The 57671-nt window shown below is 70.1% G+C and carries 49 protein-coding genes and 1 pseudogene (1 of these 50 running past the window's edge); 15 read left to right on the top strand and 35 right to left on the bottom strand.

Annotated elements, in window-relative coordinates:
- Both ileS and M1L60_RS12305 read right to left on the bottom strand, forming a co-directional pair.
- Positions 1-308 carry the 5' end (the start) of an isoleucine--tRNA ligase gene (ileS, locus tag M1L60_RS12310; protein WP_253237510.1) on the bottom strand. The gene continues 2809 nt to the left of window position 1, outside the view, so the window shows 308 of its 3117 coding nt (coding positions 1-308); it begins with the start codon at positions 306-308; its stop codon lies beyond the left edge, outside the window.
- Between the two features lie 303 nt (positions 309-611).
- Positions 612-1604: a LacI family DNA-binding transcriptional regulator gene (locus M1L60_RS12305; protein WP_253237509.1), complete on the bottom strand. Its 993-nt coding sequence runs from the start codon at positions 1602-1604 to the stop codon at positions 612-614.
- Between the two features lie 88 nt (positions 1605-1692).
- On the opposite strand from M1L60_RS12305, the gene M1L60_RS12300 reads away from it, so the two are divergent.
- Together M1L60_RS12300 and M1L60_RS12295 are read left to right on the top strand one after the other, a co-directional pair.
- On the top strand, positions 1693-2853 hold the full coding sequence (locus tag M1L60_RS12300; RefSeq protein WP_253237508.1) for a Gfo/Idh/MocA family protein: 1161 nt from the start codon (positions 1693-1695) through the stop codon (positions 2851-2853).
- Between the two features lie 12 nt (positions 2854-2865).
- Positions 2866-3867: a sugar phosphate isomerase/epimerase family protein gene (locus M1L60_RS12295; RefSeq protein ID WP_253237507.1), complete on the top strand. Its 1002-nt coding sequence runs from the start codon at positions 2866-2868 to the stop codon at positions 3865-3867.
- 163 nt (positions 3868-4030) lie between these two features.
- Here M1L60_RS12295 and M1L60_RS12290 read toward each other — a convergent pair whose 3' ends face one another.
- Positions 4031-4408 (bottom strand): hypothetical protein, encoded by a 378-nt coding sequence (locus M1L60_RS12290; RefSeq protein ID WP_253237506.1) that lies wholly within the window; start codon positions 4406-4408, stop codon positions 4031-4033.
- A gap of 339 nt (positions 4409-4747) precedes the next feature.
- Between M1L60_RS12290 and M1L60_RS12285 the strand changes: the two genes are divergently transcribed.
- On the top strand, positions 4748-5068 hold the full coding sequence (locus M1L60_RS12285; RefSeq protein WP_253237505.1) for an ArsR/SmtB family transcription factor: 321 nt from the start codon (positions 4748-4750) through the stop codon (positions 5066-5068).
- Complete coding sequence (locus M1L60_RS12280; RefSeq protein ID WP_253237504.1) at positions 5065-5547, top strand: SRPBCC family protein; 483 nt, start codon at positions 5065-5067, stop codon at positions 5545-5547. Before M1L60_RS12285 ends, M1L60_RS12280 begins: the two co-directional genes overlap by 4 nt.
- 176 nt (positions 5548-5723) lie before the next feature.
- Here M1L60_RS12280 and M1L60_RS12275 read toward each other — a convergent pair whose 3' ends face one another.
- The 11 genes from M1L60_RS12275 to iolC are packed head-to-tail and all read right to left on the bottom strand — an operon-like array spanning position 5724 to position 17561.
- Complete coding sequence (locus M1L60_RS12275; RefSeq protein ID WP_253237503.1) at positions 5724-6575, bottom strand: sugar phosphate isomerase/epimerase family protein; 852 nt, start codon at positions 6573-6575, stop codon at positions 5724-5726.
- Complete coding sequence (locus M1L60_RS12270) at positions 6572-7630, bottom strand: Gfo/Idh/MocA family protein (protein WP_253237502.1); 1059 nt, start codon at positions 7628-7630, stop codon at positions 6572-6574. Before M1L60_RS12270 ends, M1L60_RS12275 begins: the two co-directional genes overlap by 4 nt.
- Positions 7631-7635: 5 nt before the next feature.
- Positions 7636-8451 carry an ATP-binding cassette domain-containing protein gene (locus M1L60_RS12265; RefSeq protein ID WP_253237501.1) on the bottom strand — a complete coding sequence of 272 codons (816 nt, stop codon included), beginning with the start codon at positions 8449-8451 and terminating at the stop codon, positions 7636-7638.
- A 3-nt stretch (positions 8452-8454) separates the two neighbouring features.
- Positions 8455-9516, bottom strand: coding sequence for an ABC transporter permease (locus M1L60_RS12260; protein WP_253237500.1), 1062 nt, complete (start codon positions 9514-9516; stop codon positions 8455-8457).
- A 12-nt stretch (positions 9517-9528) separates the two neighbouring features.
- Positions 9529-10521 carry a substrate-binding domain-containing protein gene (locus M1L60_RS12255; protein WP_253237499.1) on the bottom strand — a complete coding sequence of 331 codons (993 nt, stop codon included), beginning with the start codon at positions 10519-10521 and terminating at the stop codon, positions 9529-9531.
- The gene (locus tag M1L60_RS12250; protein WP_253237498.1) at positions 10518-11462 is read right to left on the bottom strand and encodes a TIM barrel protein; all 945 of its coding nucleotides are present in this window, start codon (positions 11460-11462) and stop codon (positions 10518-10520) included. The genes M1L60_RS12255 and M1L60_RS12250 overlap by 4 nt, the downstream gene beginning before the upstream one ends.
- A gap of 56 nt (positions 11463-11518) precedes the next feature.
- Positions 11519-13015 (bottom strand): CoA-acylating methylmalonate-semialdehyde dehydrogenase, encoded by a 1497-nt coding sequence (locus M1L60_RS12245; RefSeq protein WP_253237497.1) that lies wholly within the window; start codon positions 13013-13015, stop codon positions 11519-11521.
- Positions 13016-13023: 8 nt separating this feature from the next.
- Positions 13024-14877, bottom strand: a complete 1854-nt coding sequence (iolD, locus tag M1L60_RS12240; protein WP_253237496.1) for a 3D-(3,5/4)-trihydroxycyclohexane-1,2-dione acylhydrolase (decyclizing) — start codon at positions 14875-14877, stop codon at positions 13024-13026.
- Positions 14874-15764, bottom strand: coding sequence for a 5-deoxy-glucuronate isomerase (gene iolB, locus M1L60_RS12235; RefSeq protein WP_253237495.1), 891 nt, complete (start codon positions 15762-15764; stop codon positions 14874-14876). The genes iolD and iolB overlap by 4 nt, the downstream gene beginning before the upstream one ends.
- On the bottom strand, positions 15761-16618 hold the full coding sequence (locus M1L60_RS12230; RefSeq protein ID WP_253237494.1) for a Cgl0159 family (beta/alpha)8-fold protein: 858 nt from the start codon (positions 16616-16618) through the stop codon (positions 15761-15763). Before M1L60_RS12230 ends, iolB begins: the two co-directional genes overlap by 4 nt.
- The gene (iolC, locus tag M1L60_RS12225; protein ID WP_253237493.1) at positions 16611-17561 is read right to left on the bottom strand and encodes a 5-dehydro-2-deoxygluconokinase; all 951 of its coding nucleotides are present in this window, start codon (positions 17559-17561) and stop codon (positions 16611-16613) included. The genes M1L60_RS12230 and iolC overlap by 8 nt, the downstream gene beginning before the upstream one ends.
- Positions 17562-17764: 203 nt before the next feature.
- Between iolC and M1L60_RS12220 the strand changes: the two genes are divergently transcribed.
- Together M1L60_RS12220 and M1L60_RS12215 are read left to right on the top strand one after the other, a co-directional pair.
- Positions 17765-18520, top strand: a complete 756-nt coding sequence (locus M1L60_RS12220; RefSeq protein ID WP_253237492.1) for a GntR family transcriptional regulator — start codon at positions 17765-17767, stop codon at positions 18518-18520.
- 635 nt (positions 18521-19155) lie between these two features.
- Complete coding sequence (locus M1L60_RS12215) at positions 19156-20946, top strand: serine/threonine-protein kinase (RefSeq protein ID WP_308208454.1); 1791 nt, start codon at positions 19156-19158, stop codon at positions 20944-20946.
- Positions 20947-20990: 44 nt separating this feature from the next.
- Here M1L60_RS12215 and M1L60_RS12210 read toward each other — a convergent pair whose 3' ends face one another.
- Genes M1L60_RS12210 through M1L60_RS12200 form a run of 3 tightly spaced genes read right to left on the bottom strand, consistent with a single transcriptional unit; the run spans position 20991 to position 23816 of the window.
- Complete coding sequence (locus tag M1L60_RS12210) at positions 20991-21593, bottom strand: GNAT family N-acetyltransferase (RefSeq protein WP_253237491.1); 603 nt, start codon at positions 21591-21593, stop codon at positions 20991-20993.
- Positions 21590-23113 (bottom strand): APC family permease, encoded by a 1524-nt coding sequence (locus tag M1L60_RS12205; protein WP_253237490.1) that lies wholly within the window; start codon positions 23111-23113, stop codon positions 21590-21592. Before M1L60_RS12205 ends, M1L60_RS12210 begins: the two co-directional genes overlap by 4 nt.
- A 52-nt stretch (positions 23114-23165) precedes the next feature.
- Positions 23166-23816, bottom strand: a complete 651-nt coding sequence (locus M1L60_RS12200; RefSeq protein ID WP_253237489.1) for a GOLPH3/VPS74 family protein — start codon at positions 23814-23816, stop codon at positions 23166-23168.
- A gap of 548 nt (positions 23817-24364) precedes the next feature.
- On the opposite strand from M1L60_RS12200, the gene M1L60_RS12195 reads away from it, so the two are divergent.
- Positions 24365-25363 carry a TerC family protein gene (locus tag M1L60_RS12195; RefSeq protein WP_253237488.1) on the top strand — a complete coding sequence of 333 codons (999 nt, stop codon included), beginning with the start codon at positions 24365-24367 and terminating at the stop codon, positions 25361-25363.
- A gap of 61 nt (positions 25364-25424) precedes the next feature.
- Here M1L60_RS12195 and M1L60_RS12190 read toward each other — a convergent pair whose 3' ends face one another.
- From M1L60_RS12190 to M1L60_RS12180, 3 genes are all read right to left on the bottom strand, one after another.
- Positions 25425-25682 carry a hypothetical protein gene (locus tag M1L60_RS12190; protein ID WP_253237487.1) on the bottom strand — a complete coding sequence of 86 codons (258 nt, stop codon included), beginning with the start codon at positions 25680-25682 and terminating at the stop codon, positions 25425-25427.
- Between the two features lie 169 nt (positions 25683-25851).
- Complete coding sequence (locus tag M1L60_RS12185) at positions 25852-28995, bottom strand: LuxR family transcriptional regulator (RefSeq protein ID WP_253237486.1); 3144 nt, start codon at positions 28993-28995, stop codon at positions 25852-25854.
- A 104-nt stretch (positions 28996-29099) separates the two neighbouring features.
- A complete protein-coding gene (locus tag M1L60_RS12180) occupies positions 29100-29279 on the bottom strand; it encodes a hypothetical protein (RefSeq protein ID WP_253237485.1) in 180 nt (59 codons plus the stop codon).
- Between the two features lie 92 nt (positions 29280-29371).
- On the opposite strand from M1L60_RS12180, the gene M1L60_RS12175 reads away from it, so the two are divergent.
- On the top strand, positions 29372-30892 hold the full coding sequence (locus M1L60_RS12175; RefSeq protein ID WP_253237484.1) for a hypothetical protein: 1521 nt from the start codon (positions 29372-29374) through the stop codon (positions 30890-30892).
- 1754 nt (positions 30893-32646) lie between these two features.
- On the opposite strand, the gene M1L60_RS12170 is transcribed toward M1L60_RS12175, so the two are convergent.
- The 7 genes from M1L60_RS12170 to M1L60_RS12140 are packed head-to-tail and all read right to left on the bottom strand — an operon-like array spanning position 32647 to position 39954.
- Positions 32647-33324, bottom strand: coding sequence for a hypothetical protein (locus M1L60_RS12170; protein ID WP_253237483.1), 678 nt, complete (start codon positions 33322-33324; stop codon positions 32647-32649).
- Between the two features lie 7 nt (positions 33325-33331).
- Positions 33332-34492, bottom strand: a complete 1161-nt coding sequence (locus tag M1L60_RS12165) for an ABC transporter permease (protein WP_253237482.1) — start codon at positions 34490-34492, stop codon at positions 33332-33334.
- Complete coding sequence (locus M1L60_RS12160) at positions 34489-35181, bottom strand: ABC transporter ATP-binding protein (RefSeq protein WP_253237481.1); 693 nt, start codon at positions 35179-35181, stop codon at positions 34489-34491. The genes M1L60_RS12165 and M1L60_RS12160 overlap by 4 nt, the downstream gene beginning before the upstream one ends.
- Positions 35178-36296 (bottom strand): efflux RND transporter periplasmic adaptor subunit, encoded by a 1119-nt coding sequence (locus tag M1L60_RS12155; RefSeq protein ID WP_253237480.1) that lies wholly within the window; start codon positions 36294-36296, stop codon positions 35178-35180. Before M1L60_RS12155 ends, M1L60_RS12160 begins: the two co-directional genes overlap by 4 nt.
- A gap of 57 nt (positions 36297-36353) precedes the next feature.
- Positions 36354-37859 carry a sensor histidine kinase gene (locus tag M1L60_RS12150; RefSeq protein ID WP_253237479.1) on the bottom strand — a complete coding sequence of 502 codons (1506 nt, stop codon included), beginning with the start codon at positions 37857-37859 and terminating at the stop codon, positions 36354-36356.
- A 1-nt stretch (position 37860) separates the two neighbouring features.
- Complete coding sequence (locus M1L60_RS12145) at positions 37861-38577, bottom strand: response regulator transcription factor (protein WP_253237478.1); 717 nt, start codon at positions 38575-38577, stop codon at positions 37861-37863.
- A 60-nt stretch (positions 38578-38637) separates the two neighbouring features.
- Positions 38638-39954, bottom strand: coding sequence for an efflux RND transporter periplasmic adaptor subunit (locus M1L60_RS12140; RefSeq protein WP_253237477.1), 1317 nt, complete (start codon positions 39952-39954; stop codon positions 38638-38640).
- Positions 39955-42080: 2126 nt separating this feature from the next.
- Here M1L60_RS12140 and M1L60_RS48255 point away from each other — a divergent pair.
- A pseudogene (locus M1L60_RS48255) lies at positions 42081-42568 on the top strand (YfbM family protein).
- Positions 42569-42790: 222 nt separating this feature from the next.
- Entirely contained in the window at positions 42791-42946 is a 156-nt protein-coding gene (locus tag M1L60_RS12130; protein WP_215788393.1) for a hypothetical protein, read from the top strand.
- Between the two features lie 192 nt (positions 42947-43138).
- Here the strand turns inward: M1L60_RS12130 and M1L60_RS12125 are convergent, their stop codons facing one another.
- Positions 43139-43564 carry a hypothetical protein gene (locus M1L60_RS12125; RefSeq protein WP_253237475.1) on the bottom strand — a complete coding sequence of 142 codons (426 nt, stop codon included), beginning with the start codon at positions 43562-43564 and terminating at the stop codon, positions 43139-43141.
- A 173-nt stretch (positions 43565-43737) separates the two neighbouring features.
- Here M1L60_RS12125 and M1L60_RS12120 point away from each other — a divergent pair, with 173 nt between their 5' ends.
- Positions 43738-44070 carry a DUF2256 domain-containing protein gene (locus M1L60_RS12120; protein ID WP_253237474.1) on the top strand — a complete coding sequence of 111 codons (333 nt, stop codon included), beginning with the start codon at positions 43738-43740 and terminating at the stop codon, positions 44068-44070.
- A 254-nt stretch (positions 44071-44324) separates the two neighbouring features.
- Here the strand turns inward: M1L60_RS12120 and M1L60_RS12115 are convergent, their stop codons facing one another.
- Positions 44325-45038 (bottom strand): TetR/AcrR family transcriptional regulator C-terminal domain-containing protein, encoded by a 714-nt coding sequence (locus M1L60_RS12115; protein WP_253237473.1) that lies wholly within the window; start codon positions 45036-45038, stop codon positions 44325-44327.
- A gap of 818 nt (positions 45039-45856) precedes the next feature.
- Between M1L60_RS12115 and M1L60_RS12110 the strand changes: the two genes are divergently transcribed.
- Positions 45857-46117, top strand: coding sequence for a hypothetical protein (locus tag M1L60_RS12110; protein WP_253237472.1), 261 nt, complete (start codon positions 45857-45859; stop codon positions 46115-46117).
- Between the two features lie 293 nt (positions 46118-46410).
- Here M1L60_RS12110 and M1L60_RS12105 read toward each other — a convergent pair whose 3' ends face one another.
- Together M1L60_RS12105 and M1L60_RS12100 are read right to left on the bottom strand one after the other, a co-directional pair.
- Positions 46411-46887, bottom strand: a complete 477-nt coding sequence (locus tag M1L60_RS12105; RefSeq protein ID WP_253237471.1) for a hypothetical protein — start codon at positions 46885-46887, stop codon at positions 46411-46413.
- 103 nt (positions 46888-46990) lie between these two features.
- Complete coding sequence (locus M1L60_RS12100) at positions 46991-47986, bottom strand: LacI family DNA-binding transcriptional regulator (RefSeq protein ID WP_253237470.1); 996 nt, start codon at positions 47984-47986, stop codon at positions 46991-46993.
- Between the two features lie 33 nt (positions 47987-48019).
- Here M1L60_RS12100 and M1L60_RS12095 point away from each other — a divergent pair, with 33 nt between their 5' ends.
- Together M1L60_RS12095 and M1L60_RS12090 are read left to right on the top strand one after the other, a co-directional pair.
- On the top strand, positions 48020-50395 hold the full coding sequence (locus M1L60_RS12095) for a beta-glucosidase family protein (RefSeq protein WP_253237469.1): 2376 nt from the start codon (positions 48020-48022) through the stop codon (positions 50393-50395).
- 34 nt (positions 50396-50429) lie between these two features.
- Positions 50430-51125, top strand: a complete 696-nt coding sequence (locus M1L60_RS12090) for an FHA domain-containing protein (protein WP_253237468.1) — start codon at positions 50430-50432, stop codon at positions 51123-51125.
- Here M1L60_RS12090 and M1L60_RS12085 read toward each other — a convergent pair.
- The 4 genes from M1L60_RS12085 to M1L60_RS12070 all read right to left on the bottom strand — a co-directional run bounded on the left by M1L60_RS12085 (position 51083) and on the right by M1L60_RS12070 (position 56454).
- A complete protein-coding gene (locus M1L60_RS12085) occupies positions 51083-52120 on the bottom strand; it encodes a hypothetical protein (protein ID WP_253237467.1) in 1038 nt (345 codons plus the stop codon). The two genes, M1L60_RS12090 and M1L60_RS12085, sit on opposite strands and share 43 nt — an antisense overlap.
- Positions 52117-52638, bottom strand: a complete 522-nt coding sequence (locus M1L60_RS12080) for an RNA polymerase sigma factor (protein WP_253237466.1) — start codon at positions 52636-52638, stop codon at positions 52117-52119. The genes M1L60_RS12085 and M1L60_RS12080 overlap by 4 nt, the downstream gene beginning before the upstream one ends.
- Positions 52639-53244: 606 nt before the next feature.
- A complete protein-coding gene (locus M1L60_RS12075; protein ID WP_253237465.1) occupies positions 53245-54627 on the bottom strand; it encodes an MFS transporter in 1383 nt (460 codons plus the stop codon).
- A gap of 27 nt (positions 54628-54654) precedes the next feature.
- Positions 54655-56454, bottom strand: a complete 1800-nt coding sequence (locus M1L60_RS12070; protein WP_253237464.1) for a LamG-like jellyroll fold domain-containing protein — start codon at positions 56452-56454, stop codon at positions 54655-54657.
- 99 nt (positions 56455-56553) lie between these two features.
- Between M1L60_RS12070 and M1L60_RS12065 the strand changes: the two genes are divergently transcribed.
- On the top strand, positions 56554-57671 hold a 1118-nt coding region (locus tag M1L60_RS12065; RefSeq protein WP_253237463.1), incomplete at its 3' end, for a serine/threonine-protein kinase.

Below are 57671 nucleotides of genomic sequence, written 5' to 3'. Positions count from 1 at the left end.
CTGAAGCCGAGCTCTTTCTCGACGGCCAGCTCGACCGGCAGGCCGTGGCAGTCCCAGCCCGCCTTGCGGGCGACGTGGAAGCCCTTCATCGTGCGGTAGCGCGGGAAGACGTCCTTGAAGACGCGGGCCTCGATGTGGTGGGCGCCGGGCATGCCGTTGGCCGTGGGCGGGCCCTCGTAGAAGACCCATTCCGGGCGGCCCTCGGACTGCTCGAGGGTGCGTTCGAAGACGTGCTTCTCTTGCCAGAAGCGCAGGACTTCGTGGTCGAGCGCGGGCAGGTCGACCTGCGCGGGCACCGAGCTGTACACCTGTGTTCCTCCGTCAGACGTGTTTCGTCATCAACAGAGGGACGAGACCTGATCAGCCCCGCGGTACCACCCTCTTTGGCCGCGGCCTGGTCGGCCGTGGCCCACTCGAAGTGGTTGCAGTCGGTTCTACTCGGCCGGGGCCTTTCTTCCGACAGCTCCGGGGTGATCTTCGGACCGCGCACACCCCCGGGCTTCCACCGTCCCCGGGTCTCTCGTGGCTGCGTGCGGTCTTACTCGTCCCCATCAGTGCCCTGCGCCGACGATGCTACCGACTCCGCCGGCGGACCCGCCATGCGGTTTCCCTCAATCAGGGGGTGGGGCTGTGCTGCCCCGCACGACCAGGTGCGGAACCAGCACGATCTCGCTCGGGCGGGTGCGGCCCTCGTCGAGGCGGGAGACGGCGGCCCGCACGGCCTGGCGGGCCTGGGCCGGCGCGTCCTGGTTGACCGAGGTCAGGTCGATGTGGGCCAGGTGGGCCAGCGTGCTGTCGTCGTAGCCGACCACGGAGACCCGGCCCGGCACGTCGATGCCGGTGCGCACGAACGCATCCATCAGACCCACGGCCAGGCGGTCGTTGGAGGCCACGATCGCGGTCGGCAGGTCGCCCCGGGCCGCAAGATCACGACCTACGCGTACGCCGCCCTGCTCGGTGTGGTCGCCCGGCTGCACCTCGGCCGGCAGCCCGGCCCGGCGCATCGCCCGGCGGTAACCGCGACGGCGGGCGGCGGCCACGGCGCCCCGCCCACCGTCGACGAACGCGATGCGGGTGTGGCCGAGACCGATCAGGTGAGCGAGCGCCGCGTCGACGCCGACGTCGTCGGCCGGGCGCACCACGTCGACATCGACGCCGCGGGCCATGCGGCCGACCACCACGCACGGCACCTGGGCGGCCAGCCGGCCCAGGTCGTCGTCGGCGGCGTCGGGGCCGAGCAGGATCAGCGCCTCGCACCGGAAGTCGAGCAGGGTCTCGAGGGCGCGCGGCTCGTCGCGGTCGCGGGTCAGGGTGGACAGCACCACCTCATAACCGGCCCGGTCGGCCTCGATGTGGATCTCTTCGGCCAGCTCGGCGTGGAACGGGTTGCGCACGTCGAGCAGCACGCCCAGCAGGTGGCGCCGGCGGCGGGCGAGCAGGCTGGCCGTGCGGTCGGCCCGGTAGCCGAGCTCGGCCGCGGCCGCCAGCACCCGCTCGCGCGTCTCGGAACTGGGGCCGGGCGCGCCGCGCAGCACGAGGGAGACCGAGGCCGGCGAGACACCGACGCGGGCGGCCACGTCGGACAGTCGCGGTCGCTGATCCACTATTTCACTCCTCGTGCACGTCTTGACACTCAGCGAGATCAACGTCGATAGTACAGGGGTTCTTAAAGCGCTTTAAAGGAGGTTGCTCATGCCCGTTGGGGTAGCAGTCGTCGGCGCCGGCATGGTCGGCCGCGCGCATGCCAACGCCTACCGTCAGGCCGCCACCGTCTTCAGTCTCGACCAGCCCGCGCCCCGGCTGGTCGCGATCGCCGACCTGCACGAGCCGTTCGCCGCCGACGCCGCCGCGCGCTACGGCTACGCCCGGGCCGAGACCGACTGGCGCGCCGTGGTCGAGGCGCCCGACGTCGACGCGGTGAGCGTGGCCGTCGCCAACAGCCTGCACCGCGAGGTCACCGAGGCCGCCCTCGCCGCGGGCAAGCACGTGCTCTGCGAGAAGCCCCTGGCTCCGAGCGTCGCCGACGGCGAGGCGATGGTGGCCGCGGCCGCCGCCGCGCCCGGCCAGGTCGGCGCGGTCGGCTTCACGTTCCGCCGCTCCCCCGCTCTCAACGCGCTCAAGCAACAGGTCGAGGGTGCGCTCGGCCCGGTGCGCCACTTCGTCGGCAACTACTGGTGCGACTACGGCTTCGATCCGCAGCGCCCGATGAGCTGGCGCTATCAGGGCGGCCCCGGCTCCGGCGTGCTGGCCGACATCGGCAGCCACATGACCGACCTGGCCGAGTTCCTCTGCGGCCCCACCGCCGCGGTGCGGGGCACGACGATGGCCACCCTCGTGACGGAAAGGCCCAAGCCGCTCGGCGTGGCTGTCGGTCACGCCGGTGGCGTTCAGGTCAGCGACGAGCGGGCGCCGGTCGAGAACGAAGACGTCTGCACGTTCACCACCAGCTACGCCGGCGGCGCGGTCGGCACGTTCTCGTTGTCGCGCGTCGCCTTCGGTCACGCCAACACGCTGCGGATCGACCTGTTCTGCGAGAACGGCACGGCCTCGTTCGACCTCACCCGCCCGGCCGAGTTCAGCATCATCGACGGCGGCCCCGAGACCGCGGTCAACGGCGCCCGCACGGTCTACCTCGGCCCGTGGCACCCCTACCTGGCCCGCGGCCTGCCCATGGACTTTCCCACCGTCGGCCACGGCCAGAACGACTTCTTCGTCTATCAGGCCCGCGCGTTCCTCGACCAGATCGCCGGGGTCAAGGGCCTGCCGCCCTGCCCCGACCTGGCCCACGGCCTGCACAACCTGCGCGTCCTCGAGGCGGTCGTGTCCGCCACCGGCCAACCCGTCACCCTCTGAAAGGGACCCACCATGCGCCTAGGTGCCTACACGGCCTGCCTGCACGACCGTTCCCTCGACGAAACACTGAAGGTCCTCGGCGAGCTGGGCCTGACCAGCGCCGAGATCAACACCGGCGGCTTCATCGCCGCGCCGCACATCCCCATCGACGACCTGCTGGCCAGCGCCGGCGCCCGCGAGGACTACCTGGGCCGCTACGCCCAGGCCGGCATCACGCTGACCGGCCTCAACTGCAACGGCAACCCGCTCAACCCCGACCCGATGGTCGGCCCCAAGCACGCGGCCGATCTGCACCGCAGCATCGAGCTGGCGGCGCTGCTGGGGGTGAAGCGCGTCGTGACGATGTCCGGGCTGCCCGGCGCTCACCCCGGCGCGACGGCGGCCAACTGGGTGGTCAATCCGTGGGACAGCCAGTGGCTGGACGCCCTCGACCACCAGTGGAACGAGGTCGCGATCCCGTTCTGGCGCGACATCCAGGCCCGCGCGGCCGACGCCGACGTCAAGGTGTGCATCGAGATGCACCCGCACAACATCGTCTTCAACCCGCCCACGCTGCTGCGCCTGATCGAGCAGACCGGCGCCACCCACGTCGGGGCCGAGATGGACCCGAGCCACCTGTTCTGGCAGGGCATCGACCCGGTGGCGGCGATCAAGTATTTGGGCGACCGCGTCTTCCACGCCGCGGCCAAAGACACACGCATCAACGACGAGAACGTCCGCCTGTTCGGGGTGCTCGACGACCGCTTCACCCGCACGCCCGCCGACCGGAACCCGCTCAACCTGGGCGGCCACAACACTCTCAACCAGTGGCCCGACCAGCCGTCCTGGCAGTTCGTGGCCGTCGGCCGAGGCCACGGCGACGACTTCTGGGTGCCCTTCCTGCAGGCACTGCACGAGGTCGACCCCGACATGGCCGTCAACATCGAACACGAAGACACCGAACTCGACCAGATCGAGGGCCTCCGCCTGGCCGCCGAAAACCTGATCGCCGCCGGCCACAAAGCAGGCATCTGAGGCGCCTTAACAACTGGGCCCGGTGCAGGCTGGGTCCAACTATGAAACACGCCGCTCGTCGCACGACATTCCAGCGTGGGCGCCGTGCCATCGGGCCGACCACCCGCGCCGAGCAATCCGGATCTGGCCGTCGCGGAGCTCGGCTGGACCCTGACGCGGGCCGCTAACCGTCGAGTTCGGCCCGGGCGGCGTCGAGGAAGGTCAGGCGAGGCTGTTCCAAGGCCTCGCGCAGGTCGTCGCGGCTGGGGGTGCCCTCCCAGACGGCGCCGTTGAGGAGCAGGAAGTAGGCGCGGGCGGCCTCGTGGACCGGTGGTGGGAACAGCAGGCGAATCATGCGGTCGGCCACCCAGAAGCGGTTCATCGTCTCCTGGGTGCGGGTGTGCCAAGCGTCGCCCTCGGTCCACGTGTCGGGGCGTTCGAAGGCGTGCCGTTCGGCTTCGGCGCCCACGCTGACGAAGCGTTCCAGCAACGCCAGCCGCTCGGCCCGCCGGGTCTCCGTGCGGGCTGCTGCTTGTTTGCCCTCCTCCAGGCGCGCTGTCATGCGCTGGGTTGTCCGCTGCACCAAATACGACAGTCCGCCGCCGAGGGCGACTCCGCCGAGCGATGTCAGGGATGTCAATGTCTCTGCCGCCATGCGGACATGATCTCCGAACCAGCCATCGTCGTCGATTCCGTTCCCGGCGCCTGGCCGAACCGGCCCGGATGCCGAGCGACGCCGAGCGGCGACGCGGTGGGCGGCGACGACGAGCTCGGCAACGGCAAACGGCACCGGCACCGGCACCGGCACCGGCGACGGCGACGGCGACGGCGACGGCGACGGTCAGGGCGCCTATCCGGCCAGGGGTTGACCACCGCATCGGTAAGTCGTAGCTTACCGTTCGTGGCCACTTACCAAGCTGACGGGTGGGAGATCCTGGGCGACCCGAGTCGGCGCGCGATCGTGGAATGTCTGGCGGTGCGGCCACGCGCTGTCGGTGAGCTGGCCGACGAGCTGCCGATCAGCCGGCCCGCGGTGTCGCAGCATCTGCGTGTGCTCAAGGACGCGGGTCTCGTCGAGGACGAGGCGGCGGGCACGCGACGGGTCTACCGGCTCAATCCGGCCGGTGTGTCCGCGCTCCGCGACCAGCTCGACATGTTCTGGCGGCGGACCCTGGAAGGCTTTCAAGAGATCGTCGAGGAAGAGGACGAGGAGAAGTCATGAGCGAGGTAGTTCTGCGGCACGTCGTCGTGCAGGCACCGCAGGCCAAGGCGTTCGAGGTGTTCACCGGGCGGTTCTACGACATCAAGCCGCGCGATCACTATCTGATGAGCTCGCCGCTCGCCGAGACGGTGTTCGAGCCGCGGGTGGGCGGTCGCATCTACGACCGGGCCGAGGACGGCACCGAGTTCGTCTGGGCCCGCATCCTGGCCTACGAACCGCCGAACCTGGTCGTGTTCAGCTGGGACATCGGCGTCGAGTGGACACTGGAGAACGACCTGCGGAACACCAGCGAGGTCGAGGTCCGCTTCATCGCCGAGGCCCCGGACCGTACGCGGGTGGAACTGGAACACCGCCACCTCGACCGGCACGGGCCGGGCTGGGAGTCGCTCAACACCGCTCTCGGCAACGACTCGGGCTGGCCGCTCTACCTCAGCCGCTACGCCGCCCTGTTCGGCGACCACGACAGCCCCGAAGACTGAGCGGTCGCTCCGGGCCACGGCGCTCACCGCGAGACGAAACGGATCGTCTCGCGGTGGGCGCTCAGCCAGGTGGAAACGGTGAGGGCTCAGCCAGGTGGAAACGGTGAGGGCTCAGCCAGGTGGAAACGGTGAGGGCTCAGTCAGGTGGAAACGGTGAGGGCTCAGCCGGCGGGGGCTCAGCCGGTGGTGTAGCGCCTGATCTGGTCCAGGTTGAAGCGGGCGCTCTCCTCCGCCCTCTCCTCCCAGGCGAAGACGCAGACGGTGGCGATGCCGTCGAAGTTCACCTCGGTCAGCGTCTTGAAGAACAGGTCCCAGTCGACCTCGCCCTGGCCGATGTCCAGGTGCTGGTGGACCCGGGCCGTGCTGCCGGGCGGGTTGACGATGTAGCGCAGGCCCGACGACGCCCGGAAGTCGAACGAGTCGGCTATGTGCAACTGGGTCAGCAGCGGGCCGGCGTAGCGGATGATCTCGGCCAGGTTGCCACCCTGGTGGAACGTGTGCGGGCAGCAGTAGAGGAATGAGACCAGGTCGCTGTTGATGCCGCGGACCAGGTTGACCGCGCCGATCCCGTCCTCGAGGAAGTCGTCGGGGTGCGGTTCGAGCACGAGCCGCACCCCCTCGCGTTCGAAGATCGGCAGCAGCTCTTCCATCGAGCGCCAGAACTGCGCTTCGGACGAGGCGGCCGCCGAGGGACGGCCATTGAACTCGGAGTTCATCACGTTGACGCCGAGGTCGACCGTGATCTCGATGGCCCGCTTCCAATACCGTACGGCGGCCTGGCGCTCGTCCTCGTCGGGGCCCGACCACCGGTACAGCGGCAGCACCGACGCCACCGAGACCTCGGCCGACGCCAGCGCACGCCGGAACGCGGCCACTCCGGCCTTGTCCACCCTTGGATGCAGGAAGAACGGCATGAAGTCGTCGCGCGGCGACAGCTCGATGTGGTGATACCCGAGGTCGGCCACGACGCGCGGCAGGTCGAGCAGGGGCACCCGACGCAGCATGTACGGATCAAGGGCGATCTTCATGCGGCATCTCCGGCAGCAACGGCCGACGCGTTCGGAGCGAGAGCCGCGACCTCCGTCTCGTACAACTTCGGCTTCTCGGTCAGTACGACCGGAACACGGTCGCCGGAGCGCAACGCGGCCACGCCGGCGTCGGAGACCACGGCGGCCGCATAACCGTCCCAGGCCGAGGGCCCGACCGGGCGTCCGCCGGCCCGGAGCGCGTCGATCCACTCCTGAAACTCCACGTCGTAGGCGCGCAGGAACCTTTCACGCCAGTCGGCCGGGACCGGATCGGCCGCGAACCCGGCCTTGCGCACCTGTACGGGGCTCAGCGAACCGAGGGCGGCCGTCCCCTCCTCCCCGACGATCTCGCCCCGGATGTCGTAGCCGTACCGGATGTTGACCGAGGTCTCGACGTCGACCAGCACCCCGGACGAGAGCTCGAACAGCAGCATCAGCGGGTCTTGGAGCTCGCCGCCGAGGCTGCTACGGCGCGGGGTCAGCACCCGCACCGCCGTGATCTCGTCGTCGAACATCCACCGGACCATGTCGATCTCGTGGACGGCGGTGTCCGTGATCGCCATTTCCTTCTCGTAGAAACCGGGCACGCTGGCGTTGCGGTGCGCGCAGTGCATCATCAGCGGCGCGCCGATCTGGCCCGTGCCCAGCGTGGCCTTCAATGCCCGGTAGGCATCGTCGTACCGCCGCATGTAGCCGACCTGCACCAGCCGGCTGCCGTGCGCGACCTCGGCGTCGAGGATGCGCAGACACGCGTCCTGGGTGGTGGCCAGCGGTTTCTCGCAGAAGACCGGCTTGCCGGCAGCGATGGCGGCCAGCACGTACTGCTCGTGAGTCGGCCCCCACGAGCAGACCACGATCGCATCGACCGACGGGTCCGCGATCAGCGCCTCGCCCGTCTCGAAGGCCGGGGCGCCGATCCGGGCCCCGACCGAGGCGGCGACCGTGGTGTCCACGTCGGCCACCGCGGTGACCCGGACCCCGGCCAGCACCGATGTCATCCGCCGGATGTGGTCCTGCCCGATCATGCCGGTGCCGATGACTCCGACCTGCAGCATGGTCATCACCGTTTCAGCTCGTGCGACAACTCGGTCAGTTCGTCGCCGCCGGCCATCTGCGTGGTCAGCTCGTCGATGCCGACCTGCCGGCGGGTCTTGTCGAGCGACATCCGGCCCAGCTTCAGGATCACGAAGTGGTCCCCGACCAGGTAGGCGTGGTGCGGGTTGTGCGTGATGAAGACGACGCCCAGACCGGCGTCGCGGGCCGCGGCCACGTACTTGAGCACGACGCCGGACTGCTTGACGCCGAGGGCGGCGGTGGGTTCGTCGAGGATCAGCACCCGGGCCCCGAAATAGACGGCCCGGGCGATCGCGACGCACTGCCGCTGGCCGCCGGACAGCGTACCGATGGGCTGGTTGATGTCTTTGACGACGATGCCCATCTTGCGCAGTTCGGCGTCGGCGATCTCGCGCATCTGCCTGATCTTCAGCCCGGCCAGCGGGTACTTGCCCGCGGTCAGCTCCGAGCCCAGGAAGAAGTTGCGCCAGACCTCCATCAGCGACACCACGGCCAGGTCTTGATAGACGGTGGCGATGCCGTGGGACAGGGCTTCGCGCGGCGACGAGAACGAGACCTCCTTACCGTCGACGCGCAGGTTGCCCTCGTTGTGCGGGTGCAGCCCCGACATGATCTTGATCAGCGTGGACTTGCCGGCGCCGTTGTCGCCGAGCACACACGTCACCTCGCCCGCGCCGACGCGCAGGTTGATGCCGCGCAGGGCCCGGATCGCGCCGTACGACTTGCCGACCTCTTCCATCTCGATCAGCGGCTCGCCCTTGTTCAGGGTCTGGTCGGCGTGCGAGGCCAGGGTGTCGGTCATCGCTCAGCCCACCTTCCTGGCCGTGGCCATCCGTTTGACATAGAGGTTGACCAGCACCGCGAGCAGCAGCATGACGCCCAGGAAGGCCTTGAACCAGTTCGGGTCCCAGCCCGCGTAGATGATGCCGAGGCTGGTCATGCCGAAGATGAAGGCGCCGATGGCGACGCCGATCGCGTTGCCGAAGCCACCGGTGAGCAGCGTGCCGCCCACCACCGCGGCGATGATGTAGAGGAACTCGTTGCCGACACCGCCGCCGGCCTGCAGCGTGTTGAAGCGGAACAGCTGGTGCATGCCGACGAACCAAGCCAGGAACGACACGATCATGAAAAGACCGATTTTCGTACGGACGACAGGCACACCCACGGCCCGTGCGCTGTCCGGGTTGCCACCGACGGCGAAGATCCAGTTGCCGACGCGGGCCCGCTGCAGGGTCCAGGCCGCGAGCGCGACGAACAGGACCCACCACAGCACCGAGCCCCAGACCGTGACCGACCCGATCTTGAAGCTGGACGAGAACACCGCCTGCAGCGAGCTGAACCCGTCGATGTTGCTGATGTCAGAGCTCGACACCGTGCCGGTCACCAGCTTGGTGACACCCAGGTTGGCCCCCTGCAGCACGAAGAACGTGCCCAGCGTGATGAGGAAGCTCGGGATGCCGGTCTTCATCACCAGATAGCCGTTGAGGAAGCCCAGGGCCAGGCAGAAGATCAGCGACAGGACCGCCCCGATCCACAGGTTGACCCCGTAGTACCAGCAGAACATCGAGGTGACCAGGCCGGCCGTGTAGACCATGACGCCGGCCGACAGGTCGAACTCGCCGCCGATCATCAGCAGGCCGACCCCGACGGCGACGATGCCGATCACCGACGACTGGTAGAGCACGGTGAAGAACGACTCGGCCGAGCGGAACGACGGGGCCGACACCATGAAGAAGATGAAGATGATGATCGCGGCCACCAGCGCCCCGACCTCGGGCCGGCCGAGCAGGCGTTGCGCGAAGCTCAGCCGTACGCGGTTGGAGGGTTCGGACGGCGCCGGCGCGGGCGCCTCGAGAGTCTGGCTCATCTCGTCACCTGCCTACCGTGTGTTGTTCTTGGTGAACGGAATGATCTTGTCGATGTTCGAGCTGTCCACGAAGGAAGGGCCGGTCAGCACGGCCTTGCCGCCACCGATGTCGTTGCCGTTCTTGATGTTCAGGTAGAGCGAGGTGACGGCCATGTAGCCCTGGACGTAAGGCTGCTGGTCGATCGAGAAGACGATGTTGCCGTTCTTGATCTCGGTCGCGGCCTGCTCGTTGAGGTCGAACGTGACCAGTTTGGCCTGGCTGCTCGCCTGCTCCTTGGCCTTGATGGCGTCCAGCGCCTGGGGCGCGCCCAGCGTCACGATCGCGTCGATCGCCTTGTCCTGGGACAGCTTGGCCTGCAGCGTGGAGGTCACGGCGGCGTCATCGGCCCCGTTGACCTGGATGTTCTCGGTGCCCGGGATGGCCGACTTCACGCCCGCGCAGCGCGCCTCGAGGGCGACCGAGCCGGTCTGCTGGATCACGCAGAGCGGCTTCTTGGCGCCCTGCTGCGCGAGCCGTTCGCCGGCCGTCTTGCCGGCCAGGCTCTCGTCCGAGCCGAAGTACATCAGCGCGCCGAGCTTCTGGTACTGGTCGATGCCGGAGTTGAAGCCGACCACCGGGATGCCGGCGTCGGTCGCCGCCTTGACCGAACCGGCCAGCGCGTCCGGGGTCACCAGGGTCGTCGCGATGCCGTTGACCTTGGAGTCGACCGCGTTCTGGATCAGCACGGCCTGCTTGGGCGCCTCGGGGTCGTTCGAGTACTTGAGGGTGACGCCGGTGTCCTTGGCGGCCTGGTTCGCGCCGTTCTTGATCTTGTCCCAGAACGTGTCGCCGGGCGTCTCGTGCGTGATGAAGGCGATCGTGTAGCCCGAGCTTCCGGCCGCGTTCCCGCCGCCGGTGGCGGTATCTTCCTCTTTCTCGCGCCCGCCACCGCTGCATGCCGCGGCGGCGACCAGCACCGCCGCGGAAGCGGCGAGCATTCGGAAGGTGCGTGTCCGAACGGTCATATCTTCTCTCCTGTGGCTGGACGGGGATCGGCGGCGGCCCGGGAGTGGAGGCCGACGGAGTTCAGGTAGGTGCGGGTGCGTTCCGCGATGGGCAGCGGCACGTCGAACTCGACCGGGTACATGTCCTGCTCGACGACGACGAACAGTTCGGCGTCGAGTTCGCTGAGGGCGGCCAGCACGTCGGGGATGTCGGGCTCGCCGACCGGGGGCTCGACGCTGGCGCCCTGGGCCACGGCCTTGCCGAAGGCCAGGTCGTCCTTGACGGCGCGCTCGGCGATGACCGGGTCCATCTGCTTGATGTGCACGTAGCCGATGCGGTCGGGATAAGTGCGGATGATCGCGGGGACGTCGGCCTTGCGGTAGGCCAGGTGGCCGGTGTCGAGGCACAGCGACACGTAGCGCGGATCGGTGTCCTGCAGGAAGCGCTCGGTCTGCGCCTGCGTCTCGACCTGGTAGTCGGCGTGCGGGTGGAAGCGCATGTGAACGCCGTACTCCTCGAGCAGGATCTTGCCGAGCGTGTTGGAGTTCCTGACGAGCGCCTGCCACCCGTCGGCGTCGAGCTCGCCCGGCTCGAGGTAGGCGTTGGTCACGTCGTCGCGATAGCCCGGCACCGGAACGAATACGACATTTTGCGCGCCAAGAGCGGACGTCAGAGCGGCGACCTTTCGGGTCTCCGCCACGACAGCATCGAAGTCCTTGTGCGGCCCGCCGGCTCCGGCCACCGTCCCGCCGGCGACGGAGAGCCCCCGTGCTGCGAGTTCGTCGCCCAGAAGCGCTGGGTCGGTGGGCAGGTAGCCGTACGGTCCGAGCTCCAGCCACCGGTAACCGGCGGCGGCCATCTCGTCGAGGAACCGCTGATACGGCGTCTGCCGCGGGTCGGAAGCGAACCACACACCCCACGAGTCGGGGCAGCTACCGAGTTGCAGGTGACGAATTTCCATGAATAGGTCCAGTCTTCAGTCGATCTCAGGGGCGGCGGCCGGGGTGGTTGGAAGGGTCAGGATGAGGTGGGGAAATGCAGGGAGGCGTCGTACGCGTGGGAGACGTGCGGCCATCGGGCCGTGACGACCTTGGCCCGGGTGTAGAACGAGACCCCCTCGGGCCCGTGCACGTGCTTGTCGCCGAACAGGGAGTCCTTCCACCCGCCGAACGAGTAGTAGGCCATCGGCACCGGAATGGGCACGTTGATGCCGATCATCCCGACCTTGACGCCCCGCTGGAACCGCCGCGCCGCCTCGCCACTGCTGGTGAAGATCGCCGTACCGTTCCCGTACGGATTGCTGTTGATCAGATCGATGGCCGCGTCGACGGTGTCGGTGCGGACGACCGAGAGCACCGGCCCGAAGACCTCCTCGCGGTACACCTCCATGGACGGTTCGACCTGGTCGAGAACGGTCGGACCGACGAAGAAGCCGTCCTCGAACCCGGGCACGCGCAGCCCCCGCCCGTCGACCGTGACCTTCGCCCCCTCGCGCTCGCCGCTGTCGATCAGCCCCTCGATGCGCTGCTTGGCCGCCGCCGTGACCACCGGGCCCATCTCGCTCGCGCCGTCGCGCCCGCTGCCCACCTTGACCTCGTTGGCCTTGCGGTTGACCAGGTCGACCAGCGCGTCGCCGGCCCCGCCGACGGCCACCGCGGCCGAGATGGCCATGCACCGCTCCCCCGCCGACCCGAACGCGGCCGCGGTCAGGTGACCGGCCGCGAACTCGAGGTCGGCGTCGGGCAGGATGATCGCGTGGTTCTTGGCCCCGCCGAGCGCCTGTACCCGCTTGCCGTGGGCGTTGCCCTGCTCGTAGATGTAGCGGGCGATCGGGGTCGAGCCCACGAACGACACCGCGGCCACGTCCGGGTGGTGCAGCAGCGCGTCGACCGCCGTCTTGTCGCCGTGCACGACGTTGAACACCCCGTCGGGCAGCCCGGCCTCTTTGAGCAGTTCCGCCATGTAGTTGGAGGCCGACGGGTCCCGCTCGCTCGGCTTGAGCACGAACGTGTTGCCGCAGGCGATCGCGACCGGGTACATCCACATCGGCACCATGGCCGGGAAGTTGAACGGCGTGATCCCCACGCACACGCCCAGCGGCTCGCGGAAGCTGAACACGTCCACGCCGGTCGACGCCTGATCGCTGTACTCGCCCTTGAGCAGCTGCGGGATGCCGCAGGCGAACTCGATCACCTCGAGACCGCGCTGCACCTCGCCGGCCGCGTCCGAGAGCACCTTGCCGTGCTCGTCCGACACCAGCTCGGCGATCTCCTTGACGCGCGCGTTGACCAGCTCGCGGAAGTTGAACATGACCTTCGTGCGCTTGCTCAGCGAGGCCTGGCCCCAGCTCTCGAACGCCGTGTGGGCCGCGCAGACAGCGGCGTTGACGTCGGCGTCGGTCGCCAGCACGACGTCGTGCTGCTGCCGGCCGGTGGCCGGGTTGAAGACCGGCCCGGTGCGATTCCCGGAACCGGCGGTGAATTCGCCGCCGATCCAGTGCTCGATGGTTGCCATGACAGTCCTTACAGATAGGGGCGTTGGAGACGCTTGGCTTTCTCGTAAGCGACGTGCGCCTCGCGAGTGCTTTCCAGCGATGAGGTCTGCGGCACCGGCACGTCCCACCACGAGTCGGAGGACGGCACCGGGGCCAGGGGGTCGGTCTCGATGTGCAGGACGGTGAGGCGGTCGGCCTCGCGGGCGCGTTTCAGGCCGTCGGCCAGGTCGGCGATCGTGCGGCAGCGGATGACGTGGGCGCCCAGGCTCTCGGCGTTGGCGGCCAGGTCGACGGGCAGGTGGGCGCCGTCGTAGTCGCCGTCGGCGCTGCGGTAGCGGTAGCTGGTGCCGAAGCGCTGCGAACCGAGCGACTCCGACAGCGCGCCGATCGAGGCGAACCCGTGGTTCTGGATCAGGACGATGATGAGCTTGATGCCCTCAGCGACAGCAGTGACGATCTCCTGCGCCATCATGAGATAGCTGCCGTCGCCGACCATCGCGAAGACCTCGCGGCTCGGGTCGGCCAGTTTGATGCCGAGCGCGCCCGCGATCTCGAAGCCCATGCACGAGTAGCCGTACTCGACGTGGTACTGCTTCGGATCCCGCGCCCGCCACAGCATCTGCAGGTCGCCGGGCAGGCTGCCGGCCGCCTGCACGACCACGTCGCGTGCTCCGCACGCTTCGTTCACCGCCCCGATCACCTCGGTCTGGGCGGGCAGGGGTCCATGTCCCAGGTGGTACGCCCGGTCGACCGTGGCCTGCCACGCTCCGACCTCGGCCGCATGGTCGCCGGGGAACTGCCGGCCGTCGAGCGCCGTGAGCAACGCGGACAGGCCCGAGCGGGCGTCGGCCACGATCGGGTGGGCCGACTGTTTTGCGGCGTCGAAACCGGCCACGTTGATGTTCACGAACTGCACGTCGGGGTGCTGGAAGGCCGTACGGGAAGCGGTCGTGAAGTCGCTGTAGCGGGTGCCGACACCGATGATCACGTCGGCCTCGCGGGCCAGGCGGTTGGCCACCGGCGTGCCGGTCGAGCCGACACCGCCCACCGAGTTGGGGTGGTCCCAGCTCAGCGCTCCCTTGCCGGCCTGGGTGTCGGCCACCGGGATGCCGGTGGCCCGGGCGAACCGGTCCAGCTCGTCCGAGGCCTCGGAGTAGATGACGCCGCCCCCGGCGACGATCAGCGGGCGTTGCGCGTTCTGCAGCACGGCGGCCGCGCGCTCGACGAAGGCGGGTTCGGCCACCGGCCGGGCGATGTGCCAGACGCGCCGGCCGAACAGGTCGTCCGGGAAGTCGTACGCCTCGGCCTGAAGATCCTGGGGCAGACAGAGGGTGACCGCGCCCGTCTCGGCCGGGTCGGTCAGCACCCGCATCGCGCCCAGCAGGGCCGACGGCAGCTGCTCGGGCCGCCAGACCCGGTCGAAGAACCGCGACAGCGGGCGGAAGGCATCGTTGACCGAGACGTCGTACCCGCCCGGATCCTCCAGCTCTTGCAGCACGGGCGAAGCGGCGCGGGTGGCGAATACGTCGGACGGCAGCAGCAGCACGGGCAGCCGGTTGACCGTGGCCAGCGCGGCGCCGGTCAGCATGTTGGTCGAGCCCGGCCCGATCGAGGCGGTGCAGGCGTACGCGGACAGGCGGTTGGTCATCCGCGCGAACCCGGCCGCCGTGTGGACCATCGCCTGCTCGTTGCGGGCCAGCCGGTAGGGCAGGTCGGCCTCCCCGGTGCGCTGGGCCTGCAACAGCGCCTGACCCAGCCCGGCCACGTTGCCGTGCCCGAAAATGCCCAGGCAGCCGGCGATCGCCCGGCGCTCGACGCCGTCCCGCTCGGTCCACTGGTTGGCCAGGAACCGCACCACGGCCTGGCCCACGGTGAGTCTCACGAACGCGTCCTCTCGTTGCGGTCGGTCAGCGGCAGACGCGGATCGACGGGCACGCCGTTCCACGAGCCGCGCACCCAGCCGTGCGCCGGGTCGTCGCGGACCAGCCACTCGCGCGCGCCGGGGCCGGCCATGACGTTGAGGTAGTAGAGGTCGTAGCCGGGGGCGGCCATCGACGGGCCGTGCCAGCCGTACGGGATGAGCACCACGTCGCCCGTACGCACCTCGGCGCAGACCTCGATGGGCCGGTCGGCATGCCCGTAGACCCGCTGGTAGGCGCTGCCCGCGGCGCCGTCCGGCGAGGCCGCGACCTCGTAGTAGTAGATCTCCTCGAGGCAGGACTCGCCTTCGCCCTGCTCGTCGTGCTTGTGCGGCGGGTACGACGACCAGTTGCCGCCCGGGGTCAGCACCTCGCAGGCGATCAGCCGGTCGGCCTCGAACCGTTCCGGCGTGCAGAAGTTGTTGACCTGCCGGCTGGCCTGCCCGGCCCCGCGCAGCTCGACCGCGACGTCCTCGGCCGCGCCGTAACGGAACGGCAGCCGCCGGGTCGCCCGGGCCGAGGGCAGCGCGAACCGCCCGCCGTTGGGGGCGCGCACGGTCACCGTGGCGTCGCGGGGCAGATAGGCGAAGTCGGTGACCCGGGTGAACACCGAGCGCCGCCCGGTCAGCGTCATCCGCTCGTCGTCGCAGGTCACGTCGCAGCCACCGGAGAGCGGCAGCACCAGCATCTCGTCCTCGCCGGTCACGAACTTCGCGCGCGAGCCCACCGGCAGGTCGAGCACGCGCAGCCCGCTGAACGTCCAGCCCGCGTTCTCGGGCGTCACCACCACGTCGAACGGCTTCTCGGCGGTGCTGCCCCGCGGCATGATCGGGTTGACCCGGGTGTTCACAGCAGGCTCACCGCCCGGTCCACCGCGTCGGTCACGGAACCGCGCGCCGGGTAGAGCAGCGAGCGGCCGATCACCAGACCCTGCACGGTCGGCAGGTCAAGAGCCTTGCGCCATTCCGCGTACGCGGCCTCGCCCTCCCCACCGAGAATGAGCGCGGGCAGCGTGGTCGAGGCCATGACCTTTTCCATCTCACGGACGACCGGCACCTTGAGCCACGTGTAGGCCGACGTGGTGCCCAGCCCGGCCGCGACGGTCATCGCGCGAATCATCGCCTCGGCCGTCAGCTCGTTGCGGACCCGGCCGTCGACCCGGTGCGAGATGAACGGCTCGACCATGGCCATCCGCCGCCGGGCGGCCAGCTCGCCGACCGCGGCGCCGCACGACTGCAACGTGGCCACGGTGCCGGGGTCGTCCGGGTCGATGCGCAACAGCATCTTGCCGCCCTCGAAGCCGGCCGCGGCGATGCTCTCGGCGTCGTACGCGGTGAACCGGTCGTCGATCTCGAACGACGTGCCGGCCAGCCCGCCCCGGTTCATCGAGCCGATCACGACCTTGTCGTCGAGCGCGCCCAGCAGCAGCAGGTCTTCCAGAATGTCGGGGGTGCCGAGCACGCCGTTGACGCCGGGGCGGGCCAACGCTGTGCGGATGCGGTCGAGCAGGTCGGTGCGGTTGGCCATGGCCAGGGGGTCGTCGCCGGCCCGCAGCGCGCCGCGGGCCGGGTGGTCGGCGGCGATGATCATCAGCTTGCCGTGCGGGCCGAACAGGCTGGTCGGCTTGCGCCGGGCCGAGGCGGCGGCGGCGATGGCGGCCGGGCGGCGGGTGCGGATGTCGAGGAGGTCGTCGAGGTCAGGCATGCTTGGCCTCCCCTAGCAGGTCACGGACTTCGGTCTCGGTCGGCATGGCGTCGGCGCAGGACAAGCGCGAGGCGACGATGGCTCCGGCGGCGTTGGCGAAGCGCATCGTCGTCTCGAGCTCCCAGCCCGCCAGGAGGCCGTGGCAGAGGGCGCCGCCGAAGGCATCGCCGGCGCCTAGGCCGTTGACCACCTCGACCGGGACCGGGGGGACTTCTGCCTGTGTGCCGGCTTTCGAAGCGAGGACCCCCGCGGGCCCCTGCTTGATCACCGCCAGCTCGATGCCGGCCTCGTGCAACGCGGCCGCCGCTTCTTTGGGCCGGCGTTGATCCACTGCCGTATCCGCTTCGTCGAGGTTGCCCACGGCGACTGTCGCGTAGGGCAGGGCGTGGGCGTACCAATGGCGGGCCTCTTCGCGGGACTGCCAGAACATGGGGCGGTAGTCGAGGTCGAAAACGGTGATACCTGATTTATTGCGATGTTTGAGGGCGTTGAGGGTGGCGGTCCGGCTCGGTTCCTGGGAGAGGCCGGTGCCGGTGATCCAGAAGATGTCGGCGGCGCGGATCGCGTCGTAGTCCAGTTCGGACGGGTGGATCTCGAGGTCGGGCGCCTTGGGGAACCGATAGAAGTACAGCGGGAAGTCGTCGGGCGGGAAGATCTCGCAGAACGTCACCGGCGTCGGCAGGCTGGCCACCGGCGTCACGTAGCGGTCGTCCACCCCGAACCCGCGCAGAGCGTCGTGCAGGAAAGCGCCGAACGGGTCGTCCCCGGTCCGCGTGATGACCGCGGACCGCCGGCCGTAGCGTGCCGCGGCGACGGCCACATTGGTCGCGCTGCCCCCGAGAAACTTGGCAAAGGTGCGCACTTCCCGCAGCGACGCGCCGATCTGCTGCGGGTACAGGTCGACGCCTATGCGTCCCATTGTCAATACCTCGTCGGCGGGCATGCGTCAGCCTCCGGACGTTGGAAAGGCGCGAGGTGGGCACGCTGAAGCGCACCAGTTGCCGTGCTCGTTACGGCGCGGTGAAAAGAAGATGATGACCACCGGTAGTCACCCGGCGACCCTAGGTTTGCTGCTTTCGATGTAATAACTTGGAGCCGCGTACGTCAATACTTTGTCATGACAAACTCCAGGAGCGAGGATCCGCGGTGACGTCCGAACTGCAGGGTCGTGTCCGTCCGGTCGAGGTGGACAGGACCAGCCCGGTACCGCTGTACTTCCAGGTCGCGACGCGACTGCAAGAGCTGATCGAAAAGGGCGAGATCGGCGTCGGCGCCCGCATCGAGAACGAGGTCGACCTGGCCGAACGCCTCGGCGTCTCCCGGCCGACGACCCGGCGGGCCATCCAATACCTGGTCGAGCGGGGCATGCTGATCCGCAAGCGGGGGGTGGGCACGCAGGTCGTCCACCCGAAGGTCCGGCGGCCGGTCGAACTGTCCAGCCTGTACGACGACCTCGTCGCGGGTGATCGGGCGCCGCGCACCGAAGTGTTGCGGCTCGAAGTGATGCCGGCCCCGGATCTGATCGCCAACGCGCTCGAGGTGGCGCCGGGGACCCCGGTCACCTGGATCGAACGCCTCCGGTACGCGGGGGGCGAGCCGCTGGCGCTGATGCACAACGCCATCCCGCTGGATGTCCTGCCGCTGACCCAGGATGATCTGGCTACGCACGGGCTCTACGAGCTGCTGCGCCGCAACGGGCTGACGCCGCGCATCGCCACCCAGGTGATCGGCGCCCGCTCGGCCACGTCGGCGGAGGCCAAGACCTTGACCGAGAAGCGCGGCGCCTCTCTGCTGACGATGACCCGCACGGCCTGGGACGCCGGCGGGCGCGCCCTCGAATACGGCAGCCACGTCTATCGGGCCAGTCGCTACAGCTTCGAGCTGAATCTCAGTGCGGGGTAAGACCGCGGCTCTCTCGCGCTGGGACGGGTGGGGGGGGGGGGGGGGGGGGGGGGGGGGGGGGGGGGCGCGGCCCCCCCCCCCCCCCCCCCCCCCCCCCCCCCCCCCCCCCGGGCCCCCCCACCCTTGCCTGGGTTTCACCTAGCGCTTGCGTTGTGGGCGGCGCTTCTCTGGGTGCAGGGCTGATCTGGGGAAACCCGTGCGGGTCGGGGGTCCGGCTGCCGCGCTGGGGATGAGGCGGGACGTTCGGTCGGGCAGGCGGGCCTTGGACTTGGGTTTCGCGTTCGTACCGTGCCGGTTGCGCGTGTGGGTGGTTGCGGTTACGGCTGGTTCGAGGGCGGCGTGTTGCTGCTACGGCTTCAGGCGATGGACGGTGTCGCGGACCTGTCGCCTGCCGAGCCGTGTTCGGGTAGCCGCGGCGCGATGGGGTGAGTCGGAGACGGCCGGCCCGATCGGCGCGGGAAGACAGTCCGATTGAGGGTGAAACGACCAAAGTGGTACGGGGGTGACGGGGTGAGGGGTGGAGTCGCCGTGCGTGCGAGAACGGGTGGGTTCTGGTTGCTTGTGGAGGGATCGATCGGGACCATCGGCGTCGCGAATCGGGTCAAACGGTTTCCACAGGAAGGTTTCGACTTCAGGTGCAGTCTTTCCCCTCCGTGACCGGCAGTGTTTCCGGTGAGGCGGCTACGGCCGACCTCAGTGGGCGTTGTGTCGGCAACTCGTACGTTCTCGTGTGCCCGGTCGGGCATGGCGCCACCGGGACAGTGTGGCGTGGCATCGATCGGAGTACCGGGGCCGATGTGGCCGTCAAGCTGTTGCACGAAGGGCTGTTGCGTCAGCCGAAGCTGGTCATACGGTTCGTGCAGGAGCGCACGATCCTGATGATGATGCGGCACGAGAACATCGTCGGCGTGCGGGACCTGTTCAGCGCGGGTGGGTCGCTCGCGCTGGTCATGGACTATGTCGCCGGGGGTAGCCTGCGCAACCACCTGCGGGCCGAGGGCACGCTCGCGCCGGCCGACGCCGCCGATCTGCTGGCCCAGGTGGCGGCGGCGCTGGCCCAGGCGCACGAACTGGGGGTCGTGCATCGGGACGTCAAGCCGGACAACATTCTGTTGCAGCAGAACGACGGGCGGCTCGAGGTCCGGCTCACCGACTTCGGCATCGCGCGGGTGCTCGACACGGCGGGGCTCACCACGCCGCAGGCCATCGTGGGCACGCCGCACTACATGGCGCCCGAGGCTATTCAGGGTGAGGCCGTGCCCGCGTCCGATGTGTATTCGGCGGGCATCGTCCTTTTCGAACTTCTGACCGGCACTCCCCCGTACGCCGGGGAGCCGCTCGCCGTGCTGCGGGGGCACCTCGACGACACCCCGCAACGGCCGGCCGGGCTGCCCGACGCCGTGTGGGAGCTGATCGACTGGTGCCTGGCCAAGGACCCGGAGCAGCGCCCGACCACCGCCGAGCTGGGGGTCGCGCTGCGGGAGCTGGCCCGCTCGACCGCCGGCGTTCCGGCCCTGACCGCGCCGGGTGACGCCACCGTCGTCACTGGCGGAACCGCGCAGCTCGGCCTGCGGGCAGTGTCCCATCCCTCCGTACGCCCGGTGTCTTCTCGCAAACGGCCGCGCAACGGGCCGAAGTCGTGGATGTGGCGGCGCCCCTGGGCGATGGCGGCCCTGCTCGCGGGGACCGTGGCGCTGTCGGGGCTGGGCGGCTTCAACGCGTGGCAGCTGATCGACTCGGGTGGCGACTCCCCGGCTGCCGCAGCACCTCAGGCCTCGGTGCAGCCGAGTGCCGGGGCCGCCGTTGGCGCCCGGCCTCGCTCGTCGGCTCCGCCGAGGGTGTCGGCGCTGCCGAGCGGCGGGCCCGGCCTGCCGCCGGAGTCGGGGTCGGGGCTACCCGGTCTGCCCGGTGGACCGGTCGCGCCGGCCGGGACCGGTGAGGGTGGGGGTGCGGGTCGTCCGGCCGGGCCGACCACCAGTGCGGGAGCGGGGGTCGGGGTCGGGGCGTCGGCCGGGCCGGCTGGTGTGGGGGCTTCGGCCGGTCCGGGTGGTGGGCGGGTCGAGGCCAAGTTCGGGCCGTGGCGTTGTGGCGATCAGTACGACTGGGATCTCGGCCATCCGGTGCTGGCGCGGCCGTGCCATGCGGTGGGAAGCGGCGTACGGGTGATCGGCCAGATGGAAGCCATGCCGGGACTTCAGCTCGACATCTCGCTGACGCTGCGGGACGCGGCCGGGGACGATGTGGTCGCCGGGCCGTACACCTGTAAGGCTTTGATGTTCACCGACTTCGCGCTGAAGCACAGTTGCGGGCCGGTCGACTTCCAGCCACCGCGCGGGCGCGAGCTGGTGCTGGTGCAGACGTGGGAGTACACGCAGCGCCCGCTGATCCCGGGTGGCAAGGCGCGCGGGCCCGCCTTCAGCTGGTGAGGGCAGGGGACGCGACCGGACGGTGGCCGCGTCCCCCAGGGAACTCAGACGGCGCGCCACATCCGGAAGAACGGGGTGCCGTCGGGGAGCAGCATCTCGAACGGGTCCATGTCGGCGTAGCCGCTGCGGCGGTACAGGCGCACGTTGTTCTCGTTCGTGGCCTCGAGGTAGGCGGGCACGCCGGCCGCCTCGAGCTCGTTGTGCACCGTACGCATCAGATCGCCGCCCAGACCGTGGTGCTGGTGGTCGGGGTGGACGGCCAGGAAGGCGAGGTGCCAGTGCGCGTCGTGCGGGTGGTGCTTCTCGAAGAGCAGGTCGAGCGCGACGAACCGGTCGATGTAGTCGCCGGCCAAGGCCTGCAGCCTCTCCTCGTACGCCTCGGGGTCCGGCGACTCCTTGGTGTAGTCGAACCAGACAGCGGTCGCGGCCAGGCCGGTGCCGTCGGGCAGGTCGACGACATCGACCCGGCCGTACTTCTGGGCGTGCTCGGTGAGCAGCGTGAAGAAGTCGGCCATGACCTTGAGCCGGTCGGCCTCGGACGGAACGAGGTAGGCGTTCGCGTCCAGGTTGAAGAACGACAGGCTGATCAGGTGCCCGACGGCAGGGATCTCCTCGTCACGGGCGGGGCGGATCGGGGGGAACGTCACAGCTGGTCCTTCTGGTTGTCGGTGGAGGAGAGAGCGGCGGTGAACCCGCCCGTGCCGGCGGCGGTGGAGCTGCGGGCGCCCAGGCCGATACCGGCGTACACATGCGGCTTGCTGCCCCGCAGGATCAGCGCCCAGGCGATGCCGGCCAGCAGCAGCACGGCGAAGGCCAGCGGCACGACCCAGGTCGGCTCGCTGCCGGGCTCGACGCCGAACAGCGTGGCGATGTTGCTCAGGGCCAGGTACGACATGATCACCAGCAGGATCGAGCCGAGGACGGGCGCGCCCAGGCGGTGCCAGAAGTCCTCACCCTCGGGGTGCCGCACGAAGTAGCCGATGACCGCGAACGACGTCAGGGTGATCAGCAGCAGCACGCCGATGCCGCCCCCGCTGCCGCCCCAGAAGAACAGGTTGACCAGCGGGTCCCAGCCGGCGACGGCGTAGACGACGATGACGGTCAGGCCGAGGGCGCTCTGCACGAGCGAGCCGTTCTTGGGCGCGCCGGTGCCGGGCACGGTGCGGCCGAACGTGCGGGGCAGCACCCCTTCGCGGCCGAGCGAGAACATGTAGCGGGCGATGATGTTGTGGAACGAGATCATCGCGGCGATCAACGAGGTCAGGAACAGCGCGTAGCCGAGGTCGACGGCGCGACCGCCGAGCTGGTCGGAGGCGACGTTGAAGAACAGGTCGGGGCCCTCGGCGCCGGCCCGGCCGACGACGTCGGGGCCGGCGGCCGAGATCATCGACCACGCCGCGAAGCCGTACAGCACGGCGATGAGAGCAATAGCGATGTACGTGGCCCGGGGCACCGTACGGCGCGGGTCGCGCGACTCCTCGCTGAAGACCACGGACTGCTCGAAGCCGACGAAGCCGGTGATGGCCATGGCCAGCAGCGCGCCCGAGCCCGCGCCGACCAGGCTGCTCACGTCGACCGGGGCCGAGGACGCGGCGAAGTTGGGCGAGAACAGGTCGGCGACGCTGAACGCGAAGACGACCACGATCTCGGCCACGAGCAGCGTGGCCAGCACCTTGCCGTTGACGGCGACATCGCGGACGCCGAGCACAGCGGTCAGCGCCCAGACGACCAGGGCCAGGATCCACCACTGGATGTCGAGCCCGAACCACTTGTCGAACAGCGGGGACGCGATGGCGCCGAAGCCGCCGTAGGCCGCGATCTGGAACATGTTGTAGGCCAGCAGCGCGACCCACGATGCGCCGACGCCGAGCGGCCGGCCGATTCCCTGCGAGATGTACGCGTAGAAGGCGCCCGCGTTGGCGATGTGCCGGGCCATGGCCACGTAGCCGACGGCGAAGATGGCCAGGACGACGGCGACGGCCACGAACGCGATCGAGATGCTGGTCAGCTCCGTGACGGCGATGCCGGTGGGCACCACCCCGGCGACCACGGTGAGCGGGGCCGCGGCGGACATGACGAAGAAGACCACCGCGGCGACGCCGAGCCGGTCCTTGGCCAGCGCTGTGGACAGCTGGCTCTGTGGGGGTTTTGTTGCGGTCGAAGACACACCGATCTCCAGATAGGGGGTTGAGAAGGGGGTTAGAGGGTGGTGAGAGTGCTCAGGCGCGCCGGGCCATCACGGCGTCGCCCACCGCGGCCTCGGCCTGGCTGATCAGTTCGAGCAGCATGGCCGGGAGGCGGCGCTTGAGCTGGTCGAAGAGCTGGCCCCGGCCGCGGGCGTCGAGGGTGAGAAAGACGTGCTGGTCGAGGCCGGTGGCCAGAATCAGGCCGGCCAGGACCAGGTCGGGGATGTCGAGCAGCTCACCGCGGCCGATGAACGTGCGGACCCGGGTGGCGGGCCACCCGGCGATCATCGAGTCGGACGGCACGAAGGTGACCTTGGATCCGAACAGGCCGCGCTTCTCTTGCCGCTGCACCAGGGCGGAGCGGGCGAGACGGCGTTCGACCAGGTCGGTCGCCACACCGGTGGCCAGGAACGAGATCCAGTCGCGGACGGCGCGATGATGCCCCTCGCGCAGCAGCTGGTCGAGGACGGCGGTGGCGGCGGGGTCGCCGGTGGGGCGGTCGTCGATGATCTGAATCTTGCCGTCCACAACGTCGACGCGGCGCCAGAGCACCAGTTCGCCGATGAGGGCGGACGCCATGCCCAGCCCCAGCGTCGCCGGGGAGAGCAGGCACTTGCCCTTGACCGAGTCATGGGCCGTGAGAAACAGATCGTCGGCGAGGGGTAGCTGTGCCGATGCGGTCACGGCACGTCTCCTCTCCACTTCGATGTCACAAGGGGTTATCTCGGCCTTCCCCGCCAGGTGATTACCGAAAGTGATGCCCACTGCGTACAGCGAACGTTACGGTGTGCGTCCCCCAGAACGACATCGGGTAGCATGCCAGCGTGGTCAACTCAGCGCAACGTCCTCATCAGACAAAGTTTCGCTCCGATGTGGTGAGATCGCCGATGCATCCTGCCTCAGCGCTCTGACCTGCGACTATGAGAGCTCCGTGAAGGGCTCGTAAAGCAATGTTAACGTTTTAATGCACGTCTATCTATGCATTTGGTGTACCCCGATCGAGGAGCGCCGATGACCGTGAGCGTCAATGACGGAGAGTGCAGCCCTCGTCGCTTCTCTACTCTGAGTAATCATCGCCAGGAGCAGTCGGCCGCGCGGCGATAACGGGCCGCGTGAGCCTCCGGCCCGGGTAAAGTCCCTGGATAAGCGGCGGATTGCTCAGCAAGCTCCCAGGGTAAGCGGGGAGGATTGATCGGTTGCCGCCCCGCTTACTGCCCGGAGGTTCCATACCCATGCTTGAGGTCACCGCGCTCGGCTGGACGCTGACCATCGGGGTCATCGTCGCCCTGCTCGCCCTCGATCTGGCCGTCGGCGTGTTCCGGCCCCACGCCGTCGGCTTCCGCGAAGCGGCTGTCTGGTCGATCTTCTACATCGCCGTCGCGATCGCGTTCGGTGTCGTCTTCGGCCAGATAGCCGGCTGGGACTTCGGCGCCGAGTACTTCGCCGGCTACATCGTCGAGAAGAGCCTGTCCGTCGACAACCTGTTCGTGTTCGTGATCATCATGGCCACGTTCGCCGTGCCCGAGAAGTATCAGCAAGAGGTGCTGACGTTCGGCATCATCATCGCGCTGATCCTGCGGGTCATCTTCATCATGCTCGGCGCGACGCTGCTCAACCTGTTCTCGTTCATGTTCCTGATCTTCGGCCTGATCCTGATCTTCACCGCGGTCCAGCTGTTCCGGCACCGCGACGTCGACCCCGACGTCGAGGACAACGCGCTGGTCAAGTTCAGCCGCCGGGTCCTGCCGGTCACCGACGACTACATCGACGGCAAGATGATCACCAAGGTGGACGGCCGCCGGGTCGTCACGCCGATGTTCATCGTGCTGATCGCCATCGGCAGCTCCGACCTGCTGTTCGCGCTCGACTCGATCCCGGCCGTCTTCGGGGTCACCAACGAGGCGTACATCGTGTTCGTGGCCAACGCGTTCGCCCTGCTCGGCCTGCGTGCGCTGTTCTTCCTGGTCAAGGGCCTGCTCGACCGCCTGGTCTACCTGTCCGCGGGCCTGTCGGTCATCCTGGCCTTCATCGGCGTCAAGCTGGTGCTGCACTGGCTGCACGTCGACATCAACACCTCGGTCCCCGAGATCCCGACCCCGCTCTCGCTGGGGGTCATCATCGGTGTCCTGGCCATCACCACGGTGGCCAGCCTGATGAAGTCGAAGAAGGACCCGGACACCAAGGCTCACGCCGGCAGCCTGCGGGCCCGCTCGGACGACCGCCAGCACTGACAGCAGACACGAAGAAGCCGGCCGGGTCTGTCCCGGCCGGCTTTTTTGGTTACTGCGGGCGTCAGCCCAGGTATCCGCCCATGCCGGCGGTCTGGCGGCTGCTGCTCTGCAGGCGCGCGCTGTCCTGCCGGTAGAGGATCTCCCGGATGACCTCGGTCTCCTCGTTGGTGTGGCGGGAGAGGAGCTGGTCGAGCTCGGCGCGCTCGGAGGTGGTGCGGAACGACGCGAGCTCGTCGGCGAGCCGGCGGTGGGCGACCCGCATGGTGCGGCGGTTCGCCAGAACCGTGCGGGCGTCGCGAAGCTTGGTCGTGAACTGCATGGCCGTCTCCTTACGGATTGTGATGGCGATAGGCCTCGTCGCCTTCCTCTACAACACTCCACGAGGCACGCTTCATCCCCAAATCACGCAGGTAAACAGTGGGGTTCAGAGGTGACGGGGGCCACCCCAATCCTGTAGCCGAGGTCACTGTCCGTGGTGAAGTGGCTGGTCAGGCACTCTTGGTGACTTCGGACACCACGGTCGCCATCCGAGAAGACAGTTGCGTCCGCGACCGCACCCCCAGCTTGCGGTAGATCCGGGTCAGCGTGGCCTCCACCGTCTTGACGCTCAGATACAGCCGCACGGCGATCTCGCGGTTGCTGGCGCCGTCGCGCACGAGGGCCGCGATCCGCAGCTCGGTCGAGGTCAGGCCCAGGTCGAGCGGGGTCGTGCCGGCCGCCGAGGCCCCGGCCAGGGCCCGCTCGGTCTGCTCGGCCCACGGTTTGGCGTCGGCCGCCAGGAAGATCGCCAGCGCGGCCCCGATGGCCAGGCGGGCCGCGGCGTACCGGCGCCGGCGCCGCTCGGCGCTGCCCTGCACCAGCAGCGCGTGGGCCTGCTCGATCGGCTGGTGCAGCCGCGCGAAGTGCTGGGCCGCGGCCGCCGAGAGCTGCACGGCCGAGTCGGCGTGCCCGCTCTCGCTGAGCACCACCGCCGCCGCCCGGTCGAGATAGCCGTGCAGCCCCTGGCCGCCCAGCCGGTCCGCCGCCGCCCGCGCCGCGGCCAGGGTGGCCGCCGCCTCGGCCTGCTCGCCCAGCGCGGCCAGCCCGCCGGCCAGGTCACCGTGCCAGCGCACGATCATCGGGTCGCCGCCGCCCGATCCCGCCTCCAGGTCGCGCAGGCGGCGCAGCGCGGTCACCCCGTCCCGGGTGCGGCCCGCCCGCAGCTCGGCCTGGCCCAGCGCGTGCAGGTTGCGGCGCAGATAGAGGGTGTCGCCCTCCTGCTCGGAGGCGCGCACGCCCCGGCCCGCGAACCCGGCCGCCGCGGCCAGGCTGCCCCCGGCCAACTCGGCGATGGCCGCCGTGTAACAGGTGGGCCCCGGGCTGAGTCCGGCCCGCTGCGCGGCTCGCACGGCCTGATGCGCATAGTCGAGGGCCTCGCGGCACCGCCCGGCCCGGGTCGCCACCTCGGACAGGCTGCGCAGCACGCAGACCCGCGCCTCCCCCACCCGGTCCGGCCCGGCGACGGCCAGCAGGCTGAGCAGCGCCGCCCGGGCCTCGTCGAGCCGGTCGTCCATCATGGCGAAGCGGGCCGCGACGTACCGCGGGCCGTAGTGCAGCCAGTCGGGCGCGGGCGCGGCGGGCAGCACCAGCGCCTCGGTCAGCGTGTCGGACCAGCCCGGGTCCCCGCACAGCCGCTGGATCTGGGCCAGCACGCTCAGCGCCATGGCCTCGGTGGCCGGGTCCCCGGCCCGGCGGGCGGCCAGCGCGGTCCGGGCCGCCTCGTCCCCGGCCCGGTCCGGATCGCCGGTCAGCAGGAACGCCCAGGTCATCCGCAGCCGCACCGGGGCCGACAGGGCCGAGTCGTCGCCGGCCTCCTCGAGCGCCACCGCGACCATCTCCCCCATCTCGGCCAGCCCCTGCCCGGCCAGGTCGATCAGCACCAGCCGGGCCTGCACCCGGTGAGCGGCGGGGGCGTCGGCCGCCAGCACCGCCTCGGCCGCGCGTCCGGCCAGCGCGGGGAGTCCGGCGCTGAGGCCGCTGCGAGCGGCGGCGACCAGCCAGTCGAGCCGGTGGGCGGTACACGTGTGCGGGCAGCGGTCGGCGGCCAGCAGGAACAGTTCGGCCGCGGTGCGACCGGCCCCGCGCGCGGCACAGCGTTGAGCGGCGGTAGCCAGGGCGCGGGCCACTGCCGCGTCCGGCACCGAGCTGCGCAGGGCCTGATGGCGCAAAGCCTCGATATCGTCGACGGCGCCCGCGGCCAGCGCGGCGTGAGCCTCGGCGCGTTCGACGGCCGACGCGTCCTCGGCGATCACGGTGGCGAGCAGGGGCGGGGTGAAGCGGATCTGCTCGCCGTCGACCGTGACCGCACCGGCCTCGGCGGCCAGACGCAGATCCCGTACGGCGTCCTCGCGTCCGGCCCGCAGCAGCAGCGCCACCGTTGGCCGGGCGGCCAGCGCGGCCAACAGGAGGGTCGGCCGGGGCAGGCCCGTGAGGCGGCCGAGCAACAGTTCGCGGGCCGGCTCGGGCAGCGGCGACGGACGCCAGGCCGGTCCGGGTGGCAGCGCCGCGCCGAGGCTCAGGGCCAGGAACGGGTTGCCCGCGCTGACCTCGTGCATCCGGCTGGCCACCCGGCACGGCAGGCCCCGCGCCTCCAGCAGCGCGGTCAGATCGTCCGCGGCCAGCGGCGGGACCTCCAGCTCGACCGCGGGCGCCGGGCAGAGCCGGATGGCCCGGCGCCGGGTGATGGGGCTGGGATGGCGCTGGGCGGCGATCACTCGGAGGTCGGGGTTCGCACGGTGCTCGGCCGCTCCCGCCCGGACCTCGGGACCGGAACCACGCTCGGTTGCTGCCACCCCGACCTCACGACCCGAACCACGCTCGGCCGCTGCCACCCGGACCTCAGGACCCGAACGGTGCCCGGCCACTCCCACCCGGACCTCAGGACCCGAACGACGCTCGGCCGCCCCCACCCGGACCTCAGGACCGGAACGGTGCCCGGCCGTCCTTACCCCAACCTCATTGCCCGAACGACCCTCGGCCGCCCCCACCCGGACCTCAGGACCGGGGCGGCGCTCGACCGCTCCAACCCGGATTCCGGGGCCGGGGCGGCGCTCAGCGGCGACCACTCGGACTCCGGGGCCGGGACGGCGGCGCATGGCGAAGGCGATCAGGTCGGCCGACTCGGCGTCGAGCCATTGGCAGTCGTCGAGCACGAGCAGTACGGGCCGCAGCCGGGCGCTCTGGGCGAGCAACTGCGGCAGCACGAGGCGGCGGGCTCGAGAAGCGGCGCCGGCCCGCGGGGCCATACCCTGCCGCAGCGCGGCCAGGGCGGACCGCTGGGGACGGGACAGCGCGGCTTGTGGCGCGGCTTGTGACAGCGCGGTTTCCGGCGGCGTGGCTTGCGGCAGCGCGGTCTGCGGCGGCGTGGGCTGTGGCAGCTGCGCTATGAGATCGGCGATTCCCGCGTACGCAATAAGCTTTTCGCTGCGCACCGGGCGCAACCACACGACGAGCTCACCGCGCGCCTCCGCGGCCGTGGCGACCGCCTCGAGCAGCACCGTCTTGCCGATGCCGGCCGGCCCGTACAGGGCCACGCCACCACCGGTGGCCAGGCGGCTCTCGATAGTCGCCAGGATTTCGCCGCGACCGTGCATGCTGCCACCCCTAGGTCTGAATCGATCTCAGCCTAGGAAGTGGCAGTCACACACATCAATAGATTCATATATGCCAACAGGTACCTATCACCGCGGGGATGGACCTAGTCGTCGTCGTCCCCACCATCGTCGTCGTCGCCGTCGTCATCGCCGTCGCCACCCGGGCAGCCCGAGAGGGTCAGCACGGTCGCCGCGCCGCCCGCCAGAAGCAGGGCCCGGCCGAAGAACGCGCGCCGGTTCAGGCCCGGCTCCCCGTTCGTTTCTTCACGAGTCGCTTCATCCATGCCCGCATTGTGTCAGCGGGACGACGTATCCGGGAGGTGTCCGCGGGCCCATCACCGGGTGACCCGACCCGGAACTACCCGCGAGGTGACCCATGCCGACCTGGATCGTCGTGCCCTGCCTGCTGCGGTTGCGAGACGAGTTCGACGACCTCGCCCCGCACCGCGACAAACAGGAGGAGGGCACGATCGGCGACAAGAACCACCACTCGACGTCGGACCACACCCCCGACGAGCGGTCGGTGCACCTGCGCCACAAGGACGCCGACAACCTCAACGAGGTGCACGCCCTCGACATCGACGCCGACCTGCGCCTGCCCGGCACCACTATGGAGGCGGCGGTGCAGTTCCTGCTGACCCGCTGCCGCTCCGGCGCCGAGAAACGGGTGCGCTACATCATCTTCAACCGCCGCATCTGGTCGGCCTCCGACGGCTGGCAGCAGAACGAGTACACCGGCAAGGACCCGCACACGGGTCACGCCCACTTCTCCGCGAAGTACGACACCCCACTCGAGGCCTCGACGGCCTCCTGGCGCCTGGAGGACATTCCCGTGGCACTGACCAACGACGACAAGAAGTGGCTCTCGGCCGAGATCACCAAGCAGGTCCGAGGCTGCATCGACGACCATCTGGAACCACAACATCGGCCGGGCCACCGGCACCGCCGACCAGACCGCACAGAGCGCCCTGGTCACCGCGAACGTCCGGGCCGGCTCGGTGGCCAACCGCCAACTCCCCGACCTGGCCGACGCCGTCAAGCAGGTAGCCACCCAACTGAAGGCCGGAGTGCACTGATCCTGACGCGATCAGAGCGGGCGCAGGCTGCTGACCACCTCGTCCAGGGTGGCAATCAACCGAGCCGAGTGTTGGGCCAGATCAGCCTCGCCCGCGACCACCCCGTCAACATGCAGGAGAACACTGACGGTCGCGTTGCCCGAGGTGGCCTCGGCCCGGACAAGCGGACGGTCCAAGCCCACCTGCCGCCGATCAACCGTGGCGAAGCCGTCGTCGCCGACCCCGGCCAACCCCACCACGATGTGCCCAGCCTCCCGCGAGGCCGCCTCGGCCCACCCCTGAGGCCGGTGCCAGCCAGTTCCCGACTCAACCCGCTTGATATCCACGGTGACGGAGTCGACCGATCCCTTGTAGGACCACACCCGCTGAAACTCGCTGTCGTCATCAACCCCGTTCTGCGCAGCAAACGGCCCCGCCAAGATCAGCGTCGCGCCCGCAATCCGCGGGGCACCCCCAACCACGTGATGCCACGGCGGCCCAGCCGCGCTGGGAGACGATCCGAAGGCGCCGGCTTCACCGCCCGAGCCCCGACCGTCCGACCCGGACCGCGCACCCCGCCCGTGATCATCAAAAGCACCCATCAGCGCTACCCCCGCTCCCGGCCAGGCGAGCCTGGCCCACTTACGACAGCGGAGATGATGCCAGCGCAGCCAGTTGAGCGACCCGGCCGGTGGGCGACCCAGCCGGTAGGCGACCCAGCCGGTGGGGTTCCGACTGTCAGTCACAACCGGGCCCACGGGCATCAGTCCCGCGGACAAACCCAAGCGACCCGGCCGCGGGGTGTTGGGCGTAGTGGCTGCGGGGCGGAGACGCGGACGTAAACGTCAATGTCAGACTGAGCCGTGTTCTCACCCTGAACAGCGCCCATCATTCCACTGCCGGAATACCCATTGTTCGAATTCCGCCCTGTTGATCAATCCGTTGCGGCACAACAATTCGACGCGAAATGCAAACTCAGTCCGATACAGAAGATCGACCAAAACATCGGAGCTGTCCAGCCGCACGAAATCAGCCGGGAACGAGGAATAAACCAGTCGCAGAGAATCGGCCGGGCACAAGGGACCGTTCGCGTGCGAGAGGCGGACCACGCGCAAGAAATCGGTCAGCAACGGGAGCCCGGCTGGGCACGAGAAGTCGCCAGGCACGACAACTCGCCCAGGCACGAGAAGTCGGCCACGCACGGAAAGTCGGCCACGCACGAGAACTCGGCCACGCACGAGAACTCGGCCACACACGAGAACTCGGCCACGCACGAGAAGCCGGATGGACACGGGACTTGGCCACGAGGGAAGAACCGGCCAGGCGCAGGTGATCAACGGAGCACGATGCAGCCGGCCAAGCGGGACGAACGACGCGAGCAAAAGCGACCGGCCGGGCAAGGGAAATCGGCGGCGCGCCGGAGGTCAGCCCAGCGCGAGTGATCACCTGGGCCGACGTTTCTACCAGGCGGGATGGCCCTGTGCGTGCTGCGGCTCCTGCGCCGTGCGCGGTAGGGGCGCGCTCGGCGTGGATAGATTGACTGGTCGGCTGCCTGCTGCTCGATGGCGCATCCGTCGATGCGCGGACAGGGTCGGCCGGTGAGGGCTGGCGCATGCTTGTCGCGCCCTCTGGCCAGATCAGCGGTGGGACGGGCTCGGACTGGTCGTGCAGGCCCAGTTCTGCGCACTCGCGGGAGCAACCGTGGGATCGGCAGAGTTTCTGGGCGTGGCGGCGGGCCAGGCCCCATCGGCGGCGGCGGGCGTGGTCGCGGCGGAAATCTTCTCTTGAGGGTGAATAGTTGCGTGCTCTTGTGCGATCGCGCAGTGCAGCGGTCACCGGGCGGGTGAACAACTGGAGCTGCTGGTATCGCATGGAGTATTTTCCCGCATCCTGCGTACCGCTCGCCAAGATTCGATCATGCCAATCCAGAAGAAATTTCTCGGCCAAAAAGGCTCCAGAAAGGTATCGAAAATCGTTCTTCGATCAGGCTAGAATCGGCGTAGCGTCTCGGCAGTTTCGGAAGGATTGCGCCGCGTAGACACCCATCGCACCGCCAAGATCTGGCTGTGCGTTTGGACTTCGGGTCGGAGTAATTCTTCGTCGGACAACGTGGACAAGGACTCTCTGCGCGCAACATACATGGCTCGCCCCGTAGTCCCGCGAAAATCAGAGGTGCCGGCCCGTAATGTTCCGGGTGCGTGGTGAGCGGGTGAGGTAACGCGACCGGCTCACCCGAGGTGGACGGGCGAGAACACAAGACCGGCTCACACGGTCGGCAGGTGAGGCGACGCGACCGGCTCACCCGAGGTGGACGGGCGAGAACACAAGACCGGCTCACGCGGTGGGCGGGTGAGGTGACGTGGCCGGCTCGCTCGAGGTGGCCCGGCCCCTGGCCTCAGGTGAGCCGGCCGCATCGGCTCGCCCGGGGTGGCCCGGCCCCTGTCTCGGGCGAGCCGGCCCTAGCGGCGCGCCCCAGGGCGGCCCGGCCCTGGCCGCGGGCCTGCGGCGGCGCCTCCACCGGGGGCGCGTTCTCGACGGCGTCTTGAACTGCTTAGGCAGTGGTGTCCGCTGGGGCCGCTTGTTCGAGCGGCGGGGGCTACTTCGTGGTGGTCACTGTGGAGGCTGTGATTGTGCCGTCGGTGGCGGTGTTGCCCTGGATCGTGACGGACTGGCCGGTTTTGACGTCGGTCAGCTTGCTCTTCGACGCGGTGGACACGGTCGTCTTGCCGTCGGTCTTGACTGTGACCACGGTGCCGTCCGACTTTTCGATGTAGAGGGTGGTGCCGTTGACCAGCTTGACCTTGCCGGTGGTGGCGGCCGCGGCGCCGCTCGCCTGGGCACCGCCTGCTTGAGCACCACCCGCTTGAGCGCCGCCGGCCTGGGCACCGCCCGCTTGAGCGCCGCCGGCCTGGGCACCGCCGGCCTGGGCACCGCCCGCTTGAGCGCCGCCGGCCTGGGCACCGCCGGCCTGGGCACCGCCCGCTTGAGCGTCGCCCGCTCGAGCGCCGCCGGCCTGGGCGCCGCCGGGGAAGTTGGGGGCGCCGTAGCCGGTGCGGTTCTGGGCGTTGCCGAATGCGCCGGGGCGGGCGGTCGGCGTGTCCTGCGTACCGTAATTCTTTTGGGTTTGCAGGCCGGTGGCGAAGCCGCCGATCAGCAGGAGGCCCGCGCCGAGCAGGATGGTGCCTTTGTTCCACCAGCGGCGTGGGGCGGCCTTGGCCAGCTCGGCGGCCAGGCCGTCGTCCGGGGTGTCGAGGATGGCGGTGTCGTCGTTCATGGGGTCCTCACTCGTAGCGCAGCGCGTCGATCGGGCGCAGGCGGGCGGCGCGGGCGGCGGGCAGGCCGCCGAAGAACAGGCCGATGGCGATGGAGACGCCCAGGGCCAGGCCGACCGAGCTGGGCACGATCACCGGGCGTACGCCGACGATCTCGAAGCTGCTGCCGATCAGCGCGGCCGCCACGCCCAGCAGGCCGCCGAGGACGCTCAGCAGCGTGGCCTCGATCATGAACTGGGTCAGGATGACCCGGCGGGGTGCGCCCAGGGCCTTGCGGATGCCGATCTCGCGGGTCCGCTCGGTCACCGTGACCAGCATGATGTTGGTGATGCCGATGCCGCCGACGAGCAGGCTGATCGCGGCCACCGCGCCCAGCAGCGTGGTGAAGGTGTCGGCCGTCTCGGTCTGGGTCTCGAGCAGTTGTGAGGCGTTCTGGATCCGGTACTGCGTCTCGTCCAGGGACAGGCCGAGGATCGTCGACACTTGGGACTGCACGGCGTCGACCTGGGCCGGTGACGAAGCCTCGACCAGGATGGAGTTGAGCGAGCCGTAGCCGGTGAGCACCTGGCGCACGGCGGTCAGCGGGGCCACCGCCGTGTCGTTGGCGTCCTGGAAGCCGGTCGAGCTCTTCCCGGCCAGCACCCCGATCACGGTGAACAGCGCGCCGCCCACGGTGACCTGCTGGTCGATCGGGTCGGCGCCGGGGAACAGTTCCTCGGCCACGGTCGGGCCGAGCACCACCACGCGGCGGCCCTGGGCCTCGTCGTCGGTGGTGAACGCGGCGCCCCGCCCGACCGGCGTGTTGGACGCGGCGAACCAGCCCGGCGTGGTGCCCACGAACGAGCTGACCTCGTGGTCGGCGCCCTCGTAGGTGACCGTGGCCGACGCGCTGACCACCGGCGACACCGATCGCACGTCGGGCGCGAGCACGGGGTCGGCCAGCGCTCCGGCCGTCTCGGTGGTCAGCGCGGAGCCGGTGCGACCGGCGCTCATCACGGTGATCGTGTTGGTGCCCAGCGCCTCGATCCGGTCGCTGATCGCTTTCGCCGAGCCGTTGCCGACCGCGACCAGCAGGATCACGGCCGCCACCCCGATGAGGATGCCGAGCATGGTCAACGACGAGCGCAACTTGTTGGCCGACAGCCCGCGCAGAGCGAAGGTGAGGCTCATGGGCGCTGCCGCACGTCGTGCACGATCCGGCCGTCGACCAGGCGGATCAGGCGTTTGGCCCGGGCCCCGACCTCGGGCTCGTGGGTGATGATGACGATCGTCCGGCCGGCCGCGCTGAGCTGGTCGAAGACGTCGAGCACGTCCTCGGTGGAGCGGGTGTCGAGGTTGCCGGTCGGTTCGTCGGCCAGCAGCAGCGCGGGCTCGGTGACCAGCGCGCGGGCCACGGCCACCCGCTGCTGCTGACCACCGGAGAGCTGGTTCGGCTCGTGCCGGGCCCGCTCCGCGAGCCCGACCACGTCCAGGGCGGCCCGAGCCCGGCGCCGTCGTTCGTCGGGCTTGATTCCCGCGTACGCCAGGGGAAGTTCGACGTTGCCGGCCGCGCTCATCCGCGGGATGAGGTTGAACGCCTGGAAGATGAAGCCGATGAGCCGGTTCCGGGCCAGGGCCAGTTGCCGGTCGGCCAGGTCGCTGACGTCCACCCCGTCGAGCAGGTAGGTGCCGGTGGTCGGTACGTCGAGCGCGCCCAGGATGTTCATCAACGTCGACTTGCCCGAACCGGACGAGCCCATGATCGCCACGTAGTCGCCGCGCTCGACGGTCATCGACACTCCGCGCAGGGCGTGCACGGTGGCTTCGCCTTCGCCGTACGTCTTCGTCAGGTCCCGTACGTCCAGAACCGGCCGCCTCATCGCGGACCCCCGCCCGGGAAGCCTCCAGGGAAGCCGCCACCCCGGTTGCCGCCGGTCTGACTGGTGGTCGTCGCCGTCTCCCGCAGCACGACCCGGTCGCCGGCCTGCACGCCCGCGGTGATCTGGGTGGCGCTGTCGCCCTCGAGACCGATCTCGACCGGGCGCACCTCCTGGGCTCCGCCGTTGAGCACCGTCACCGAGTGCCGGGTGCCGACCGAGGTGATCGCGGCCGAGCTGACCATCAGCGTGTTCTCGACGCTGCCGGTGGTCACGGCCACGCTCACCGTCTGGCCGGCCTTGACCCCGGCCGGCAGCTTGTCGAGCGAGAGCGCTACGCCGTACGTGACCACGTCGTTGGCCGAGGTGGCCGAGGGATCGATCGCGGTGACCCGGCCCGTGGCCGACGTTCCGTCGAGCGCGTTCCACGTGATCGTGGCGGCCTGCTTCTCTTTCAACCTGGTCGCGTCGGCCTCGGCGAAGGCGGCCGTGACCTGTATCTTCGTCAGGTCCTGGATCTCGGCGAAACCGGTCGCCGCCGAATCCTGCTGGCTGGTGCCGCCGCCCTGGCTGCCGGCTCCGGACGAGCTGCCCAGGGTTCCGTTCACGGCCGTGACCGTGCCCGCCATCGGCGCCTTCAGGATCGTTCCGGCCACCGCCGCCTCGGCGTTGTCCACCGCCAGTTCGGCCTGCTCGACCTCGTTCTCGGCGCTCGACGTGTCCGAGTCCGCATCCTCGGCACGGTCGACGGCGTCCCGGGCCGCGTCCAGGTCGGCGTTCGCCGCGTCCAGCGAGCGCTGCGCCTCGGCCGGGTCCACCTTCGCGAGCACCTGGCCCTTGGCGACCTTCTGACCGACCCGTACGGAAATCGAAGTGACGGTGCCGGCGGTGCCGAAGCTGGCGGTCGCCGTGCTGGCGCTCTCCACCGTCCCGTCCGCTGTCACTGTCTTGGTGACGGTGCCTTCCTGCACCGCGACCGTGCGGGTGGAGGCGGCCGCGGCAGGCGCGTCGTCCCCGGTCAGGCTCCGGTAGGCCCAGAAGCCCCCGGCTACGATGAGGACGCCGAGGGCGGTGTTGACCGCCACCGCGGGACGTCGCAGGGTGAGGCGCGCAGGCATGCCGGACACTGTGGCGGCCGGTGCTCGGAACAGCTTCGGCGCAACCTGGGAACCACCTCAGAGCACGACGGCCGGCAACACGACCCGGAACGTCGCTCCCCCACCCGGCACGGAGTCGAGCTCGACCCACCCGCCGTGATCGTGCACCAGCGCGGCCACGATGGACAGACCCAGCCCGGATCCGCCGCCCTTGCCCCGGAACCGGCTCGGATCGGCCCGGTACAACCGCTCGAAGACCCGTGGCGCATGCTCGGCGGCTATCCCCGGGCCGTTGTCGGTCACTTCGAGTACGGCGATCTGCGGGCCGACGGGCAGGGCCGTCCCCGACACGACACTGGCGGGTGCGGGTGGCCGGGCCGGCATCACCCCTACCCGTACGGTGATCCGGGTGTTCTTCGGCGTGTGCAGGAGCGCGTTGGCGACGAGGTTGGTGGCGACCTGCCGCAATGCGTGCTCGTCGCCCAGCACCGTGGCCGGCTCGAACGTGTCGTCGTCGTCGCGCAGTCCGGCCAGCAGCACCGTGCGCCCCGGATCACGGGCGTGCGCGTCACGGACCGTGTCGGCGGCCACCTCGAGCAGATCGACCGGGCCGCGGGCCAGCGGGCGTTGCTGATCGAGGCGGGCCAGCATCAGCATGTCCTCGACGAGCACACTCATCCGGCCCGCCTCGGACTCGATGCGGTCGAGGGCCGGGCCGGGCTGCACGCCACCGCGCCGGTGCAACTCGGCAAAACCACGGATCGAGGTCAATGGCGTACGCAATTCGTGCGAAGCGTCGGCCAGGAACTGGCGCATCCGGCGTTCCGAGGCGGTGCGCGCGCCGACCTCGGCCTCGATCCGGCCCAGCATCGAGTTGAGGGCCAGACCGAGACGGCCCGGCTCGGTGTGCGGATCGGCGTCGGTCACCCGGCCGCTCAAGTTGCCGGCCGAGATGTCGGCGGCCAGGCGTTCCATGGCCGTCAAGGGCCGCAACCCCAGGCGTACGACGAAGGCCGCGCCCAGGCCGAGCAGGCCCAGCACCAGCACGCTGACGCCGAGGTCGATGAACAGCAGCTGGTCGGTGGTCTCGTCGACCTCGGCCAGCGAGACCCCGGCCACCGTGAAACCGCCGCCGTCGGTGTTCGCGACCGCGATCATCCGCCACTCGGCGCTGCCGTCGCTGGCACTGACCGTGTACGGGCCGTCGGTGCTGACCTCGCTGGCCACCGGGATCGGCGGGCGACCGAGGCCGGCCGACGAGCTGTACTCGGGCAGCAGCACGCCGTCGGCGTCGCACCGGTAGATGACCTGATCGGGGCCGAGCTTCTTGAGCGGGCCGGCGTCGTCGGGGTGGATGAAGCGCGAGTAGCGGACGCTGGGGTCGGCCCGCGAGACCGTGTATTCCGGCGGAGGTTTGGCCAGCATCCGGGACATGCCCAGCAACTGGTCGTCGATGCGGTCGCCCAGGTAGTTGCGGATCAGCAGCAGCCCGGCGACGTTCGCGGCCAGCAGTGCCACCGCGGTGAGCACGCCCACCACGAGCACGAGGCGGGACCGCAGCGTCCAATGGGTCCAGCGCCGCATGTCAGTCGTCGCCGCGCGGCAGCCGCAGCGAGTACCCGACCCCGCGCACGGTGTGGATCAGCGGCGGGTCGACCTTGTCGATCTTGCGGCGCAGGTAGTACACGTACGACTCGACGATGCGCCCGTCCCCGCCGAAGTCGTACTTCCAGACCCGATCCAGGATCTGTGCCTTGCTGACCACCCGGCCGGCGTTGGTCAGCAGGTATTTGAGCAGGTTGAACTCGGTCGGCGAGAGGTCGACGACCCGGCCCGACCGGCGCACCTCGTGGGCGTCCTCGTCCATCTCGAGGTCGGCGTAGCGCAGCACCCCGCTCGGTTCGGGCGCGTCCAGGCCGGGCTGGGTGCGGCGCAGGATCGCGCGGATCCGCAGCACGACCTCTTCCAGGCTGAACGGCTTGGTGACGTAGTCGTCGGCGCCGGCGGCCAGACCCGAGATGCGATCCTCGAGGGCGTCGCGGGCCGAGAGGAACAGCACGGGCACCCGGGATCCGGTGGCCCGCAGCCGCTGGGCCACGTCGAAGCCGTCCAGGTCGGGCAGCATCACGTCGAGCACGATCAGGTCGGGCTCGTATTCGGCCGCCGCGAGCAGGGCCCGATGACCCGTCTCGGCCACCCGGACGTCGAACTCGACGAGCCGCAGGGTCGCGCTGAGCAGCGCGGAGATGTTCGGCTCGTCATCGACGACCAGCACCTTGGCGGTGCGCGTTTCGGTTAGCACGCCGAAGAAGTATCAACGCCGCCTAGGAATTGCCTATGAAGTTGTGAGGAGTCAGCTGTATCACCACGTGCGCGCCACCTCGTCACCCTCCGCGAGCCCGCGGGTGATCTCGGTGTACCGGTCGCCCCGCAGCCCGATCCCGACGCTGACCGTGGTGCTGCCCGTGCGCACGACACCGTGATCACCGGCCACGTCGTGAACGGCGGTGCTGGGTACGCGGAGGACCTCGCTCTTGGCCCCCGTGGTCACCCGGACCGGGGCGGACTGGCCGACCAGCAGGTCATCGGGCTTGTCATCGAAGGCGAGCAGCACGCCGTACCGCACCATGGTCCCGTCACTGGTGCCGACCGGGTCGACCTGCACGACGGTGGCGGCAAACTCCTGCCCGGCCCGGTCGGCCAGCGTGACGACAGCCTTCTGGCGTACGGCCAGACGGCCGGCGTCGGCCTCGGGGAAGTCCGCGCTGATCTGCATGTCGTAGATGTCGGCCAGCGTTATGAAGCTGTTACCAGCGCTGACCTGGCTGCCGACCTTGCCGCTGACACTTAGGACGCGGCCAGCTATGGGGGCCTTGATGGTGGCGCCGGCCAGGGCGTCTTCGGCGTTCTCGAGCGTGGTGCGGGCCTGGGTCACTCGCTGCTCGGCACTGAGAACGGGGTCGGCGCCGCTGTCCCGGCCGCCCTGTTGCCCGCCGGTAGCGGCGCAGCTCGGCCCGCTACCGCCGCCGCTTCGCCCCGGCGCCACGGGTCCGGCCGGCGCGGTGGTCCTGGTCGGCGCGGTGGACCTGGCCGGCGCGGTGGTCCTGGTCGGCGCGGTGGACCTGGCCGGCGCGGTGGTCCTGGTCGGCGCGGTGGTCCGGCCGGGCGCCGTGGTCGCGGTCGGCAGCGCGCTACGCGTCGGTGTCGGCGTCGGAGTGGCGCTCGACGTGGTTGTCGGCGCCGTGTACGCGGCCGCGACATCCGAGCCACAACCCGTGTCCGGCTCCGCTTCGGCGGCGTCCCGCGCATCGGACAGCGCGTCCTGCGCATCGTCCAAGGCATCCTGCGCGTCCTCGACAGCCTTGGCCGCATCGGTGTCATCGACCGAGGCCAGCGCCTGCCCCGCCGTGACCGTGGTCCCGGCCCGCACGGAAACGCTCTCCACCGTCCCCGCCACCGAGAACCCCAGGCTGCGACTCTGAGCCGGCTGCACGGTCCCGGTGGTCGCCACCTCGGTCGTCACCGCCCCTTTGTCAACGGCCACGGTCTCAGCCGCCTCCGGCTCCTGCGTGGCATCGGCCGTGACTGCCCGCACCACACCAAAGACAACGAGCGCCAGCACCACAACCGCCGCCACACCCCAGATCCAGCGCCGCCGGCCGCCCAGTGCTTCACCCATGGCCCGGAAGTGTCACGCCCCCGCCTCGCCCCACCCTCCATCCCACCTCAGAATTCGCTCGGAACCCCGCCACCGCCCACCGCCGACCCCGTCGCCCGACTCCCGGTTTCGGCAGGTTGCCGCGCTACGGCTGACGCGCTTGTTCGGCTCGGCGGGTTTCGGCGCCGGCTTGTCTGCCGCCGCCGGGGTGACTGACAAGTCCACGGATGCGAACCGGCCGGCGTCACGCCCGCCGCGACGGTGCACGCCGGCCAGGCGGCGGGGCTCAGCATCCGGATTTGCCGAGAAGCGGACACCCCATCAAGGCCCGTGCATTTCGCAACGACACCACAATAGCGGCGGCGCCGTCCCTGAATCGTTCACGAATGAGTCAACCTGTCGTGAATCGGCTACCGGGTAAAGTAGATTAAAGACAGGCGAAAACTCCCACCAGGGCGCCGCGGCCCGGCAACAATCAGGGCGGCTGTAGCGGTATTCTCGAACCACGCACAGACGACATGGCACGCTGAAAACAGAGTATGGATTCGCGCGGACAAGTGCACGTCCCTATGTCATCGAAGATGGCGAAGTGGTTGTTGGAATTGTTGCCTGCTTCCCGGCCGGTGGTGGAATTCCGGTATAGGGCAGGCCTCCCAAGAGCAGTCTTCTGCCGGTCGACAGCAGGCGTCCTGTTGTTGACGCAGTTCGATGTCCGTTTGGTGTGCTGGTGGGACCGTCGTCGGTGGTGCTGTGACGCCCTCGATGGTGTCGGTTGGTGGGGTGTCAGGCCGGGATGCTGTTGCTGGGCGAGTCGGTCAGGCACCGCAATGTCAGCGCGGCCTGCACCTCCGGCGGCCGCGTGGCGCCGGGCGTGGGCCGATCAACAGGCGCTGGGTTATGCGGTTGCGGCCTGGCCGGTTGTGATCGACCGGCTGGCTCCCGCGGGTGAGCGGGTGATGCGTGACCGGTCGCTGCCGGCGAATCGGCTGATGCCGGCCGGACGACCCGTATCCGTGCGGCGACCGGTTGTGGCCGGTCGAGGGCAGGCGCCGTCCGTCTCGCCCCTGTCACCGACATCTCCGCGGCGACCAGGCCCGATACGCCCACGGCCCCCAGCACCGCCACCGGCGTCGCCGCGACGACCAGGCCCGATCTGCCCGCAGCCCCCCACACCGCCACCGGCATTACCGCGGTGACCAGACCCGATCTGCTCGCGGTTCCCAGCGCTGCCACCGGCGTTGCCTCGGGCACCAGGCCCGATCTGCCCGCAGCCCCCAGCGCTACCACCGGCGTTGCCTCGGACACCAGGCCCGATCTGCCCGCAGCCCCCAGCGCTACCACCGGCGTTGCCGCGGTGGCCAGGCCCGATGTGTCGGGTGTCTCCGTCTCTGGTGGCGGTGTCGTGGCGGTGTTTTGGCCCGATTCGTTGGCTATGGCTTTTGTGTCTGCCGGGTGTGGCGTCTTGGTCTGAGCGTGGCTGCTGTGCGGGACAGGCTCTGCCACAGCAGCGCGATCTGCGGGCAGTGCGTGATCAACGGGCGGGGGCCGGTCGGCTGGGTCCGTGGCGGTGGGCGGGTGTTGCGGACCGGCCGGTGCACCGCCACGGGGCACCGGGTGGGTGGCACTGGTTTGGTGATCCCAGATCAGCGGTGGTATCGGATCTGCCGGATCATGCAGTCCCAGCGCTCCGCATTCCCGCGAACAACCGTGCAATCGGCACAGCTTTGTTGCGTGCCGTCTTTTCAGCCCCCAGTTCCGGCGGCGCGCATGATCGCGGCGGAATTCTTCTTTGTCCGGCGAATAACGGCGCGACCGGGTCCGATCCCGCCAGGCCGTGATCTCCGACCGGGAGAACAAACTCAATTGCGCCATGCACTATTATCCCGAACCCGGGCCGCGACACGCCAAACAAAATCCGTGCCAGTTCTGGAAAGTGCGGGAAAGCGGAGCAGGAAGTCCGGTAACCGGGAAACGCGGCCCTCAAGCCGAACACTCGCGTAAGACTTATCGAGCGCGCACATCTGCCGCCGTCAGTGCGTACCTCATCGGCTTCCTCAGGTGGGGTGAGGTAGGTGCTCCCGTCGGCCACTGCACGTGTTGGGTTGAATTGGTGACGCGGCGCGAGCGTTGGCTTCTAGGATCTTGGCATGTTGGGAGTTCACTACGCGGTCACGGCGAATCAGGAAAACGCGCTGCTCACGGCCGACGACGATGCGGCCGGTGAACTCATCGAGGAGCTTGAGGAGTCGTGGTCGGACGACAAGCTGAAGGTCGACACCGACAAGGCCTGGGACGCCGTCCACCGCAGCCTGGGCGACGGCACTCTCGAGCCGGAGAGCGCCGGCTACCCGCTGTCGCACGCGGTGCCCGGAGGGCGGCACCTGCACTCAGCGCCGCGGAGTCCAAGGATGTCGCAGCCGCGCTCCTGAACGTCGATCGAGGCCGGCTGCGTCGCCGCTTCGACGCCATCGGCGACACTGACTATTCTGGCGCCCTCGACGATGCTGACTATTCTGGCGCCCTCGACGATGCTGACTTCGAGTACACCTGGGACAACTTCGTCGATGTTCAGGCCTTCCATCAGAGAGCTGCCGCCGCCGGGCGAGCCGTGATCTTCACCGCCATGCAGGTGTGATCTGGCTGACGTTGGTGCGCTTTCTGCCTTGCCCGTTCAGGAGACCTGGCGCCGGGCCACGCCTGGCCTCTCGGCAGCGCCGTTGTGGCAGGCCTGATTGCAGTCAGGCTCGAAGGACCGCAGCGACGGCACGGGGGTAAACGATCGATCGGGATTGACTTTTGGGTGTGCTGGGTACATGGCGGTCGGCGGGAGACGCCCGCCGACGAAAGGGAGCAAGTCATGCTGGTTCTGGGACTCATCCTCTTGCTCTTGGGCATCTTCCTGAGCGTGCCGATTCTCTACACGATCGGCATCATTCTCCTGGTAGTGGGCGCAGCGCTCTGGATCCTCGGCGCCATCGGCCGCCCGGTCGGCGGTCGAAAAGTCTGGTTCTAGGCTTCCGGTCGGACCACGCTGAAAGGGGCGTCCCACCTCCCAGTGGGCGCCCTTTCGCATGCTCGCAGTTGCTCATGATCTGAAGATCGGACTGTTTGTGGCGCTGCGACGCACTCTCATACCGCCGAGATGCGGGCGAAGCGGTCACAGGACCGCGCTGCTGGAACGGTGAGAGCGGCGCGGCGGGCTCTGTCAGATCGGCTCGGGCCGGTTGGGTGTGGTCGTCATTCCGCCGTCTCCCAAGCCTCGATAGTTGGCTGCCCGTCGCTTGTTGACGGCGTCCAACGCGATCAAGGCCGCCCATAGGAGTATCTGGGACGCGGGCAAAGCGACCTTGCCGCCGGTGAACGCCACACCGATGAGGACCGCGATCGAGAGGACCAGCATCGTCGCGAAGAAGTACGGGGCCCAGTGAACCCGCGGGGTGCTCCGCAGAATGCGGCGGGCCAACTGGTCGATCCTGGCATCGTCAGTGTGGCCGTCCCGGATCGCCCGGCGGACAGCACGACGCGTCTCGCGGTCCTCGCCCGGCAGCTGGCCGAACCCGATGTCGCCGCGGCGCAGCTGCACGACCGCTACGACCAATCCGATCAGGATCAGACTGACGCCGGACAGCAAGAGAACGTCACCCATAAGATCACCCCTCAGGGACGTCGTCGTACCCGTACCGCCGCCCGCCCATGCCACGTGGAGCGCGTCGGCGAAAGGCCTACGAGCCCGATGCGCGCCCGCCCACCTGAGCGAAGCCGCGTCAGCGGCTGGCGTCGGCCGGTTTGGCTATCCTCGGCTTCGTGGCTCCTCCGGAATCCAAGACCTGTGCTTCGTGCGGACGAACGATCACCTGGCGCAAGGCCTGGGCCGCCGACTGGGACGAAGTCCGGTGGTGCAGCGGCGCGTGCCGCCGGCGCGGATATCGCGATGCCGACCGGGATCTGGAGGCTCGGATTCTGGCGTGGGTTGACCGCAAGCGGCGTTTTCCGCTCACCGACATCGACGGCGAACGAGAGGACGTCCGGCGGGCCGCCCGTCGGCTGGCGGCGGCCGGGCGGGTTCGATGGCTCCAGAACGGACACCCGGTTGATCCGAGCACCGCACGCGGGAACGTCGACATCAGCAGGCCGTAACGCGCGGCTTCGGCGTGCGAGGCTCACTCAATTTCCGCATGGCAGGCGCTGATCTGGTCGGGGCCACAGCGAAAGCTCCCCCGGGGCACCTGCAGCACTTCGACCTGGCTCGGAGCCGGATCACAGCGCAAATCGCCGAGGAACAAGAACGCCGGATCGGCATCGCCCTGGCCCTGGTCTGCCTTTCTCGCCCGACCGGGCAGCTGCTCACAAGTTCATGCCGCGAGGAGCCGGTTGGTCTCTGCTGGAGGCAGTCAGGCGTCGCGGTGAGGCAGGCCGGCGAGAATCGCATCGAGGCCACGGTCGAACAGGTCGTCGTCGTTCCAGCGGCCGGTGTCCAGATGACCGGAGGCGTTGATGACGGGATAGGCCGCCGAGTCTCGCGTGATGTGACGCCGGGCGATGTCCGATGTTCGCGGATCGGCGCCCTGGCGGGAGACTCCCTCGGTCAGCGCCGCGCCGATGACGTAGTTCGCCAGCAGGCGGGTCGAAACCGCCAGATCGAGGTCGGTGAGGCCACCGCGCACCAGAGCCGACTGCAGATATTCGGTACGGGCGAGGACGCGGGGACCCAGGACGGGCCGGCCGATCAGGCTCGGCGCCCACGGGTGCCGAAGCATGACAGCTCGCCAGTTCCGCACCAGGCGACGGACGTCGCCACGCCAGTCGGCCGTCGAGTCAGGGATCGGCACTTCGCCGAAGATGTGGTCGAGTGCCAGGTCGAGGACGTCTTCCTTGATGCGCACGTGCCAGTACAGGGCGGTGGCGGTGACGTCCATGCCCTCGGCCAGGCGCCGCATGGTCAGACCGTTGACGCCATGCTGATCGAGTAGCTTCACGGCCTCGTTCACGATGCGTTCCCGGGTCAGCGGCGAAGGTCGAGACGGGGACGCCTCATCGCGCAACCAGATCGAGATGATCTCGTCGGCGCGACGCTCGTCCGGTGTCTTCGACCCTGCTGCCTTCACGCTGCGAGCCTACTCAACCGCGTCGCTGACTTAACGCTGATAATCTGATGTAACGCCGTTAAGTTGAGAGCGAGGGGGTGAACCCATGCCACTGGTGCGCATTCAATTGGAATGCAACCGAACGACTGCCCGCCAGGTGATGGACCTGCATCGCGCGGACAAGATTCACCATGGGTCCAGGGAGGAAGCGCGGGCCGAGGTCTGGCGGCGGGGGTGGACGCCGGCCGGGGAACCGGTCTTCGTCGGCGTCACCAACGGACAACCTGTTCGGCTTCTGTACGACGTAGAGGTCTACTCGGACACAACGTCTTGACGTCAGCCGCGGTCGCTCATCCGGCCCGGAGGCACGCAACGCCTGGACGGGATGGCTGTCACAGGTCGCGCATATGAGGCTTCGAGGGGATTCCGAGGTGGTGCCGACGCTGTGGCGAGGTGGGCGGGCTTGGGTGTGGGGCGACCGTTCGCAGCCGAGGGAAGAGGGCGTCGTGCGCATTGCCGGATCTCAGGAGTATCGCCGGGTGGCGGGGCTGCTCGTGGCTTCCGCGGCCGTTGTGCTCGCCGCCGCTTGTGGTGGCGGCTCCGACTCGCCGGGGACCGGTGGTGACAACGCGGACGGTGGGCGGAGCAGCGCGTTCAGCGCCTACACCGACTGCCTTCGGCAGAACGGGGTCACGATCGCGATGCCGTCGGGCGGGCCTCGGGCGCGGCCGTCCGGCGGGCCTGATGGGGCCGGATTCCCGTCCGGTGGGCCTGATATGCCGCGGCCTTCGGGCAGTGCGGGTTTTCGGAACGGGGGCGGTGGGTTCCCGGGCGGGGGCATGTTCGCCAAGCCGGAAGGTGTTGACGACTCGACCTGGCAGAAGGCGCAGGAGGCATGCTCGTCCCTGCGGCCCTCGGGACGGCCCGGTGGCGGCAACGGCAACCGGGGCGACGGGCGGAACGCCGCCTTCGAGAACTGCCTCAAGGAGAACGGCGTCGCCGATCCGTCCAAGCTGGACACCAATGATGCTGCGACCGAGAAGGCGGTCGAGACCTGTCAGGTGCTTCGGCCCACGGCCGGCGCCACGCCGACCGCTTGAGAGCTCCGCGCCGACGTTGCCGTGACCCCCGTGGCGGCAGCGTCGGCGCGGCAACGGATTCCGTGCCGTCCGCGCCCGCGCGCCCCCACGCGGCGCGGGCGGCACGGATCAGCGTTCCACCGGCCCGGCAGGGCCTTGGTGATCTCGGCGAGCAAGCGGCCGGAGACGACGGCCGGAAAGGCCGACCCGACGGCGGGAAAGGCCGACCCGACGGCGGGCGACGCCGGCAAGGACGGGAAACATCGACGCCTGCCGGGCGATGGGGTGGCAGCGCTGGAGGGATCGCGCCGCGGTCAGTAGCGGCGGGTTTGTTCGTTGAGTTGCGACCAGCGGGTCGCGCGGTCGCGGCGGCGGCAGGCGACCAGGTGGCCGGCCAGGATGGCGGGCTGGCCGCCGCGGACGCAGGCGTCGGCGCCGGCGGTGAGGACGCCGGCCACGATTTCGGCGGGGGCCTCCTCGTCGACCAGGGCGACGATCATCGAGCGGCGGGGCAGCACCCGGCGGGCCGTTTCGACGTCGCGGATGGTGCCCGCGGCGATCAGCACGATCTCTTCGGCGCCGATGTCGTCGAGGCCGGCTGCGCGGCGCAGGGTCCAGCCGGACGGCAGGTGCGTGGACAGGCCGGCGACCCGGCCGGGGTGGCCCAGGTAGGCCACGGCGGGGCGGGGGCCGGCGACCGTGGCGGGCAGGCCCGCCGGGTTGATCGGCAGGTCGGTCGCGGTGGCGGTGAAGTCGTGGTGGCCGGTGTTGCTGTTCAGCGAAACGAGCATGAGCGCTCATCCCCCTTTCGGCGGGCTTTCGGTTGCCCCTTCACTGTTCGCCCGCCGCCTGAGGTGCCCATGTGCCCTCGCTGTGAGGTAGCTGTCCAGAGCGCTACGCCGACTCGCGGGAGACGACGCGGACTATGTCGGCCGCGGGCAGGGTCGGGGCGGCCCGGCTGTTCATCGCGGCCACCACCGTGGCGGCCAGGTGGGCGGCCACCACAGCCTGGTCGGTGGTCACCGTGGTCAGCGGCGGGTCGGCCAGCCGGGCCGGCACGATGTCGTCGACGCCCATCACCGCCAGCTCCCCGGGGACGGCGACCCCGGCCCGGCGGGCGCCGGCCAGGATCGCCAGTGCCACCTCGTCGTTATACGCGCACACGGCAGTCACCCCGGTCGCCTGCCACCTCCGTACGGCCTCGGACGCGGCTGCCGGGTCGAGCGGAACCGTCAGTCCGACCGGCGTCGGCAGACGCCGGGCCGCGCACGCACCGCGAACTCCGGCCAGCCGCGGTTCGGCGAAGAAACGTACGCGGGGATCGTCGGGATAGGCGTAACCGAGCCGGCTGTGCCCGGCCTGGGCCAGATGCTCGGCCTGCCGGCGCCCGACCAGCTCTTGCGGCACGGCCAGTTCGCGGCCCCGGTCGCGGCGGGACAGGGCCACCACCAGCGAGACCCCGGCCGAGCGCATCGCGGCCATCTCGGCGTCCGAGAATCCGGTGTACGCGATGACGGCCGCGGGGGTGATCGCCTTCCACAGCTCGGCGATCGGCCGGTCCTCGCGGTTGCCGGGGTGCACGACGAGGGTGAGGCCGTGCCGGGCCAGCGCGGTCGACAGGTGGCCCAGGTTGGAGCCGACCTCGGGGCCGATGGGCCAGTCCGGCAGCAGGCACAGCACCACGTCGGAACGGCCGGTGCGCAGTGTGCGGGCGGCCGCCGACGGCGCGTAGCCGAGCTGGGCGGCGGCGTCGCGGACCCGGTCGCGGGTGCCGGCCGAGATGGTCTGGCGGGGCGTGTCGTTGAGGACGTAGCTGACCGTGGCGCGGGAGACCCCGGCCAGGCGGGCGACGTCCGCGCTGGTGACTCGTTTGGTGGTTGAGTCGGCCATGACAACCAAACTTACACGTGTAACCATGGGGGCATGACGTCCGACCTCGCCGCCCTCGTCAAATCGCTCGACCTGCGAGCCAAGGTGCGTCTGCTCACCGGCGCCTCGACATTCACGCTGGCCGATGAGCCGTCGATCGGGCTGCACGCGATGAGCTTCTCCGACGGCCCCACCGGCGTCCGCGGGCTGAAGTTCACCGGCGGCCGGGTGGCCACCCTCTTCCCCAACGCCACGCTGCTGGCCTCGGCCTGGGACGAGCAGAGCGCGTACGAGGTCGGCCGGTTGCTCGCCGAGGAGGCGCTGGCCCAGCGGATCCACGTCGTGCTCGGCCCGACGATCAACCTGCATCGCACGGCGCTGGGCGGGCGGCTCTTCGAGGCGTACTCGGAAGATCCGCTGCTCACCGGCAAACTGGCCGCCGCTTATGTACGGGGGATGCAGGACAACGGGGTCGGCGCCTGCCTCAAACACCTGGTCGCCAACGAGAGCGAGACCGACCGCAACACCGTCGACTCCGTCGTCGACGACAAGACGCTGCACGAGCTGTACCTGCTGCCGTTCGAGATCGCGGTCGACGACGCCGACGCGTGGTCGATCATGGGCGCCTACAACGACGTCAACGGCGTGGCCTCGACCGAGAACGACCACATCAACAACGAGGTGGTCAAGGGCGCCTGGGGTTACCAGGGCCTGATCATGTCGGACTGGTTCGCCACCAAGACGGTCGCGCCGGCCGCCAACGGCGGGCTCGACCTGGTGATGCCGGGGCCGGGCGGGCCGTGGGGCGACGCGCTGGTCGCGGCCGTCGAAGCGGGCGAGGTCGACGAGGCGGTGATCGACGACCACGTGACGCGGCTGCTGCGGCTGGCCGAGCGGGTGGGCGCCCTCGGCACCCCGCGCGAGTACCCGGCCGACCTGCCGGTTCCCAGTTCCCTCGTACGCCGGGAGCAGTTGACCCGGCTGGCCGCGCGCGGCATGACCGTGCTCAAGAACGACCACGACCTGCTGCCGCTGGACAGCTCGACCGCGGTGGCGCTGATCGGGCGGCACGCCGTCGACACGATCACCATGGGTGGCGGTTCGGCCGTCGTGAACCCGCCGTACCAGGTCAGCGTGGCCGAAGGGCTGGGCGCGCGCCTCGGCAACCGGGTCACCGTGATCGACGGCGTGGACGTGCGCACCCGGCCCGTACCCGCTCGGGGTGGTTTTCTCACGGCGCCCTCGAACGGGCAGCCGGGCATCGACGTCATCCTGTACGACGCCGCGGGCGGCGAGCTCGAGCGGCGTTTCTGCGCCCTGGCCAAGACCATGATCGGCATGGACGACGACTTCACCGGAACGGTCGCCTCGGCCCGGCTCGTGGCCGACGTGCACAGCGACGGGCCGGCCGAGCTGGGCGTGATGGGCGTCGGCGACTGGACGCTGTCCGACGGCAGGGCGTTCCCGCTGCGCGCCTCGGGCCACGGCATCGGCGAGGAGGTGCTGACCCCGCCCACCCGCACCGTCGTGCCCTCGTCCGCTCCGAGCCGGTTCGAAGCCGAAGTCAAGATCAACGACATGGGCCTGTACGGGTTGATCGGCCACGCGGCGGCGCGCGAGACGGTCGACGTGATCGACGACGCCGTGCGCGCGGCCGCGGGCGCCGACGTGGCCGTGGTCGTGGTCGGCCTGACCGAGGAGCAAGAGACGGAATCGGTCGACAAGACCACGCTGCGCCTCCCCGGCGCCCAGGACGCGCTGGTCGAGGCGGTGGCCGGAGCGGCCCGGCGTACGGTCGTGATCGTCAACGCGGCCACGCCGGTGCTCATGCCGTGGCTGCCGCGGGTCGACGCCGTGCTCTGGGCCGGCCTGCCCGGTCAGGAGGGTGGGCACGCCGTGGCCGCGGCCCTGCTCGGCGACATCGAACCGGCCGGACGCCTGGTCACGACGTTCCCCGCGGCCGACGAAGCCGCCCCGGCCTGGTCGGTCACCCCGGTCGAGGGCCGATTGGCGTACGACGAGGGCACCTTCATCGGCTACCGCGGCCACTTCGCGGCCCGGGCCCCCGAGCCGGCGTTCTGGCTGGGCCACGGCCTCGGCTACGGCGAGTGGCGGTACACCGACGTGCGGCTGGTGACCGGGGACGCGCCGTCGGTCTCGGTGACCGTGACCAACGTCGGGCGGCACGAGAGCCGCGAGGTCGTGCAGGTCTACCTGCGGCCGGTCGAGCCGGACGAACCCGTACGCCTGGTCGGCTGGACGGCCGTGACCGTCGAGCCCGGCCAGTCGGCCCGGGTCACCGTGCGGACCGATCGCCGTCTCTGGCGCCGATGGGACACCACCGCCCAAACCTGGTCGGACCGGCTCGCCGACGGCGGCGAATTCCTGGTGGCCCGGGGACTGGGCGACATCCGGGCGACAGTCTCCTGATCGTGGCGGCGCCCGCCTGGCATACTCGGCTGCCGTGACAGCTGCGCCCGAACGTGTGGGGCTCGAGAGTCTCGAGCCATCCGGTGCGGTGCGCCCGAACGACATCCTGGACGCGATGCGCCGCGAGGCCGAACGGCACAAGGCGCTGCTGGCGGGCGGCCGCACGATGGTGCCCAACCACTACACGGTCGGGCTGTCGGCCTACGACCACCGCCGCTGGGCCCCGCACGCCGCCCAGCTGGCGCAAGAGCTGGCCACCCACCAGGCGGCGCTGATCGCCGAGCAGGCCTGGATCGTCTACGGCGACATCTCGGTCGAGGTCTTCCAGGGCGACGACCTCGACACCGGCACGTTCCGGGTGGCCGCCCTGCTCGAACCCGACCCGCCGCCCCCGCGCCCGGCGCCGGCCCCCGACGACGCGGTGGCCACGCTGGTCAGCGCCGAGGGCCAGGCCTGGGGGCTGCCGTCGGGCCTGACCGTGCTGGGCCGCGACCGCGAGGCCGGCGTGCGCCTGCGCGACCCCGGTGTGTCCCGCCGGCACCTGATCGTCGAGGTCCACGACGACCGGATCACGCTGACCGACCTCGGCTCGCACAACGGCACCCGGGTCAACGGGCACCCCATCGCCACGGTCGACCTGCGCCCGGGCGACACGATCGAGGTCGGCGGCACGGTCCTCACCCTCGGTCACGGCCGCTCCCCGATGTTCTCGACCAGGCCGAAGCGGTAGAGGTCGCGCCGCACCAGGTCAGGGTCGACGCGGGCCGGGGCCGACCGGCTGGGAACCGTCTCCACCGGCCACGTCGCGGCGGGGTCGGCCAGCCGCACCTGGGTGCCGGCGACGAAGCCGGTGGCCGGATCGATCAGCAGGTCGTAATTCTTGTCCTCGCCGAGGTAACCGGCGAAGGCCCCGGCCGGCGTGGCGAAGCGGACGATCACCAACCGGCGACCGTCCACCCCCGTTTCGCCGACGCTGACCGGGAGCCCCGCCAGCACCTGGTAGAGCGCGACCCGCCGCTCCACCGGAATGAGCGCGTCGAGCACCGCCAGCTCGTAGATCGCGCCCCAGACCTGGTCGTCCTCGGGTACCGCGGTGTCGGTCGTGATCCGGTCGATCAAATCGCGCCGGGCCGCGGCCGGTTCGGTCGGACCGTCGACAAAATCGGTCAGTTCGAGCAGCGGCCGCTCGCTCGGCGGCCGGGTGCGAAAGCTGTCCTTCGCGTTCTCGGACACCCAGGCCTCGGGCGTGGGCCCGGCCACCGGCCCACCCTCGACCGATCCGACGAAGGCCGCGGTCGCGGGCTCGATCCAGCTCTCGGTGCGTTTTTCGTACGCCTGCCCGTCGACGGCGTCACGCTCGACGCACCGGCCGTCCTGATAGATGAGCTGCCCGGCCCGCGGGCGGTAGGGCGTGGCGTCGGCGGCCGCGGCGATCAGCCGGTCGAAGACCCGCCGCACGACCGCCGGGTCCGACGACACCGGATGCGGCTGCGAGATGGTGCGCGGCCGCAGGAAGTACAGCCCGGCCCCGACCACCAGCAGCACCGCCGCGGCCGCCGCCACCGGCACCCAGAACCGCCGCATCATCGGCCCCCAGGCGAGCCGACGGGGCGCGGGCCGCGCGAACACCCGCTGCCGCACCCGGGCCAGCGCCTCGTCCGACGGTTCGACGATCCCCGGTGGCAGGTCGCGCACGGCGACCAGATCGTGGTCCATGGGTTTCATCGCGCACCGTCCTTGCCGAGAGCCGCCCGCACCTTGGCCCGAGCCCGGTGCAACGCCGACTGGACCGACCCGAGCGGGATCCCGAGCGCCGCCGCGATCTCGGCGTACTCCAGTTCCGCCACGGCGAAAAGCATCAGCACGTCCCGCTGGCGGGCCGGCAGCTTCGCGAGTACGGCCGACAGCCGCGCCACCGACCGCTCCGCGTCGACCCGCTGCGCCGCCGCCTCGTCGTGCCCCGCGTCGTCCCCCGCCACGGCCCGCATGTTGTCGCGCAGGGCCTGGATCTCGGCCCGCCGATGCCGCCGCAACAGATTGGTCGCGATGCCGTACAGCCAGGGCAGCCACTCCCCCCGCTCGGGATCGAAGCGCTCCCGCCGCTCATGCGCGACCAGGAACGTCTCGGCCACCACATCCTCGGCGAGCTGGGCCCCCACCCGCCGCGTGCAATAGCGCAACAGCTCCCGGGCATGTCTCTCGAACAGCCCCGCAAGCTCATCGGGCGGCGCAACGGCCCGCATCGGCGTCATACCCGTACTTGTCGATTCACGACAGTCATGTTCCCGCAGGAATCACATTCGGGGCTTCGATCTTTCCGGGCCGGACGATGACGACCGAGCATCGTGGACAGACGCCACGCCGACCACCCTCGCCGTCGGCGGACTGACCACCTTGTCACGAGCCTGCTCGACCGGACACGGCGGCCCTCACACTCGCGATCCTGACCGCCGGCATCGCCTTGCTGATCCGCTTCCTCTCCGACTCGACTGCCGTCTCGCCGCCGATCGTCTCCCGCTCCGGGCGCAAGTTTGATCTGTTCGTTCGGAGGCGCAGTCCGGACGCAGGTCGCACCGGGGAAACTCGATCACGAGGACGGCATCGCGGAGCCGCGGTGTGACGTTCTGGCGAGCCACTGTCAGGCCGTCAGCGCGCTCGTCCTCAGGGGCGAGCAGCGGTAGCGCCACAGCGGCGTTGTCGAGCATCTCGGTGAGCCGAACTTGCCGGGGCTGGCCGGTCGAGCAGGATGTCCTTCGCCTCGCGCCACAGCGGAGTGCAATGCCGGCGAAGACGTGGGTGGCGCGGTATGCGGCCGAGTGGTGGTCGAGATGGGCGGCGGCTCAGAACGGTCAGGTCTGCGAGCGGCCGGCGACGACGTTTCCGGCGGTGGCGGGGAGGCGGATCGCTTCGATGGCGGGGATTACCAGCAGTGCTGCCAGGGCCAGGAAGGCGAAGCGGAAGCGGGGTTCGGCGGTGTCGGTGAAGGTGGCGCCGAGGCGTACGAGAAGGGCGCCGCAGGCCACGCCCAGGCCGGCGCCCAGTTCCTGGATGGTCGAGTTCAGGGTGTTGGCGCTGGTCAGGCGGGCCGGTGGGACGTCGGCGAAGGCGACCGTGTTGTACGTGGTGAAGCCGATCGAGCGGAAGACGCCACTCAGGGCCAGCACCGGCAGGATCACTGCCAGCGGGGTCTCGTCGGTCAGGGCGGCCAGGGCCAGCAGGCAGGCGGCGGAAGCCAGGACGGCGCCGAACATCACCGTGCGCATGCCGAAGCGGCGCATCAGGGGAGTTGTCAGCGGCTTGATGCCTATGTTGCCGGCGAACAGGGCGATCACCGCCAGGCCGGCCTGGGCCGCGGTCCAGCCGAAGGCCAGTTGGAAAAGCAGGGGGAGCAGGAACGGGATCGCGTTGATGACGGCTCGGAAGACCGAGCCGCCCAGGGCGGTCACCCGGTAGGTGTGTACGCGCAGGATGGTCAGGTCGACCAGCGGGTTCTCGGTGCGCCGCAGGTAGCGGACGGTGACGATCAGGGTGGTGGCGGCGACTACGAGCAGGGCGGTCGCCAGGGGCCAGTGGGGGCGCTGCTCGGCCACGCCCTCGAGACCGGCCACCAGGGCGGCGGTGCCCGTGGCGACCAGCAGGAAACCGCGCCAGTCGAGCTTGCGTGGGGTGTCGGCGCGCATGTCGGGGACGAGGCGGCGGGCCAGGGGCAGGGCCAGCAGGCCGAGCGGGACGTTGATGAGGAAGATCAGGCGCCACGAGGCGTAGGTGCTGAGGATGCCGCCGAGCGCGGGCGCGATCAACGGGGCCGTGAGCGCCGGCCACGTCAGATACGCGATGGCTCGTACTAAATCAGATTTTGCGGTTGTTCTTATGACCACCAGGCGGCCGACCGGGACCATCAGGGCGCCGCCGATGCCCTGCAGCACGCGGGTGCTGACCAGCATCGGCAGGTTGACCGCCAGGGCGCAACCCACCGAGGCCAGCGTGAAAATGATGAGCGCGGCGGTGAAGACGCGGCGGGCGCCGAAACGTTCGGCCAGCCAGCCGCTGATCGGGATGAACACGGCCAGGGTGAGCAGGTAGGCCGTGATCGCCACGTTGACCGTGACCGGCGGCACCCCGAGGTCCTCGGCTATGTGGGGCGCCGCCGGGGCGATCACCGTGGCGTCGAGGATCTCCATGAAGAAGGCCCCGGCGATCAGCAGCGCGAGACCCCGGGCCTTCCTGTCCATCCTCCGATCATCGGCCCTGCGACAAGATCAGCGGTAGTGACCGCCGGGCAGGAACTGCTCGGGGCGCAGCGCGCGGGAAGTGATCCGGACGTCGCCGATCCAGCCGTAGAAGCCCTGCCCGTACTTGAGGTCGAACGACGTCGCCCCGATCACGAACGGACGGCCGAGGGTGGCGATGCCGCGGGCGGGCTGGGTCGGGTTACGGGCGATCTTGGAGCCGTTGATGTGCACGATCGAGCGTTTGCCGTCGTTGACGACCGCCAGGTGCTGCCAGACGCCGGTCGGCATGGCGTGGCTCCACGACGTCGGGTTGTGATCGCCGACCTCGGAGTAGAGCACGTACTGCAGGAAACGCTCGCCCGACACGTTCAGGCTGCACGTGGGCTCCAGGTCCGACCAGCCGCTGTGCTTGCCCGCGTCGCCGGCCCGGCCCTCCCAGCTCAGGATGCCCATCCAGGCGTGGTCGCCGACGAACGGCTCGGGCAGCTTGATGAACGCCTCGATCGTGTAGCCGTCGAGGAACTTGGCCGTGGTGATCGGGGCGCCGGCCGCCGTCCGCAGGATCGCGCCGCGGTCGGGGCCCTTGCCGCCGTCGAAGCGCAGGCTGGCGTGGGCGGGGGCGCCGACGTGGTGCTCGTTGCTCACCGTGAGCGTCTGGTCGGTGCTGTTCGCGAGACGCCGTACGGTGAGATGGTTGCCCTTGCCGCTGAGATCGCGGACCGTGGCGCCGTCGGCGACCGACTGGCCCGGCGTGTCGAAACGCCAATAGGCGGCGGTGTGCCGGTCGACCACCTGCGCGGCCGGACGCGGGGCCGGCTTCTTGACCGGGAAGCGCGCGTCGAAGTCGAACTCGAGGCTGAACCGGTCGACGTCGCCGGTCAGCTCGATCGTCTCGGCCTCGAGCGGGGTCCGCTTCTGAGGGTCGCGGGCCAGGAACCACGGCGCGAACGTCTCGACGTCGATCCGGTTGCGTACCAGGTCGAAGTGGTAGAGCCGGATCATGCCGGCGCCGCCGTAGTAGCGGTCCTGGTAGTTGGTGATGTGGACGTGCACGTCGCGGCCGGCGTCGTTCTTGAGCACAGCGCGCCCGGGCGGCCAGTAGTGCCCGTTCAACGTCAGGAAGATCTGGTCGTTGCCCTTGATCAGCCGGTCCCACAGCCGTTGGCCATTACCCGAGAGGTACGCCTGTCCGCCGTCATCGGCGTAGGCCAGGTCGTGGGTCGTGACGATCGTCGGCGTCTTCGGATGCTGGTTGATCAAGCTTTGCGCCCACTCGAGGCCGCTGTCCGAGATGCGCCAGTCGAGGGCCAGGATCAGCCATTTCCGGTCGGCCGCCTCGAGCAGGTGGGCGCTGTTGTAGCCGTCCTTCGAGGCGCCCAGGAAGGTCTTCGACCTGCGCTGGCGCTGCGGACCGAACTGCGACAGGTACGCGCTGGGCCCGCGCTGGTCGTCCTTCGAGCCGTCGATGTCGTGGTTGCCGGCCAGCACGCTGTACGGCAGCTTGCCGTCGATCCGGGTGAACGTCTGCCCGGCCAGCCCGATCTCGTGCTCGGTGCCGTGCTCGGTGACGTCACCCAGATGGGTCAGGAAGGCGATGTTGTCCTCGGTCCGCCGCTCCAGCAGGTAGTCGAACGTCTCGCGCAGGGGCGCCGGGTCGGAGCTGTCCGCGTCGAACAGGTACTGGGTGTCGGGCAGCACCGCGACCGCGAAGCGGGGGCTGTCGTTGTCGAACCCTTTGCTGGTGGCGTGCGCGGGCGCGGCCCCCGGCAGGACGAGGGTCGCGGCGGGGGCGGCGACGGCCGCTCGAAGAAGATTCCTACGTTCCACGCCCGTCAATATGTCGGGCCCACCGCAACATCAGGCGGCGTCGATGCGAAGCTTGAGTGATCTTCCGGGGGTCACCGGAGCACCCTAAGCTGTGCGGTCATGCTGCAGATCGGCTTCAGGCTGGGCGACCGCTACCGGCTGGTGGACCGCATCGGCGCCGGGGGCATGGGCGAGGTGTGGCGCGGCGTCGACGAGGTGCTCGGGCGGCCGATCGCGGTCAAGGCGATGCTGCCCGCGGTGGCCGACGACCCCGACTTCGCCCAGCGGTTCCTGGCCGAGGCGACGGCGATGGCCCGGGTCAACCACCCGGCGGTGGCGTCGATCCACGACTACGGCCGCAGCCACGACGTGACCTATCTGGTGATGGAATTCGTCGAGGGTGAGTCGCTGGCCCAGGCGCTGGCCCGGTCGGGGCGGCTGACGCCGGAGCAGACCATGCGGGTGATCGCGCAGGCCGCCGACGGGCTGCAGGCCATCCACGACCAGGGCATCGTGCACCGCGACATCAAACCGGCCAACCTGCTCATCCGCCGCGACGGGGCCGTGCTGATCACCGACTTCGGCATCGCCCGGCACGACGACGCGAGCCGGTTGACCGCCTCCGGCGCGATATTGGGTACGCCGAGCTACCTCTCACCCGAGCAAGTGCTGGGCCAAGCGGCGACGGGGCTGAGCGACGTCTATTCGCTGGGGCTGACGGCGTACGAATGCCTGGCCGGGCAGCGCCCGTTCGAGGGCGACAACCCGTACGCGGTGGCGTTGCAGCGGCTGCAGGCCGCGCCCCGCACCATCGGGGTGCAGTTGCCGGCGCCGATCCTGGGGGTGGTCGAGCGGGCCCTGGCCACCGATCCGGCGCACCGCTGGCCGAGCGCGGCCGCCCTGGCCGCCGCAGCCCGCGCGGCCACCGGCCCGACCTCATCGGCATGGCCCGCCCAGTCCCCATCGGGCCTGCCGCCCGGCGCCCGCCACTCCTTCACGCCGCCACCCGGCCCGCACCCCCCTGCGTCGGCGCCTGCCCCTCGCTCCCCCGCGTCGCCGCCCGGCCAGCACTCCTTCACGCCGCCGCCCGGCCCGCACTCCCCCGCGTCGCAGCCTGCCCCGCATTCCCCCGCGTCGCCGCCCGGCCAGCACTCCTTCACACCGCCGCCCGGCCCGCACTCCCCCGCGTCGCAGCCTGCCCCGCATTCCCCCGCGTCGCCGCCCGGCCAGCACTCCTT

It is taken from the genome of Paractinoplanes aksuensis (genome assembly GCF_024137025.1).
Classification (GTDB): Bacteria; Actinomycetota; Actinomycetes; order Mycobacteriales; family Micromonosporaceae; genus Actinoplanes; species Actinoplanes aksuensis.
This window is presented reverse-complemented; position numbering and strand designations above follow the sequence as displayed.

Bases quoted from the DNA above. Each gene is read 5' to 3' on its own strand.
- M1L60_RS12300 (WP_253237508.1), top strand. From the start codon at position 1,693: ATGCCCGTTGGGGTAGCAGTCGTCGGCGCCGGCATGGTCGGCCGCGCG.
- M1L60_RS12295 (WP_253237507.1), top strand. From the start codon at position 2,866: ATGCGCCTAGGTGCCTACACGGCCTGCCTGCACGACCGTTCCCTCGAC.
- M1L60_RS12290 (WP_253237506.1), bottom strand. From the start codon at position 4,408: ATGACAGCGCGCCTGGAGGAGGGCAAACAAGCAGCAGCCCGCACGGAG.
- M1L60_RS12280 (WP_253237504.1), top strand. From the start codon at position 5,065: ATGAGCGAGGTAGTTCTGCGGCACGTCGTCGTGCAGGCACCGCAGGCC.
- M1L60_RS12275 (WP_253237503.1), bottom strand. From the start codon at position 6,575: ATGAAGATCGCCCTTGATCCGTACATGCTGCGTCGGGTGCCCCTGCTC.
- M1L60_RS12270 (WP_253237502.1), bottom strand. From the start codon at position 7,630: ATGCTGCAGGTCGGAGTCATCGGCACCGGCATGATCGGGCAGGACCAC.
- M1L60_RS12265 (WP_253237501.1), bottom strand. From the start codon at position 8,451: ATGACCGACACCCTGGCCTCGCACGCCGACCAGACCCTGAACAAGGGC.
- M1L60_RS12260 (WP_253237500.1), bottom strand. From the start codon at position 9,516: ATGAGCCAGACTCTCGAGGCGCCCGCGCCGGCGCCGTCCGAACCCTCC.
- M1L60_RS12255 (WP_253237499.1), bottom strand. From the start codon at position 10,521: ATGACCGTTCGGACACGCACCTTCCGAATGCTCGCCGCTTCCGCGGCG.
- M1L60_RS12250 (WP_253237498.1), bottom strand. From the start codon at position 11,462: ATGGAAATTCGTCACCTGCAACTCGGTAGCTGCCCCGACTCGTGGGGT.
- M1L60_RS12245 (WP_253237497.1), bottom strand. From the start codon at position 13,015: ATGGCAACCATCGAGCACTGGATCGGCGGCGAATTCACCGCCGGTTCC.
- M1L60_RS12230 (WP_253237494.1), bottom strand. From the start codon at position 16,618: ATGCCTGACCTCGACGACCTCCTCGACATCCGCACCCGCCGCCCGGCC.
- iolC (WP_253237493.1), bottom strand. From the start codon at position 17,561: ATGCCCGCCGACGAGGTATTGACAATGGGACGCATAGGCGTCGACCTG.
- M1L60_RS12195 (WP_253237488.1), top strand. From the start codon at position 24,365: ATGCTTGAGGTCACCGCGCTCGGCTGGACGCTGACCATCGGGGTCATC.
- M1L60_RS12190 (WP_253237487.1), bottom strand. From the start codon at position 25,682: ATGCAGTTCACGACCAAGCTTCGCGACGCCCGCACGGTTCTGGCGAAC.
- M1L60_RS12185 (WP_253237486.1), bottom strand. From the start codon at position 28,995: ATGCACGGTCGCGGCGAAATCCTGGCGACTATCGAGAGCCGCCTGGCC.
- M1L60_RS12180 (WP_253237485.1), bottom strand. From the start codon at position 29,279: ATGGATGAAGCGACTCGTGAAGAAACGAACGGGGAGCCGGGCCTGAAC.
- M1L60_RS12175 (WP_253237484.1), top strand. From the start codon at position 29,372: ATGCCGACCTGGATCGTCGTGCCCTGCCTGCTGCGGTTGCGAGACGAG.
- M1L60_RS12170 (WP_253237483.1), bottom strand. From the start codon at position 33,324: ATGAACGACGACACCGCCATCCTCGACACCCCGGACGACGGCCTGGCC.
- M1L60_RS12165 (WP_253237482.1), bottom strand. From the start codon at position 34,492: ATGAGCCTCACCTTCGCTCTGCGCGGGCTGTCGGCCAACAAGTTGCGC.
- M1L60_RS12160 (WP_253237481.1), bottom strand. From the start codon at position 35,181: ATGAGGCGGCCGGTTCTGGACGTACGGGACCTGACGAAGACGTACGGC.
- M1L60_RS12155 (WP_253237480.1), bottom strand. From the start codon at position 36,296: ATGCCTGCGCGCCTCACCCTGCGACGTCCCGCGGTGGCGGTCAACACC.
- M1L60_RS12150 (WP_253237479.1), bottom strand. From the start codon at position 37,859: ATGCGGCGCTGGACCCATTGGACGCTGCGGTCCCGCCTCGTGCTCGTG.
- M1L60_RS12140 (WP_253237477.1), bottom strand. From the start codon at position 39,954: ATGGGTGAAGCACTGGGCGGCCGGCGGCGCTGGATCTGGGGTGTGGCG.
- M1L60_RS12130 (WP_215788393.1), top strand. From the start codon at position 42,791: ATGCTGGTTCTGGGACTCATCCTCTTGCTCTTGGGCATCTTCCTGAGC.
- M1L60_RS12110 (WP_253237472.1), top strand. From the start codon at position 45,857: ATGTTCGCCAAGCCGGAAGGTGTTGACGACTCGACCTGGCAGAAGGCG.
- M1L60_RS12105 (WP_253237471.1), bottom strand. From the start codon at position 46,887: ATGCTCGTTTCGCTGAACAGCAACACCGGCCACCACGACTTCACCGCC.
- M1L60_RS12100 (WP_253237470.1), bottom strand. From the start codon at position 47,986: ATGGCCGACTCAACCACCAAACGAGTCACCAGCGCGGACGTCGCCCGC.
- M1L60_RS12095 (WP_253237469.1), top strand. From the start codon at position 48,020: ATGACGTCCGACCTCGCCGCCCTCGTCAAATCGCTCGACCTGCGAGCC.
- M1L60_RS12085 (WP_253237467.1), bottom strand. From the start codon at position 52,120: ATGAAACCCATGGACCACGATCTGGTCGCCGTGCGCGACCTGCCACCG.
- M1L60_RS12080 (WP_253237466.1), bottom strand. From the start codon at position 52,638: ATGCGGGCCGTTGCGCCGCCCGATGAGCTTGCGGGGCTGTTCGAGAGA.
- M1L60_RS12075 (WP_253237465.1), bottom strand. From the start codon at position 54,627: ATGGACAGGAAGGCCCGGGGTCTCGCGCTGCTGATCGCCGGGGCCTTC.